Origin of the sequence: Phycicoccus sp. Soil803 (genome assembly GCF_001429685.1) — a bacterium.
Classification (GTDB): Bacteria; Actinomycetota; Actinomycetes; order Actinomycetales; family Dermatophilaceae; genus Pedococcus.
In genome coordinates this window covers 3,316,163-3,372,226 of record NZ_LMST01000001.1, presented here as the reverse complement: position 1 = coordinate 3,372,226, position 56,064 = coordinate 3,316,163, and the positions used below count along the sequence as shown (strand labels likewise).

The window sequence follows — 56,064 nt, the reverse complement described above, 5'->3', positions numbered from 1 at the left end:
TCGACCGGTTCGGCACGCTGGCCCCCGACGCGATCGCGGCGGCCGAGGCGGAGTCCTTCGCCGACCTGTGCGCCACGCCGCCGGCCATCCACCGCTACGGCCGGTCGATGGCGGGTCGGGTGCAGCAGCTGGCCACCGTCGTCCGTGACCAGTACGACGGCCGGGCCGAGACGATCTGGACCGAGGCCGCGGACACCCGCGACCTGATCGAGCGGCTCAAGGCGCTGCCCGGGTTCGGCGACCAGAAGGCCCGCATCTTCGCCGCCCTGGTCGGCAAGCAGCTCGAGGTGCGGCCGGCGGGGTGGCAGGAGGCCATCGGCCCCTACGCCGAGGACGGCTCCTACCGCTCGGTGGCCGACGTCGTCGACGCCGCGTCGCTGGCCAAGGTGCGGGAGTTCAAGCAGGCCGCGAAGGCCGCGGCGAAGGCCAAGGACGCCGCCCTGACGAAGAAGTAGCCGTGGCTGACCAGGCTGGACCGTCAGAGACACCTCCGGTGTGCTCGACCTGCGGCACCGTCGCCGGTGACCCGGCCCTGGCCGCGATCACCTGGACCCGCGGCACCGAGAACGACCGCGAGGTCTGGACCTGCGACCGCTGCAGCCGCGAGCACCTGCGCAGCATCGAGGGCAAGCTCGACTCCGCCTGGTGGTGACCCGACGTCAGTCGAGGGGTGGGGGAAGGTGCCGGAGCTGCATGCCGGGCATGTGGTCGACCACGATCTGCCGGGCCGAGACGGTCCCGCCCAGCTGGCACAGCACGCCGATCCCGCCGAGCCAGACCCGGTGGATGAGCAGGTAGGACGGCGGCAGGTTGAGCTTCATGCCGACGAGGAACTCGGGTCGGCGGATGTCGTTGACGTGCGCGGCCACGCCCCGCAGCCACGGCCGGCTGAAGGTGAACTCGGCGTGTGACAGGGGCTCGATGAACGGGCCGAGGTAGTGCAGCAGCGCCTCGGCATCGAGGGACATCGACGGCTTGATGAACCCCTCGGACCGCAGGCCCCTCTCGAGCTCAGCCGCCTCGCCGCGCAGCGCCGCGCTGACCAGGGTGCCCATCGCGGGCGGCAGCCCTGACGGCAGGCGGTTGACCGCCCCGTAGTCGATCACCCCGAGCCGCCCGTCGGGCAGCAGCCGGAAGTTGCCGGGGTGGGGGTCGGCGTGGAGCAGCCCGGCGCGGGCCGGCCCGACCAGCAGGAACGCCATGTAGCGCTCGGAGGCGGCGTTGCGCTGCTCGGGTGTGCCCGACGCGACGATCTGCGACAGCGGGATGCCGTCCATCCACTCCGACACGATGACGTGCTCGCTGTTGACCAGCACGTCCGGCACGGCGAAGTGCGGGTCGCCGCGGAACGCCTTGGCGAAGGTGCGCTGGCTGGTGGCCTCGAGGTTGTAGTCGAGCTCCTCGCTCATCCGCGACTTCAGCTCGTCGGTGATCGGCTTGATGTCCATGCCGGGGATCCACCCGCCGGCCAGCCGGGCCACCCGGGCGAGCTGGTTGAGGTCGGACAGCAGGGCCTTGCCCGCGCCGGGGTACTGGATCTTGACGGCGACCTCACGACCGTCGCGCCAGACCGCCTTGTGGACCTGGCCGATCGAGGCCGCTGCTGCGGGCGTGTCGTCGAACGACTGGAACTTCGAGGACCGCCACCGGGGCCCGAGCTCCTCGGCCAGCACCTTGTGCACCGTCGCAGCCGGCAGGGGAGGGGCCGCCTCCTGCAGCTTGGTCAGGGTGGCGCGGTAGGGGCCGGCCATCTCCTCCGGGAGGGCAGCCTCCATGACCGACATGGCCTGGCCGAACTTCATCGCCCCGCCCTTGAGCTCGCCCAGCACCTTGAAGAGCTGCTCGGCCGTGCGGGCCTGCAGCTCGGCGGCGACCGCCTCGGCGGGCTTGCCGCCCACGCGCTTGCCGAACCCCACCGCGGTGCGCCCGGCGAAGCCGAGGGGCAGGCTCGCCAGTCGGGCCGTGCGGCTGACGGCACGGCGAGGGAGTTCGTTCACCCGGCCATTCTGACCTGCGGGGCAACCTCGCCGTCAGCGGGTCGGCAGAACGGGTCGGATCGCGTCCCGCACGCGCACCGCGGGTGCGCCGCCCACTGACGCTGTCGGACCCCGGGCCAGGGCAGCGAGACCTCGAGCGACCGACCGGTCGGGAGCGAGTGGCCGTCGAGCACCGCCAGCGCCACCATCGCGGCCATCGAGGCGGTCACCGCGACCAGCGTGGTCTCCCCGCTGACCTCGGGTCCGGCTCCGACCGTGACCGGGACGAGCTGCCCGAGCAGGGCGGGCCACGCCGGGTCGAGGTCGGCGCGGGCGAGGTCGAGGCAGCGCAGGCACGGTCCGTCCGGCACGACGACGGGGCCGACGACGGCCTCCAGCCCGTGCAGCACCACGGGCAGCACCGGTGTGCCGCGGGCTCGCCACGGCGTGGCGGCTGCCGAGTCGACCGCGCCCCAGCCGACCAGGACGACGAGCGCGGGCGGCTCCCAGTCGTCCGCCACGTCGGCGCCCTGCCGCACGGAGCCGACCCCGGCGCGGCGCAGCAGCTCCGCGATGGCGCGCGGCAGCTCACCCCGCCCGACGACCAGGAGGTGCGCCGCCCGGCGGCCGGCCAACGCGGCATACGCCTGGCTCTGGGTGGGGGCGATGCGCAGCACCGCCTGCGTGTCGTGGGCGAGCAGGACCCGCGTGGGTGGCGGCTGCGGCACCGGCTGGGCGGCGTCGGCGACCAGCCGGTGGGCGAGGAGCAGGTCGAGCAGGTCACGACCGGTCGGGGTCTGCAGCGCCGCCGGGAGCTCACGGGCGCCGTCGAGCAGCTGGAGGGCGTCGAGCTCGTCGGCGCGCAGTCCCTCCACCACCCGCGCACGAGTGGGGTCGGTGCCGAACTGCACGCTTCCTGCGCCGCGGCGCAGGACCGGCCACAGGGCCTTGAACAGGGTGCGTCCAGTCACGCGGCCCAATCTCGCACAGCACACTGGCGAACCGACCCGCCATCCACAGGCCCGGACGCCGCGAGGGGCGGCACCGACCAGTGGTCGGTGCCGCCCCTCGCGGTGCGAAAGCCTGGTGTCAGGCCTTGCCGAGAATGCGGTTGAGGTTGGTGCCACACACGGGGCACACACCCTTGGCCATGCGGCGACCGTTGGTCTCCACGACACGGCCCTCGGCCTCGCGCTTCTCCTTGCACTTCACGCAGTAGAACTCGCCCTTGTAGGTCTCTTCAGCCATCGCCATGTCTCCTCTTGTTCACGGCACACGGTGCGCCGTCGGACTTCGGCCAAACTTAGACCATGCTGAGCACAAAATCGCGCAAGGGGGGCCTGTGCGTCGTGCTCAGGGCCCACCCCTAGTCTTCGCCCCATGAGCACGCAGCCGTGGTGGGAGACCCAGTTCGAGGACCTGCGGGTGGCTTCCCGGGAGGCCTCGGGACGCCGGATCGCGGTGGTGACGCTCGACCTGCCGGATCGACGCAACTCGATGAGCACGGCCATGACGGCGTCGTGGGTGAGGCTGATGGGGCTCCTGCGCACGGATGTGGCGCTCGCGGCCGTCGTGGTGACCGGAGCGGCGCCGGCGTTCAGCGCTGGTGGCGACCTCTCCTGGATCGTCCAGGACCCCGACGCGCCGGTCAGCGAGCTCCGGACGAGGATGCTCGCCTTCTACCGCTCGTGGCTCTCGATCCGCGACCTGGAGGTGCCCACGATCGCGGCCGTCAACGGCGCGGCGATCGGGGCCGGGTTCGCCGTGGCGCTCGCCTGCGACCTCCGGTATGCCGCCGCTGACGCCCAGGTCGGCGTGCCGTTCACCTCCCTGGGGCTGCACCCGGGGATGGCGACGACCTGGTCACTGCCCAACGTCGCGGGCCACGCGGTGGCTCGAGACCTGCTGCTCACCGGTCGCGTCGTCAGCGGCACCGAGGCGGCGCAGCTCGGACTGGTGTCGCGCGCCCTGCCCGTCGACGACGTGCTGCCCGAGGCCATCGCCGCCGCCGAACGCATCGCGGCGGCAGCGCCCGTCGCCACCCGGCTGACGCTGCAGGCGCTGCGTGACGGCGGCCACGCGACCTTCGAGGACGCCCTGCAGTGGGAGGCGCTCGCCCAGGCCGTCACCCTCGCGACGGAGGACCTGCACGAGGGCATCGCGGCCGCGGCAGCCAAACGCCGGCCGACCTTCCACGGCCGCTGACCTTCACTAGGGTCGGGCGCATGGACTTCTCCCTGTCACCGCGTGCCACCGACCTGCGCGACCGCGTCCGTGCCTTCCTCGACACCGAGATCGAGCCGGTCGAGGCCGCGCTGCACGCCGAGATCCAGGCCCGGCGCGAGAGCGGGGGCGACCCGTGGACGCCCTCGCCGGTCGTCAAGGAGCTCCAGGCCAAGGCGCGGGCGGAGGGTCTGTGGAACCTGTTCCTGCCCAAGGAGCACGCCGGACGGTATGCCGCGGAGTTCGGCACCGACGGCGGCGAGGGCCTCTCGAACGTCGACTACGCGCCGGTGGCCGAGGTGATGGGCCGTTCCGCCATCGCGCCGTTGGTGTTCAACAGCAACGCGCCCGACACTGGCAACATGGAGGTGCTGCTCAAGTACGGCACCCCCGAGCAGCAGCGTGAGTGGCTCGAGCCGATGCTCGACGCGCGGATCCGCAGCGCCTTCTGCATGACCGAGCCGGAGGTGGCCTCCTCCGACGCCACCAACATGGCAGCGACCGCGGTCGTCGACGGTGACGAGGTGGTCGTCAACGGCCGCAAGTGGTTCTCCACCGGCATCGGCAACCCCGAGTGCAAGATCCTCGTCTTCATGGGGCTGTCAGACCCTGACGCCGACCGACACTCCCGCCACACGATGGTGCTCGTGCCGCGCGACGCCCCGGGCGTCAAGGTCGAGCGGATGCTCTCCACGATGGGCTACCACGACGAACCGCTCGGCCACGGCGAGGTGTCGTTCACCGACGTGCGGGTGCCCACCGCGAACATCCTGCTCGGCCCCGGGCGGGCCTTCGAGGTCGCGCAGGGTCGGCTGGGGCCGGGGCGGGTGCACCACTGCATGCGGGCCATCGGCCTCGCCGAGCGTTCGCTCGAGCTGGCCTGCCAGCGCGCCCTCGAGCGCACCGCCTTCGGGAAGCCGATCGCGAAGCTGGGCGGCAACCTGGAGCGCATCGCCGACGCCCGGATCGCCATCAACCGCTCACGCCTGCTGGTCATGCATGCGGCCTGGCTGCTCGACCAGGGCAGCTCGCGCGAGGCCTTGTCGGCAGTCAGCGAGATCAAGGTCGAGGTGCCCACCATGGCCCTCGACGTCATCGACCTCGCGATCCAGCTGCACGGCGGTGGGGGCATGACGAGCGACTTCCCGCTGGCCGCCGCCTGGGTGGGCGCGCGGTCCCTGCGCCTGGCCGACGGTCCCGACGAGGTCCACCGCAGCGTGGTCGGCCGCATCGAGCTCGGGAAGCACCAGTGAGCCAGCGGGTCCTCGTGACCGGCGGAGCCTCGGGGCTGGGTGCTGCGCTCGTCAGCGCCTTCCGCGCGGCCGGTGACGAGGTCCTGGTCACCGACGTGCACGACGCCGACGGGGTCGACCTCGTCCTGGACATCACGTCCGACGACGACTGGGCCGCAGCCCTGGCCCACGTCGAACAGGGCTGGGGTGGCCTCGACATCCTCGTCAACAACGCCGGCATCGCCGGGGGTGGCCGGATCGAGCTGTCGACCATCGACGAGTGGCAGCGGATCATCGACGTCAACCTCCTCGGTGTCGTGCGCGGCACCCGCACCTTCACGCCGATGTTCAAGCAGCAGGGGTCCGGCCACGTGGTCAACATCGCCTCGCTCGCCGGGCTGGTGCACGCCGCCGGCATGGGCTCCTACAACGCGGTCAAGGCGGCCGTGGTGGCCTTCACGGAGACGACCGGACACGAGCTGCATCCCTTTGGTGTCAAGGCATCCGTCGTCTGCCCGTCCTACTTCAAGACCAACCTGCTCAGCTCGATGCGCGGCGCCGACCAGCGGGTCGGGCGGGTCGTTGCCGGCCTGATCGAGCGGGCGACGGTGACGGCCGACGAGGTGGCTGCCGCGGTGCTCGAGGGGATCGCGCACGGCGACGACGTGATCGTCCCCGACGAGCCGGCCCGCCAGGCCTACGCGCTCAAGTGGGGTGACCGCGCGGCATACGACGCCTTGATGCGCCACCAGGCGTCGCGGCTCGCGGAGGAGCGGTGAGCGAGGTCGCCGGTGCCCGACCGGTGCGCGCCGAGGACGCCTTCGACGTCGACGCGGCGGTGACCTGGCTGCGCTCCCACGCCGACCAGCGCTATGCCGCGGGGCTGGCGGGGGAGCCGGAGGTCCGGCAGTTCTCGGGCGGCGCCTCCAACCTCACCTACCTCCTGCGCTTCCCCGGCCTCGACCTCGTGCTCCGACGCGGGCCGAGCGGCACGAAGGCCCGGGGCGCCCACGACATGGGTCGCGAGCACCGCATCCAGGCGGCGCTGGGACCCGTTTTCCCTTATGTCGCAACGATGGTCGCGATGTGCGATGACCCGGCAGTGCTGGGTGGCGACTTCTACGTGATGGAGCGCCTGGTCGGCACGGTGCCGCGTCGCGAGATGCCGGTCGACCTGTCGAGCGACCAGGCGAGCCGGCTCTGCGAGTCGATGCTCGACGTCCTCGTCGAGCTGCACTCGGTCGACCCGGCCGCGGCCGGGCTCGACACGCTGGGCAGGGGCGAGGGCTACGTGCGCCGCCAGGTCGAGGGGTGGTCGACCCGCTACCGCCGGGCCCACACGGCCGGCCAGCCCGACCTCGAGGTGGCGATGGCCTGGCTCGACGAGCGCCAGCCCGCCGACGTCGGCAGCTGTGTGATCCACAACGACTACAAGCTCGACAACCTCGTCCTCGCCGCCGACGACCCCACCCGCATCGTGGGGATCTTCGACTGGGAGATGGCCACGGTCGGCGACCCGCTGATGGACCTCGGCGCTGCGCTGGCCTACTGGGTGCAGGCCGACGACGACGCCGACTTCCAGAGCTTCCGGCGGGTGCCCACCCACCTGCCCGGCATGCTCAGCAGGGCCGAGCTCATCGCGGGCTACTGCGAACGGGCCGGCCGTGAGGTCAGCGCCGACGCCGCGGTGTTCTACGAGGCCTACGGGGTCTTCCGGCTCGCCGTCATCGCCCAGCAGATCTACTACCGCTATGCCAACGGCCAGACCACGAACGAGGCGTATGCCGCCTTCGGACCCGCCGTGCAGGTGCTCGACCGCAGGCTGGCCAAGCTGCTTTCCGCAACCTGAGCGCCCCACGAGGCGCCCAGGTTGCGGCGCGGGTCACCGGTCATGTCGGTCGGCTCGCCTATCGTGGTGGCATGGGGAGTCCAGACATCGAGGTCCGGCGCAGCCGCAAGCGCCGCCGCACCGTGAGCGCCTACCGCGAGGGCGGTCGCACCATCGTCCTCATCCCCGCGCGGTTCACCAAGGCTGAGGAGCAGCAGTGGGTCGACACGATGCTCGAGCGACTGGCCAAGGGTGACAAGAAGCGACGACCCAGCGATGCCCAGCTGCGCACGCGTTCGGCAGAGCTCTCGCAGCGCTACCTCGGGGGCCAGGCCAAGCCGACGAGCATCCGCTGGGTGACCAACCAGAACTCCCGCTGGGGCTCCTGCACACCTTCCGACGGCACCATCCGCATCTCCACGAGGGTCAGGGGCATGCCGGGCTTCGTGCTCGACTACGTGATCCTCCACGAGCTGGCCCACCTGCTCTCGCCCGGCCACGGTCCCGACTTCTGGCGGCTGCTGGAGGGCTACCCGCGGCTCGAGCGGGCGCGCGGCTACCTCGAGGGCGTCGCGGCGACTGCTGGCCTCGACCTGTCCGACGGTGAGACCGAGTCCGACGAGCTCGGCCAGGCCGCCCTCGACTTCGGTCCCAGCGACTGACCCCGCACGACCTGCCCGGTCACCGGAGCGACGAGGCGAGCAGCCGCCTGGCTGCGTCGGCGAGGGGTGCGATCTCGTCGCGGCTGGCCTTGGGGAGCGCGTCCACGGGCCACCAGGCGACGTCGAGCGACTCGTCGCTCACGGCATACCCGGCCTCGTCGTCGGTGACCCCGACGTAGCGCAGGTCGAGGTGCTCGCTGCACCGACCGAACCCCGAGGCCAGCAACGCGTGCCGGTCGAGGTGCGCGAGCTCGGGGTGCAGCTCGAGGTCGACGATGCCGGACTCCTCGCGCGCCTCGCGGGTCGCCGCGGCCAGGACCGACTCGTCACCCGGTTCGAAGTGCCCTCCGAACTGCAGCCACAGGCCGGCCTTCGCGTGCAGGGTGAGCAGCACCTTGTCGAGCGAACGGTTCAGCACCAGGGCGCTGGCGGTGAGGTGGGCTGGCGGCCCCTGCTTCGACAGCGCGTCGGGGTGCTCGGTGCAGTGCGCGAGCAGCTCGACCCGCAGCCGTTCCTGCCCTGCGTCGGGTGCCGTCCAGCGCTCGAGGACGCGCTGGGCGTCCTCCCGCAACGCGAGGTATGCCGCAGGCACGCCGGTCAGCGGCGCCGTCACCGGCCGTCCGCGCCGGTCTCGTCGTCCCCGGGGGTCTCGCCCTCGCGGAGCAGCTGGTCGAGAGCCGCGTCGAGGTCGGCGCTCTCGGAGGTACCGAAGCGCTCGACGTAGCCGAGCGGGTCGTCGAGGTCGGCGCCGGTGGGGGCGACATCGGGGTGTCCCCACCCGGCGTCGCGCCCGTCCGGTCCGTGCTTGGCCTCGAGGGCGGCCCAGAGGTTGGCGGCGTCGCGCAGTCGACGAGGGCGCAGCTCCAGGCCCACGAGACCGGCGAAGGCCTTCTCGGCGGGACCGCCGGTGGCCCGCCGGCGACGCACGGCCTCGCCGAGGGCGGCGGACTGGGGCAGGTGCTCACGGGTGGCACGGTCGGCCACGACGTCGACCCATCCCTCGACCAGCGCGAGGTAGGTCTCGAGCCGGGCCAGCGCGGCGCGCTGGGCGGGGCTGGGGTCGGGGCGGAACAGCTGGTCCTGGAGGGCGGACTGGAGGGCGGTCGCGTCGCTGGCATCGACAGACTGCAACGCGCTCTCGATCCGGTCGGTGTCGATGCTGATGTCGCGGGCGTAGTCGCGGACGGCGGCGACCAGCTGCGGCCCGATCCACGGGACCTCGGAGAACAACCGCACGCGGGCGGCCTCGCGGACGGCGAGGTAGATGCGCACCTGGTCGAGGTCGACACCGAGACCTTCGGCGAACGCTTCGACGTTGGCGGGCAGCAGCGCGACCGACCGGTCGGCCACCAGGGGTAGCCCGACCTCGGTGCCGCTGACCGTCTCGGTGGCGAGGGCCCCGACGGCCTGGCCGACCTGCAGCCCGAACATCGCCCCGCTCATCTTGGCCAGCATCGGCTCCATCTGGCCGAGCATGGCCGCGGGGTCCATGCCGGCCGGCAGGAGGCCCTCGGGCAGGCCGCTCTCGCCGAGCTGCTGGAGCTGGGTGCGCATGGCGTCGCCGACGGCCCGGCCCACGCCCTCGGCGACCGGCTCCACGAGCGTGCCCCAGGTGGCCATCGTCGCCTCGACCCACTCGGCCCGGCTCCACGCATGGGTGGAGATGCCGGGGGCCTCGAAGGCGGTCACCTCGTCGAGCCAGAGCTCGGCCACCTGGACCGCCTGGTCGAGCTGGCGTTGCGCGGCCTCGCCGACCACCGCGTCGCCCGCCTCGGACACGGTCTTGCGGGCCGTGTCGGTGGCGAGGGTGAGGTTGAACGCGTCGGTGTCGGTGCTGGCGAACATCGACTGCATCTGGCCGACCATCATCTGGAGCATCGCCGGGTCGACCTGGTCGATGCCCATGTCCTTGAGGGCCTTGGCCAGGTCGGGGTCGACCTCGCCGCCGGTCAGCCGCGCCAGGACCTCCGCGATCTCCGGGGACAGGGCGTCGCCGAGGGCGTCGTCGGACGGTCGCCCGGACTCGTCGCGCGGGTCGTCGGACGGGTCGTCGGACTGGTCGTCATGGTCAGGGGGAAGGTCGGGCACAACTGCTCCTCAGCGGTCCTGAGAGGATGGTCTCTCACTAGACAACCACGCGGAGGCCACAGTGAGTTCCCCCGGGCGGGCTGGACGGGGCGCCGTTCGCTCGCGGCGTAGCGCGATCGACGTCGCGGTGATCGGCACGGCCGACCCGGCGAGTCGTGCGGTGCTGCGCGCCCTGGTGTCGGCCGCCGCGCGGGGCACGACCACGGCGCAGCCCGGCGGCGCCGAGGGAGAGGCCCGGATCGGCACGGTCGTGGCCGTGGGCACCGAGCCCCCGGTGGTCGGGGGAGCCGAGTTCCGCCACGCCGACCCCGGTGACCCGAGCCTGGCCGCGGCGCTCTCGGGAGTCCACGCCGCGGCATACGTGGCGACGAGCACCAACCTCGCACGCGACCTGGCCATCGGCGCCCGGGCCCGTCGTGAGCGCAGCCTGCGCGTCGCCCAGACGGTCATCACCTCGGCGGCCGCCGCGGGACTGCGGCACCTCGTGGTCGTGACCTCGGCACAGACCTACGGCGCCCGGGCCGACAACCCCGTCCCACTCGAGGACGAGGCGCCGCTGCGGGCCGCCTCCGACGAGGGGCAGGTCGGCGACCTGATGGACGTCGAGCAGCTCATCGAGGTGGCCCGCGACGTCCACCCGGGCCTGACCATCACCGCCGTCCGGCCCGCCGCGCTGGTGGGCGACGGCGTCGACACGGTGGTGACTCGTCACTTCGAGGCGCCGCGGCTGCTCACCCTGCGCGGCGCGGAACCCGCCTGGCAGTTCTGCCACGTCGACGACCTCGGGACCGCGGTGGCGCTGGTCCTGGCCCAGGGCGTGGGTGGTGCGGTCACTGTCGGGGCCGAGGGCCACCTCACCCAGCGTGACCTCGAACGGCTGACCGGCATGCGCCGGGTCGAGCTCAGCCTCGGGGCGGCGATGGGAACTGCGGACCGCCTCCACCGCGTTGGGGTGTTGCCGGCACCGGCCAGCGACCTCGCCTTCGTGGCATTCCCCTGGGCGGTCTCCGCCCGCACGATGCGGGGTCGCGGCTGGGTGCCGGTCCACGACAACGAGACGTGCCTCGGCGTGCTCCTGGAGGCGATCCGGGGGTCGCACGCGGTGGCGGCACGCAGACTGGACCGCAAGGATGCCGCTCTGGGAGCGGCCAGCGCCGCGGTGGCCCTGGTGGGAACGGCGGCAATCATGCGGCGACGCCGCAGGAAAGGTTCAACGGCATGACCGATCCGGTCAGGGAGCTGGACAGCGACCCGATGGTGGTGCTCAGCGACGTCCGGGACGAGCCGCTGAGCGTCGACGAGGTGCTCAAGGCGGTGCAGCACCCTCGGTGCGGGGGCATCGCCCTGTTCGTCGGGGTGGTGCGCGAGCACGACCACGGCGCCGACGTGTCCGCCCTGGACTACACCGCGCACCCCAGCGTCGTGGACACCCTGAGCCGGGTCTGCGCCGACGTTGCCGGGCGGCACGAGGTCGCCCGCGTCGCCGCCGTCCACCGGGTGGGTCACCTCGAGATCGGCGACGTCGCCGTCGTGGCGGCCGTCTCGGCGCCACACCGGGGACAGGCCTTCGACGCCTGTCGCGACCTCATCGACACCCTCAAGGGGACGGTCCCGATCTGGAAGCACCAGCTGTTCACCGACGGCACCGACGAGTGGGTGGGGCTGCCGTGACGACGCCTCCTCATCAGCAGGGCGACCATCCCGGCCCGGCGGGCGCGACCGGCTCGGCAGTCACCGACCCCTACCGCCTCAGCCGCAAGTCCACCGTGAGCCTGGTCGGGTTCTTCCTGGCGATCGCCCTCGGCGCACTGTCGGTCATGGTCGGCCTGCCCTACGTCATCATGAAGCCCGGCCCGATCACGAACACCCTCGGCAAGCTCTCCGGCAAGCAGCTGATCACCGTCTCCGGCGCCCCGACCTACCCGACCCAGGGCGCCCTCGACTTCACCACCGTGCGGATCTCCGGAGGGCCCGGCTACAAGGTCACCGTCTGGGACCTCCTGAGCGCCGCGATCCGTCCGAGCGAGGACGTCGTCGACGAGGAGCTCTACTTCCCCAAGGGCGTGACCGACAAGCAGGTCGAGGAACAGAGCGCCGCCGAGATGATCGACTCCCAGCAGGAGGCGGTCGCCGTGGCGCTGAAGGCTGTCGGCCAGAAGGTGACCGAGCACATCGTCATCGCGCAGGTCGCCAAGGACGCGCCGTCCGCGAGCCTGATCAAGGCCGGTGACGAGATCGTCTCGGTCGACGGCAAGGCGATCAGCGACTCGAGCGGCGTCCGCGACGCCGTCGGGGCCCACAAGCCGGGGGAGAGCGTGGCCCTGGGTCTGGTGCGCGACGGCAAGCCCGTGACGGTCGAGGCCAAGACCCGCGCGGCCGAGGGCCGTGCCACGGTCGGCGTCTTCCTCGGGGTCCGGTTCGAGTTCCCGATCGACGTCAAGATCAACGCCGGCGACGTCGGTGGCCCCTCGGCCGGCACGATGTTCTCGCTGGCCGTCTACGACACCCTGACACCCGGACCGCTGACCGGCGGCCAGAAGATCGCCGGCACCGGGACGATCAACGCCAAGGGCCAGGTGGGGCCGATCGGTGGCATCCGCCAGAAGCTCGTCGGCGCGCACGACGGGGGAGCGAAGTGGTTCCTGGCTCCTGCCGACAACTGCGACGAGGTCGTCGGCCACGTGCCCGACGGCCTGCGAGTGGTCCGGATCGCGACGTTCGAGGAGGCCAGGTCCGCGGTCGAGGCGATCGCCGACAAGCGCCCCGACTCGCTCCCCACCTGCACGCGATAACACTTCAACCCGAAACCCCCTTCGCACCGCAAGGGGTATGCCGGGCGGCCGGTTCAGGCCTGCAGCGTCGCCTTGAGCGCGTGGACCAGGCCGGGGGCGATCTCGTCGCCGAGGGCGACCTTGTCGTCGCGGTCGTTGGCCCGCTGGCGCAACAGGCAGCGGCTCTGGCCGTCGCGGGTCACGGCGACGAGCAGCCGCACGTCCTGTCGCCCGGGGTGCGCGGCCAGCGCGTCGACGGCCGACTCGGTGTGGGCCGGCAGGTCGCGCTCGGCCTCTGGCGGCACGACGATGCGCTCGACCGCGAGCGCTGCCCCGACGACACTGTCGGGCCAGGCGATCCCGCCGAGCAGGCTCTCGAGGTTGGAGGTGCGGGGGAGGTCCTCCTGCTCGATCGCGCTGAGCGCACCCTCGGCCAGGTCGGACCCGCGCATCTGGGCCCGCAGGTGCGGCTCGCGCTCGAGCAGCTCGGCGGTGGGCACGAGGGCGAACAGCCGCGGGTTCTGGTCCCACCCGGCCGCGGCGACGTGGCGTTCGGTGTCCAGGGCGGCGATGGACAGCGGATCGGCGACGGGGCGGGAGGTCTGGCTCACGCGCCCATGGTGCCGTATGCGGCATACCCAGTCGGTGCACAGGTGGTGCCAACCCGTGTCCAAGGCGGCCGTGGGAACCCCGGGGGCGCTCGGTAAGTTGGACCCACTACAGCAGGCGACCACCGCGGGCGGTCGCACGGATGATCGGGCGTGGCGTGAGTTCTTCCTCTGAATGGTTCGGCCAGGGCGAGCCGGGTGCCGAGGGCGCCCGACCGGAGGGAACCCCGCGGGGGTCCGGCCCCGGTGGCCGGCGTCCCCCGACGCTGACCTTCGGCAGGCGTCGCGGACCATTGGTGCCGACCCTCGTCGTGCTGGTCGTGCTGGGCTTCGTGGTGTCGCTGATGGCCTCGCTGTGGACCGACATCCTGTGGTTCAGCTCGGTCGGCTACCAGCAGGTCTTCGTCACCGAGCTGACCACCAAGGTCCTGCTCTTCGTCGTCGCGTCCGTGCTGACCGCGGCGGTCGTGGCGTCGAGCCTCATCGTCGCCTACCGGACCCGCCCGATCTACGCACCGGTCACCGCCCAGCAGCAGAACCTCGACCAGTACCGCGAGGCCATCGAACCGCTGCGCAAGGTCGCCATCTTCGCGATCCCGGCGATCCTTGGCCTGCTCGCGGGCACGGGCGCCGCAGGGCAGTGGAAGACCTACCTGCTGTGGCTCAACCGGGTGCCGTTCGGCACGAAGGACCCGCAGTTCGGCAAGGACCTGTCGTTCTTCATGTTCACGCTGCCGTGGATCCAGTTCCTGCTGGGCTTCCTCACGATGGCGCTGGTGATGGCGACGCTGGCCGCGGCCTTCACGCACTACGTCTACGGCGGACTGCAGATCCAGTCGCGCGCGGAGCGCACCTCGCGCGCCGCCCGGACCCACTTGGCCATCCTCGTGGCCGCGCTCGTCCTGGTGCGCGCCGCGACGTATTGGTTCGACCGGTATGCCTTGTCCACCAAGGACTCTCGCCTGCTGACGGGCATCGGCTACACGGACGCGCATGCCGTCCTGCCGGCCAAGGCGATCCTCGCCATCGCCGCGCTGATGACGGTCGGGCTGTTCGTCGCCTCGATCTGGTCGCGTTCGTGGCGGTTGCCGATCGTGGGCGTGGCCCTGCTGCTCATCACCTCGATCGTCGTGGGCAGCATCTACCCAGCGCTCTACCAGCGGTTCATCGTCAAGCCGTCGGAGAAGTCCCGCGAGCAGATCTACATCGACCGCAACATCAAGGCGACCAGGGCTGCCTACGGCATCGCGGACGTGAAGACCGAGGGCTACACCGCGACGACCGAGGCGACCCAGGGACAGCTGCGCGACGACGCCGAGACCATCCCCGGCATCCGCCTGGTCGACCCGATCGTCGTCTCGCCGACGTTCAAGCAGCTGCAGTCGGTGAAGTCCTACTACGCCTTCCCGGACGCCCTCGACGTCGACCGCTACAAGGTGGACGGCAAGGTCCGTGACACCGTGCTGGCGGTGCGTGAGCTCGACCTGGACGGCATCCCGGCCAACCAGCGCAACTGGCTCAACGACCACACCGTCTACACCCACGGCTTCGGGCTGGTCGCCGCGTTCGGCAACCAGCGCACCGCCGACGGCCAGCCGGTGTTCTACGAGCGCAACATCCCGCAGGCCGGCGAGCTGCCCGACTTCGAGCCGCGCATCTACTTCGGTGAGCAGTCGCCGTCCTACTCCATCGTCGGCGCGGCCGCGGGCAGCAACCCGCGCGAGTTCGACTACCCGGACAACAGCGCGGCGGGGCAGAAGAACAGCACCTACACCGGCAAGGGCGGTGTCGCGCTGGGCTCGCTGCCGCGCAAGCTCGCCTACGCGCTGAAGTACCGCGAGCTCAACCTCCTGCTGTCCGACGCCGTCAACGACAAGAGCCGGATCCTCGACCACCGCCAGCCGCTCGAGCGGGTGGAGCGGGTCGCCCCGTGGCTGACTCCGGACGGCAACCCCTATCCCGCGGTCGTGGACGGCCGGGTGCAGTGGATCATCGACGGCTACACGACGTCGGCCGACTACCCCTACTCGCGGCTGACGGACATCGACAGTGCGACCTCCGACTCCGTGACCGCGCGGTCCGTCGCCGTGACCACGATCGGGAGCGGTCAGGTCAACTACATGCGCAACTCGGTGAAGGCCACCGTGGATGCCTATGACGGGTCGGTGAAGCTCTACGCGTGGGACGACAAGGACCCGCTGCTCAAGGCTTGGAGCAAGGCGTTCGACAACACCGTGCTCCCGATGAGCGACATGAGCGCAGACCTGATGTCGCACATCCGCTACCCCGAGGACCTCTTCAAGGTGCAGCGCCAGATGCTGGCGAAGTACCACGTGACCGACGCCGCGTCGTTCTACGGCGGCCAGGACTACTGGCAGATCCCCGAGGACCCGGCGCAGGACGCGAGCGTCGTGCAGCCGCCCTACTACCTGACCCTCAAGATGCCCGACCAGGACGCCGCCCGCTTCTCGATCACGACGACGTTCAAGCCCGTGGGTGACCGGCAGATCCTGACCGGGTTCCTGGCGGTCGACGCGGACGCCGGGTCGACGAAGGGGCAGCGCAGCAGCGACTACGGCACGATGCGGCTGCTCACGCTGCCCAAGGACAGCCAGGTCAGCGGACCCGGCCAGGTGCAGAACGAGATCGGCTCCTCCAACGCCACCTCGCCGGACTCTGCCCTCAACCTGAGCCAGTTCCTCAACAACGCCCGCCAGAGCGGGTCGAGCGTCACGCTGGGCAACCTGCTGACGCTGCCCGTCGGTGGCGGCCTGCTCTACGTGCAGCCGATCTACGTGCGGGCCCAGGGTGACTCGGCGTTCCCGCTCCAGCGGGCCACGGTGGTCGCGTTCGGTGACAAGCTGGCCTGGGCCTACACGCTCGACGGCGCGCTGGACGGACTCTTCGGCGGCAACTCCGGAGCCACGGCGGGGGACTCGGGCTCGACTCCCACCCCGACGACGCCGGGTAGCACCCCGACCACCCCGCCGCCCACGGACTCGGCTGCGCTCGCCAAGGCGCTGGCCGACATCCAGGCCGCCTACGACGCGGGACAGAAGGCGCTCAAGGCCGGCGACTTCGCGGCATACGGCACTGCGCAGAAGCAGCTCAACGAGGCCATCCAGCGAGCGGTCGCTGCGGCGCCCAAGGGTGGTTCGGTGACGGTCAAGCCGTCGCCGACCACGACCGCCACCCCCACGGCGACGCCGACCACGACGTCCACGCCCTGACCCGGTGCGGGTGACGTCCACCGCCTGACCTGCTGCGGAAGCCCTGCGAGCGCACCGATTTGGTTCGCGCGCAGGGCTTCCCGTAAGGTGGTGTCTACCGACGCGGGGTGGAGCAGCTCGGTAGCTCGCCGGGCTCATAACCCGGAGGTCGCAGGTTCAAATCCTGCCCCCGCTACTTGAAGTAGCAGGTCAGAGGCCCTTTCCCTTCGGGGAGAGGGCCTCTGGCGTTGGCACGTGTAGCCAAATGTGTAGCCAACCGGGGTCGAGACGCTCGAGAACGGGTCGGACACGGTGGGACGGCTGGGACAAGGCAGAAACGCATGAGACGGCCGTTTGGAACGGAGCGGGGCACGTTTCGGGGTGTCGCCGGGTCGGTGTCCGGGCGATCGCTGGATTCTGCGATACCTCGCCCCACTGATTCTCATCACGCGGTTTCGATCTCGGGCGAGCGAGTCGCTGCAATCAGGGGCCCGCGCTCTGGTGGCCGCGGCGGCCTCAGGCCGGCTTTGCCCGGGTGAGCTTGTCGTGGGTTTCGTACATGCGCTGGGCCACGACGAGCGCGGACGTAGCGGTCATTGCTGCGATCAGCCAGATCGCCGCGCGGACGCCGAGGGTGTCGGCGAGTACTCCGGTCAGGAGCGCGCCGACCGCGAATCCGAGGTCTCGCCAGAGTCGGTAGACGCCGACGGCGCGTGCTCGCCAGCTGGGGTGAGCGACGTCGCTGATGGCGGCCAGCAGAGTGGGGTAGACCATGGCTGTGCCGGCGCCGAGCAGCACGGACCCCAGGGCCCATGGCGTCTGTGAGTTGGCGGTTGCGATGATCGCCAGAGCGGCGGCTTGGAGCAGCATGCCGCCGGTGATGAGGTGTTTGCGGCCCCAACGGTCGGACAGTGCACCGGTGGCAAGTTGCCCCACGCCCCAGACGGCGGGGTAAAGGGCGACGAGGATGCCGGTCTGGCCGAGCGACAGTCCGGCAGAGGTGAAGAGAACCGGGAACAGGCCCCAGGCGAGGCCGTCGTTGAGGTTGTTGACCAGGCCGGCTTGGCTGGCCGACGAGAGGGCGGGCTCGCGGAAGCTTGTCAGCACGAGGACTTCCCGGTCGGTCAGGTCCTCGGAGTCGGCACGGGTCGCCGCCTCGTGGTCGGAGTGGGGACGGGTCTCCCGGACCCAGAGCGTGGAGAGGCCGAGGCCGAGCGCGGTGTAGGCGACGCCCAGCAGGAACGGCTCGGGCCGAAGTCCGGCGTTCGCTGCGATGGTGCCTGTGAGCAGGGCGGTCACGGCGACCGCGAGGTAGCCGGCGGACTCGTTGAGGCCCATGGCTAGGCCGCGGTGTCGGGGCCCGACAAGGTCGATCTTCATGATCACGGTGGTGGACCATGTCAGCCCCTGGCTGATGCCGAGCAGGACGTTGGCGGCGACGACGACCCACCAGTGGGGCGCCCAGATGAGGAGCAGGGGGACGGGGAGGGCGACCAGCCAGCCTGCGACTAGTACGGGTTTGCGCCCATGGCGCTCCGACCAGGTCCCGGCGAAGTAGTTGGTGCATGCCTTGGCCAGGCCAAACGCGAGGATGTAGGTCAGGGCCGCGGTGTAGGAGTCGAGCCCGAACTCCTGGGTGGCAAGGAGGGGCAGGACGGTGCGTTCCTGGCCGAGCGTTCCGCCGACCAGAGCGTTGACGGCAACGAGCAGGCCGAACTGGGCGGCGTTCGCTCGTACGCCGAAGACGGGAGACGCCGACGTTCCTGCTCGTTTCACGGGCCGCTGGCGAGGTCCTCGCCGTGGGCGGTGGCCCAGTCCTGGGGGCTGCCGGCGAACACGGCGACCTGGGTGAATCCGGCTCCGGACAGCAGCGATGCCGCTCCCATCGCGCGTTCGCCGTGTCCGCACATGACCACGGTAGGCACGTTGGCGAGGTGGCCGAGCACGGCAGGGAGGTCGCCGAGCTCGATGTTGAGGGCACCAGGGACGTGTCCGGCTCGGTACTCGGCCTCCTGACGGATGTCCAAGACCCGCACGGTGGCCGCGGCGCTCACCCCGGCGCTTGCCTCGACCAGCGGCACCGAATTGGTCGGCAGGCACGCAGCGGACCAGGCCTCCTGGCCGCCGGCTAGTTCGCCGATTATGTTGTCGTAGCCGATCTTGACGGCCTGCCAGAGCACCTCGTCGACGTTCTGGTCGGGTTCGCGGAGCACGACGAGTGGTGTGTCGTTGGGTGCGAGCCAGCCGAGCCAGCTCGCGAACGCGGGCCGTAGCGGGATCGAGAGGGCGCCCGAGGGGTGTCCGGCGGCGAAGGCGGTCACTGGGCGCACGTCGACGATCACGGCGCCGGTTGCCTGCGCACCGGCAGCCGCCTGCGGTGTGAGCTGCTCCAGCCCGAGCCGACGGGGCAGGATCGCTGGTCCGCGCCGGTTGATCTCGGCCAACCGCAGGAAGTAGGGCGGGAACGAGCCGAGCCCGGCGAGCAGCCGAGCGACGAACGCGTTCTCGTCTGCGGCGGACAGCAGCGGGTTGTTGGCCCGTTCGGCGCCGATGGTGCTGGTGCGGGCGGAGCCGCCGGGTGCGGCGCAGAAGGAACCAGCGCCATGAGTTGGCCACACCTCGACGTGGTCGGGCAGCTCCAGCAGTCGATGCACGGACCGGTACTGGGCCCGGGCGAGCTCGATCGTGCGGTCGGGGTCGACGAGGTCGGTCCGGGCGACTGCCCCGACCAGCAGTGAGCCCCCGGTGAAGACCCCGACGGGTTGCGAGCCGTCCAGCAGAAGGTAGGACAGGTGCTCGTCGGTGTGCCCGGGCGTCCCGAGGGCGCGCAGCCGCAGACCCCCGAGGTCGAAGTCGTCACCGTCGCTCAACCCGTGGTGTCCGAAGCTCCGGTTCCCGGCGGCCGAGGCCAGCACCGTCGCGCCCGTAGTCGCAGCGAGCTGACGAGCGCCGGAGATGAAGTCCGCGTGCAGGTGGGTGTCCGCGGCGACGGCGACGCGAAGACCCCGGGCGTCGGCGGCCGCCTCCAGGGCGCGCAGGTCACGACTGGGGTCCACGGCTAGGGCGCGGCCGTCGCCGAGGTCGACCAGGTATGCCGTGTTGCCCAGTCCCTTGTCCGCGATCTGGAGCGTGAGGGGGTGCGTCATGTGCTGTTCGGCTCCATCTGCGTGTCACGCCTCAGCTGGGCTTGGCATAGGCCTTGATTCCGGTGTCGAGCAGGACACAGGGCTCGTCGCCGTCGGTCCACGCGTCGTGCCCGGGGTCAAGGTCCACGACGTCGCCGGGGCCGATGGAGACCTCGCTGCCGTCGTCGAACCGGACGGTCATCTTTCCCGAAAGGCAGATTCCCGTGTGGTGGGTCTGGCAGGAGTCGGTGCCCGCGATGGGCTTGACGTCGTTTGACCAGCGCCAGCCTGGTTCGAAGACGCCGCGACCGAGAGTGAAGTCGCCGAGGGTGACCACATCCAGGTGGCCGTGAGCCTTGAAGGGGCGCTGCTCGTGCGGGGTGTCGATGTTCTGCTTGTCGGACATGGGTTCCTCCGGTGGTGTGGGTTAATCGGTGGTCAGGGTGGCGAGGATGGAGATGCTCTTGACGCCGTACCTGGCGCTGGCATTGCGGGCCTGGTCGGATATGAACGCGTACGCGTTCTCGCGGTGACGGGTGATGGTGACGCCGGCCGATTCGATGGCCTCTAGGTGTACTGACCACGGACCTTGTTGACATGAGGGAGGACCTCCGGGCGAAGTGATGGGTGTCGAATCCGTTGCTTCCCACCGGAGGTCGGCGTTGCAGACGATGGAGTCCTTGAGCTGTAGCTCGCTGATGATGTCGGCGATCGCGAGCCGCCCGCCGGGCTTCAGCACTCGTGCGGCTTCGGCGAACACCGCCTTCTTGTCGGGGCAGAGGTTGATCACCCCGTTGGAGATCACGCAGTCCACGGTGCCATCTCCCAGCGGGACTGCCTCGATCCGGCCTTCCCGGAACTCGACCTGTAAGAGCCCGGCCTCGTCGGCCAGCCGGCGTGCCTTGCCGAGCTGCTCCGGGGTGAAGTCGACCCCGCACACCCGCCCCGCGGGACCGACGAACCGCGCTGCGTACAAGGCGTCCATCCCTGACCCGCTGCCCAGGTCGACCACGGTCTCACCGGCCCGGAGGTCGGCCAGGTCGAAGAAGAAGCCACTCCGGCGAACGACTCGACCGCCCCCGTCGGAATGTCTGCCAGTCGGTCAGCGTCGTAGCCAACCCGCAGTGCGAGCGGTGCACCGAGTTCGAAGTGGAAGCGGTCGTGGGGCTGCTGCGCCACGTGCCGGTACATCTCCTTGACCTTGCCCTCGAGCTCCTGCGTGTTCACCAAGATCGTCACGGTTCGCCTTCTTCGCAATATTCAATGATTCACTTGAATAAAACTCCTGTAGCGTGAGCCTTGTCAAGGGGAATCTTGAATAGAGTGGGGGGAGAGGTGACAGATGGCAGATCACGCAGCAAAGGCCGCTCTGTATGACGCACTGGCGGAGTCGGCCAAGGCGCTGGCCAACGGGCGACGTGCGGAGTTGGTCGACGTGCTCGCTCAGGGCGAGCGATCGGTGGAAGAGCTTGCCGCCGAGATCGACCAGACCCTCGCCAACACGTCCCAGCACCTGCAGCGGCTGCTGCGTTCCGGCCTGGTGCAGTCGCGTCGCGAGGGCACCCGGATCTACTACTCCCTGGCCAGCGAGGTGGTTGGTGACCTGTGGCGGACCATGCGACGAGCCGCCCAGGAGCATGTCTCCGGGCTCGAGCAGCTGGCTGCCGACTACCTCGGTGACCGCAGCAAGCTGCGGACCATCACCCGCGACGTGCTGCGGAGCCGCCTGCGCGACGGTGACGTGGTCGTGCTGGACGTGCGACCCGAGGCCGAGTACGCCGCCGGTCATATCCGCGGAGCGATCTCGATCCCGATCCATGACCTGAGGTCGCGTCTTGGCGACATCCCGGACGGCGCCGAAGTGGTCGCCTACTGCCGTGGCCCGTTCTGCGTCTTCGCCGACGAGGCCGTCCGGCTGCTCAGCAGGAAGGGCTTCAGCGCCGCCCGCCTCGAAGACGGTTTCCCAGAATGGAATGAGGCTCACCTGCCGGTCGCCCGCCCGTAAAGACCGACCCAGAGATGCGTGGCGCGTTGAGTTGCTTGGAGTTGAAGCAGACCGGGCACACCAGCAGCCGGCCGCCTGCTGCCGCGTAGCGTCCCCTGAGGTCAGGGATGCTCGGGCAGCCTTCGCAGGCGGTTACCGACGGCGACGCCTTCGAGTGCGAGTGGGACAGCTTCCTGGGTGAGGAACGTCAGGGTCGGCCGTCCGCTCTCGGCGGCCCCGACGGCGACGAGCAGGGCGACGGTGACGCGCTCGGCGTCTTCGAGTCCCGTCGTGAGGCTGATGGCTGCTTTGTTGTCCATTGTGTGCCCCTTCGAGGTGGTACATCGCTACCAGTGGAGTCGGTCAGTTGCGGTTCTCGCGCTGGAATCCGGAGCACAGGAGGTCTATCGACGCGATGCGCTCGCCGGCTTGCAGGTAGGCCTGCTGCTCGATGACGTGCCAGGCATCGTCGCCCCACGGCGTCGGATGCATGCGGAGCCGCCACGCCACGTGCGGCCTGCCAGCGACCTCGCCGACGGCACTGTCGAGCACCTCGAACTCGTGGGCGCCTCCGAACCAGATCTGAAGGTTCTCGACGATCTGGGCGGCTCCGTGAAACGCGGTGGGTCCGCTGGGAAGCATGGCCCGCATGGTTGCGTCGGCCTCGAAGCACGCGGGCATCCGATCAAAGTCGCGTGCGGCCAGAGCCTCCAGGAGCTGGCCGCCTGCCGACCTTCGATCCACCGGGTTCGGCCGGATGGGCGTTGTCGTTGTCTCAGTCATGTCAGAACCTCCGCAGATTCAAGTGATTACTTGAATATGGTCCCGACCTGGAAACTTGTCAAGAGAAGTCTTGAATAGAGCCCTCTCACGCCTCAGGGAGGTCGACCGGAATGCCGACGCGGGCCCCTTTCGGTATAGCCGTCCTCGAGACGAGCGGCCTGGTAGCCACGGTCGGGTGATGGCGGGTCGGGAGATCAGGCTGACCGACGACTTCAAGGCGTTCCCTGGCACGCCCGGGATCGGGGTGCATCAGTGTTGCACCCGCGGCCCTGAGGCCAAGAGCATCCTCGAGCGGGCCAACGGGTACCTGAAAACCTGGTTCCTGCGCGGTCGGACCTTCACCGGCCCGGCTGACTTCAACACCCAGCTGAGCCACCCGCTGAAGCGGGCGCATACGCGGCCTTCGTTGCCTCTCCGTAAGGGCGGGTGGAGTACTAGTCCGATCGGGCGAGGCGGCCGCCGTGGGCTGGGAGGAACGTGCTGTGGTGCGGGCCGGGTGGGCCGCCCTGGCGCATCGTCCGCGTGGAGGGACAAGCTATGAGAGCTTTTGCGATTGCACGCGCCACCCTCGTTGCTGCCGCGACTGGGGCCTTGATGTTCACTGGGACGGCGGCTATGGCTGCTGCTGCCAGCCCTGTCACGACGGTCGTCCACGAGCACCAGGGCACGGAGACCTTTGTCGACGTGGGTCCCGAGTGCGGCTCGACCGAACTCTTCGAGATCACCGTCACCTATAACTCGGTGGAGAAGCAGACCATCTTCGCCGACGGGCGAGAGCACGACACCTTTACCCAGACCGGGACCTTCGAAGCGGTGTCGCTCGAGACGGGACGGACTGCGACCGGACACTTCACCGTCTGGGGCGGTTTCAACGCCAACGGGACGAGCGCCAACGGGACGTTCACGTTCAACGTCAACGGCGCCTACGACGACGGCCAACAGATCAGCGTCCACTCCGTCGACCACTTCAGCGCCATCCCCACCGGAGCGGTCTTCGAGTGGTCGAAATGCCACGGCTGACGGCTGGCTGAGGCGACCTTCGACTCGAGACGTTTTGCACCGGTGGGCGTGTACTCCAAGTAGGCAACGGCCAGACGTGTCTTGAAGGCGGGTAGGTGTAGCCAAATGTGTAACCGGGAGGTGGCGGGATGGCTTGAGACGCGGCGCGACCATCAGGACGCGACACCGAGATCTCGTGTGGCAGGGGACATGGCACGGGACGTGTGAGACGTGGGCAGGGCTGGCTCATAACCCGGAGGTCGCAGGTTCAAATCCTGCCCCCGCTACCACGAAGTAGCAGGTCAGAGGCCCTTTCCTTTCGAGGAGAGGGCCTCTGGCGTTGGCACCTGTAGCCAAATGCGTAGCCAGCGGGCGTCGAGGGCTCCGGGACGAGCGGGACCGCTTGGGACACCTGGGACGAGGCAGAAACGCATGAGACGCCCGGCCGGACGCCGGATGCCGCCAATTCGGGATGTCGCCGGGTCGATATCCGGGCGATCGCCAGTCAGCGCCCACCACAGAGCCTTGGGTGATTTTCTCCTTGGGTGGTGCTCCTGTGACGTGCAGTACCCGGTCGGAGTCTTCGTGTCTCTGACTAGCTCGCTCGGTTCGACAAGATGTGGTCGCAGACCCGCCAGGCGTTGGCCATGATGGTGAGTGTCGGGTTCGCTCCTGTTGCCGTGGGGAACGGAGAGCCGTCGACAACGAACAGGTTGTCGACCTCGTGGGCGCGGCAGTTGCGGTCCAGTACTGACAATGCGGGGTCGTCACCCATCCGGGCGGTGCCGTGCTGGTGAGAACAGTTGCCTGTCACCTTCTCGGCGTAGACGCGGTCGACCTGCTTGGCCCCCGCAGCGTCGAGGATCTCCCCGCACCGGTCGACCAGGAACCTGCCCTGGTCGATGTCGTTCTGGTGGGTTTGAAGGGTGATGCGGGCGACGGGCAGTCCCCAGGCATCCTTGACGTTGGGGTCGAGGTCGACCCGGTTGTCGTGCTGCGGCATGTCGTGCAGGACCATGGCGACAGCCATGCTGTGGCTGAAGTAGTCGCGATCGTTCTGCTTGGCCTCAGCGCCCCAGGTGGGTCGACCCGGCAGTCCCCAGTTGATAGGGAGGGGTATGCCGACGCCCGCGGCAGCAATGTGCCCGCCACTGACGAATCCCCGGGAGTCGTCGTGCTCGTAGAACTGGAAACTGCTCGCGCTGACGTAGCCGCCGCCGGCCCAGGCATTGATCGGATCCTCGAAGGTGCCGACCGACGCGCTGTACTCATGGAAGGTGACGTTGCGGCCTACGAGGTCGCTGCCGTTGGCGAGTCCGTTGGCGAATCTCGAGGAGGTCGAGAGCAGCATCAGCCGAGCGGTCTCCACGGCGCCACAGGCAAGGATGAAGACATCGGCCTCCTGCTCCACCAGAACGCCCGCGGAGTCTTCGTAGACGGCGCTCTTGATGCGTCCCTGCGAGTCGACGGTGAGCTCACGAACGTATGAATCCGCGCGGAGGTCACATCGGCCCGTGGCGAGGGCATCGGGGATGAACACGTTCAGTGCGCTTGACCGGGTGCCGCTGGGATCGCCGTGCTGTTGCGCGAAGGCGCTGATGACGGTGGCGGGCCGCCCGTTGAACGGTTGGGACAGGGCTGCCTGCGGAGTCGGGAACGAGTTCCAGCCGAGGTGTTCGCAGCCGAGGTGGAACTTCTCGGCGTAGCGGGACTGGGGCATCGGCGGGCAGGGGTAGCCCCGGGAGCGGAAGGACTCGAACGCGTTCGCGCCCGCCTGTCCCGAGACGCCGAAAGCCCACTCGACCTTGTCATAGTACGGCTCCAGCTCGGCGTACGTGATCGGCCAGTCAGCAAGCGTGGTCCCGGGCAGCTCGCCCGCAATGCTGCGTAGCCGGAAGTCGTTCTCGGTGAACCGTGGAAGCCACCCCTGCCAGTGGACCGTCCCGCCCCCGACCATCTGCGGAACCGGGCAGAAGAGGTCGACCTCCGCTTCGCTCTCGGTGTCGCGCCGCGATGTGCGGGGGTTCAGCAGGGGATCCGGCCAGAGGTTGTAGCGGTTGACGTTGGCCAGCTCGTCCCCACCGAAGGTCTCCTTGGTTCGCCAGGGCCCCTTCTCGAGGGCGACCACGCGCATGCCACCCTCGGTGAGCACCTTCGCCGCGGCCGCCCCCGAGGCGCCCGCCCCGATGACCACTGCATCGACTTTCTCGGGCTTGGTCGCGCGGATGGTCATGAGGGCTCCTGCAGGCTGCGGTGGGTCGGGTTGTCGGAGAAGTACTGGCGTGTCGTGTACTGGCCGGTGTGCACCTCCGCGAGATCCTTCGGCCCGGGGAAGCCGATGGTCTGCCAGCCGACCTGGCCGCGGTTGCCGCCGTAGATCGGATCTGCGAGAAAGCCCTGCCGGGTGTGCGTCACGAGCAGGCCGAAGAAGTCGAGGTCGGACTCGGCGTTGGTCTGCTGCAGTGCCGGCTCTTCGGGACCGCCATAGTTGATGGTTGGGGCCGTCGTGCCGCGCTCAAGGCCGCGAAGGACGTCGTCCTGCTGCCCATCGTCGAGATCGACGAAGGGCCTGCCGTGGGCGTTGTCGGCCCGCTTGTCGAGCTCGACGACCCCGGACATGTACACGCTGCGCGCGTGGTCCACCCGCTGCTGCCAAGCCAACGCCCGCGGGCCAGTGAGCGTCTCGAACCCGCTCCCGTCAGGGAGGGCGTAGATGTAGTCGATGCCAGAGAGGTAGCGGTCGAGGAAGTCGATCGTGCCGGCCTCGCGTGCTCCGGGTGTGTCGTCAGTCGGGATGACACGGGCCATTGCCGCCTCTATCGTCTCCCGCTGGTGGGCGTCGAGGAAGGTGTCGGCCATGGAGGCCTCCGTTCGAGTCGTGGGGGTCAGGCGATGATGAGTGGTCGCAAGGTGCGGTGGGCGACGAGCAGCCCGGTTTCGATCCGGGCCTCGCTGCCACCCCAGACGGGGTCCTCGTGCTCCACCGACAGCACGCCGTCGAACCCGCCCTCGTAGAGCGTGTCCACGACGCGGTTCCAGTCGACCTGACCGCGGCCGGGGATGCGGTACCGCCACCAGCCGACGTTCCAGGGGTCCGCGCTCTTGTCCGCAATCCCGGGCCAGCCGAACCGGTTCCGCTTGTGCGGGAACAGCTCGATGTCCTTGGCCTGGGCGTGGGCGACGCGGTCCACGTAGGGGCGCAGCGCCTCCACGGGGTCGATGCCCATCCAGACCAGGTGGGACGGGTCGTAGTTCAGGTAGAGGCCCAGCCCGAACATCCACTCCCAGAGCTCGGGGGAGTACGCAAGGTTTCCGGGATAGCCATCGGGGTGCCAGCCCTCCATGACGCAGTTTTCGATGACCAGTTTGACGCCCTTCTGGCCGGCGTGGTCCACGAGTCGCGGGAAGATCCTCTCGGCCTCGCGAAGGTTGTCCGCCACGCTCTGGCCGGGATGGCGGCCGATGAACGTCCCGACGGTGGGGACATCGAGGAGAGCAGCAGCGTCGATGCACGCGATGACGTGGTCGTTGATCGCCTGTCGTTCCTGGGGATCGGGGTGGAGGTTGTTGTCATAGAACGCCAGGGACGACAGGGAGAGATCGTGCTGTTCGAAGAGCGCACGGATCTTCTCGGCGTCGCAGTCGGTGAACGACTCGGCCGCGATGTGGCTAGCCGTGAACGGTCGATCACCGAGTGCTGGCCAAGCTGCCACCTCCAGCGCCTCATAGTCGTGTTCCGCCGCCCACCTGGCAATGTCTTCGAGGGGCCGGTCCGGCAGGCAGGACGTGAGGAATCCGAGTTTCACGAGGGCACCTCCACCCAAGAGTCCTTGGCAGCCGAGGCCAGGACGGCCTCGGTGATGACGGCGGCCCGGTGGCCGTCGCTGAAGCTGGGAAGTCCTTCGGGCCGCGGGCCGGACACCGCGGCATACGCATCTGCCATGAACGCGGTGAAGCTGTCCTGGTATCCCTGTGGGTGTCCGGCAGGCAGGCGCGAGTAGTCGGCGCCGCCACCGGCGGCGAACGTATCCGGTCCACGGGGGACTATCTGGCTGGAGGATCGCCCACCGATCCACAGAGAGTCCGGGAGTTCCTGGTCGAAGACGTAGGCCGCCTCGGTCCCGTCAAAGGAGAACCAGAGGCGGTTCTTGCGGCCCAGCGACACTTGGCTGGCTACCACCGAGCCGGTCGCGCCGCGGTCGGTCTCGAACATCACGGTTGCGCCGTCCTCGGTTCCCACAACCGAACCGCCGTCGGTGCCTGCTCGGCTGGCATAGGCCTGGGACATCCGGGACACGAGACGTGTGATGCGGTGTCCGGTGGTGAACTCCATGACGTCGCACCAGTGGACACCGATGTCGCCGAATGCTCGCGACCCACCGCCTCTGGCCGGGTCCACCCTCCAGTTTGTTTCCTGTGAGCCGGAGAGCCAGTCCTGGAGATAGGAGCCGTGCAGCATCCACAGGTCTCCCGCCTGTCCGCTGGAGATGCGGTGCCTCGCCTCACGGACGGAGGGGTAGAAGCGGTAGACGAACGGCACTGCGGTGACCGCGCCGGTGGCCTCGGCCGTCTGGGCCAAGAGGGCGGCGCGCTCCGCGCTGATGGCCAGCGGCTTCTCGCAGATGACCGCCTTCCCGGCTTGCATTGCGGCGAGCGCCAGGTCGTAGTGCGTGTCATTCGGTGTGCAGATGTGCACCACGTCGACGTCGTCCGAGGCGATGAGCGCCTCGGCGGACTCGGCGCCTGATTGGGCTCCGAGCCGAACGGCGGCGTGGGCCGCTGCCTCGGGGGAGTGATCGGCGACTTGCGTCACCACTCCTCCGCTTGCTCGCACGGCATAGGCGTGCACACCGCCGATGAAGCCGGCGCCGATGATTCCAGCTCGCAGTGCGGGCATGCGGCTCACTTCTTCCGCGCGAGTGCGACGGCCAGGATGATGATGACGCCGCGGACGACCTGCTGCTGGCTGCTGTCGAGTCCGGCAAGAATCAGGCCATTGTTGATGAGGCCGATGAGCAGCGCGCCGAAAAGCGTGCCGACCACGGATCCTGCGCCCCCGAAGAGGCTGGTGCCGCCCAGGATCACCGCCGCGATGGCGGACAGCTCGTCGCCTGCGCCCCACTGGAACCGTCCGGACTGCAGCCGGCCCGCGTAGAGCATGCCGGCCACGCTGGCAACCGTGGCGGACAGGAGCAGCACCTGGAACTTGATCCGGCGTGTGTTCACCCCAGTGAACTGAGCCGCGGTGCGGTTGCCACCGGTCGCGAGCACCTGACGGCCGAAGCGCGTCTTGGCCAGCACGATGGCGCCGATGGTCACGAAGATGGCGCTCCACGCGAGCAGGCCGGGGACTGGACCGAAGTTTCCACCGCCGAAGATCAGGTTGAACGTGTCGCTCAGGATGGGCTGGGGCGCCGAGTCGGTTATCCATTGCGCCACCCCTGCGGCGATGCCAAGCATGCCCAGCGTCACAAGGAACGACGGGATACCGAGCAGGCTCACCAGGGCACCGTTTACCGCGCCCACGGCAAGGCCCACCGCGAGTCCGGCGAGGACGCCGGGGATGAGACCCCAGCTGGAAAGCGCCATGGCAGTCACGACACTCGAGAGTCCTGCTACTGAGCCCACGGACAGGTCGATCTCGGCACAGGCGATCACGTAGGTCATACCCACAGCGATGACCGTGATCGTCGCCGTCTGGCGGAAGATGTTGAGCAGGTTGTTGGAGGAGAGAAAACCTTGGTCGCGCAACAGGACGGCGAAGAAGGCAAAGACGACCAGGAAGCCGATGTAGATGACGTAGCGGCGCCAGTCGATCGTGGACATGCGGCTCTGAAATGAGCCCACTGCGGTGGTCTCTTTGTTCGGTGCGATGGTGCTCATGGCTCAGACTCCTTGAACGGCGAGTTGAAGGGATTCTTCGTCGGCGATCTCGCTCCGCCGCAGATCGCGGGTCACAGAGCCGTCACGCAGGATGAGGATGCGGTCGCTGACCGCGAGGAGCTCGGGGTACTCCGAGGAGATGACGATGACGGCCTTGCCGGCATCAGCGAGGGCGCGGACCATGTCGAGAATCTCGGACTTGGTCCCGATGTCTACTCCCGCGGTGGGTTCGTCAAGGATGAGGACGTCGGGTTCGGTGCCCAGCCACTTGGCGATCACGACCTTCTGTTGGTTGCCGCCCGAGAGCAGACGAATAGGCCGATTCGGGTTGGCTGCCTTGATGGCAAACCGCCGAATGAGGCTGGAGGACATGGCCTTTCCTGCCTTCCCGTCGAGCAGGGGACCCTTCTTGAGTTTCCCTAGCAGGGGAAGCAGCAGGTTCTCGCGTACGGAGTGGTCCAGGACCAGTCCTTGTTCGCGACGGTCCTCCGGGATGAGCGCGAGTCCGTGACCGATCGCGGCGCGGGGGTCATTGACGGTGATCTCCTTGCCGCGGAGTCGGATCGTTCCGCTCGTGGCCTTGTCGATCCCGAAGAGGGTTCGGGCGAGCTCGGTGCGTCCACTACCCATGAGGCCGGCGAGCCCGATGATCTCGCCTGCGTGGACGGTGAATGAGACGTCCTGAACCAGAGGACCACTGGTCAGCCCGGATACTTCCAGCAGGGCCTCACGCTGGTCGAGACCTTCCCGCTCGCGGTAGTTCATCTGACCTTCGATCTTCTTGCCGACAATCCCCTCGACGATCTGCTCGGGCGTGACTGCAGCCAGCGGCTCGGTGAGAAGGCGCTTCCCATCGCGCAGAATGGTGATGCGGTCGGCGATTCGGTAGATCTCGTCCATCCGGTGGGAGATGTAGATGATCGAGATTCCGCGATCTTTGATCCGACCGATAAGGTCGAAAAGCGCCTCGGTCTCGTGCTTGGCCAAGCTCGCCGTCGGCTCGTCCATGATCAAGATCTGGGCGTTCTGGGCCAGCGCCTTGGCGATTTCGGTGAGCTGCCAGTAGGCAGTTCCAAGGCTGGCAACCATGGCCTTCGGGTTGACTGAGACCTCCATGGTCGCAAAGACGTCCGCGGCTTTCGCGACGGCAGCGCGGTCGTCGATGAGACCGAACCTTCCAGCGGGCTCGTCGGCCAGAAAGATGTTCTGTGCCACGGTCAGAGTCGGTACCAGGCTGAACTCTTGAAACACCATGCCGATGCCCGCTGCTCGCGCGCTGTGGATGGAGTTGATGTCCGCGGGCTCACCGTCGACGCGGATCTCCCCTTCGTCGGCCCGGTAGACCCCTTGGAGGATCTTCATGAGCGTCGACTTGCCTGCGCCGTTGCCCCCCGCGAGGGCATGGACCTCGCCGCGGCGGACCTCGAAGTCGACGTTGTCCAGGACGACGACGCCGTCGAATGCCTTGCTGATGCCGTGCATTTCTACCGCTGTCGCNGGGCCGCTGCCGGACCGCCCCGCCGGGATGTCTACTTCTTGTACGAGCTCTTCAGGTCGGCCGGGGCCTCTTGGTGGTAGACCTGCTTCCACGCCTCGAGGATGTTCGAGTGGTCGACAGGCAGCGAGCTCAGGGCGACGTACGCCGGGGCCGTCTTGCCCAGCAACGCACCTGCGCCCAGTCGAGCCTCCGCCACGCCCTGGTCGAAGGGCAGCTGCGCGCCCAAACCGACCACGAGCTCGTTCTTCGCCAAGGCGATGGCGACGTTCTTGCCCAGGTCCTCTGTGGCGATCTTCAGGTCTGCACGGCCGGAGGCACGTGCCGCGGCCATGATGCCCTCGGCGGGAACGTCCCAGACGCCCCAGATGCCGGCCAAGGTGGGGTGCTTGCTCAGCATCGCATTGGCCGCACCCTGTGCATCGCCAGCGAAGTCGGGCCCTGCGATTCCCTTCTCCTCCACGATCTTGATGTCGGGGTAGTCCTTGGTGATGGTGGACTTGAACCCGTCATAGCGCTGCTTCGTGACGAAGAAGTCGGCCTCGTGGAAGACGAGGCCAATCTCGCCCTTGCCGCCCAGGGCCTTGGCCATCAGATGGGCGGAGGTGACGCCGTTGCCGTAGTTGTCGGCGGAAACGACCGAGACGTAGTCGGTGCCAGCCTTCATCCCCTGCGGGACGTTGTCCATGAAGACGAGCTTGACTCCTGAAGCGGCGGCCTTCTTGAACGCAGAAGCCGTGGCCACGGGGTCGGTGGGGATGGAGACGATGATGTCGGGCTTGAGGTTGAGCACGGTCTCCAGGTCGGACACCTGCTTGTCTGGCTTGAAGTTGGCGTCGGTGATTGCGACGACCTCAATGCCCAGCTTGCCGAACTCGCTCTTCAGGCCCGCCACTTGGGCATTCGCCCAGTCGTTGCCGCCGTAGTGCATGACGATCGCCGCCTTGGCCTTCATGCCCTTGACCTTCGTGATCTCCTCGGCGCTGAGGTCCGCAGACGAGGCAGGGGACGGGTCTTCGCCGTGGGGCCCCTTGCTGAGGACGGTGCCCTTGATCTTCGCCAGCGCGTCATCGGCCTTGGACGACACTCCGGCGTCGACGCTGGTGGTCGCGCTGGTGGCTGAACTGCAGCCGGCCGTGGCCAAGGCGATGGCGGTCGCCAGGCCCGCCAGGCGGTAGGTGCTCTTCTTCATCGAATTTCTCCTGAGGGGAGGGTGCCGCCAGCGGTTGCGAGCAGCGTGTCGAGGTACTTCTTGCTTGTGGCGGCCGCTTCACGAGGGTCGCCTTCGAACGAGTCGAGCTCGACGACGATCCAGCCGTCGTAACCGCTCTCATTTAGGGCCGCGATGACGTCATCGAAGTTGACGTCCCCCTGGCCCAGGGGAAGGAAATGCGTTGTCGCCACGTCCACGTCCTTCAGGTGCACGTGACGCAGGCGCGTCGCATAGCGGCGGATCAGGTCCGCAGGGTCACCGCCACCGGCCGTCAGGTGGGCGGTGTCGGGGCAGAAGCCGATCCGGGTCAGCGGCATGAGGCGGTCGAGCTCATCCGGGCTCTCGACGATGGTGCTGAGGTGCGGGTGGTAGCAGGCCACCAACCCGTGCTCCTCGGCGATGTCAGTGACCAGGTCGAGTGCAGAGCCCAGCGCGGCGTAGTCCCCGCCTGTGGTACCCGACGCCCTGCGGGCGCCGCCGCCCACAACGAGGCTGTCGGCTCCGAAGAGAGCAGCGAGCTCCGCTGCCCGACGCACCCGGTGCAGCTCGTCGCTCAGGATGTCCGGGTAGATGAAGTTGCCCCCGGTGTAGACGGCTGCCAGCACCACGCCGGCGTCGGCCAGCAGGTCCCGCAGCTCGTCGGGCCGGTCTGCGTAGTCCGCCACGTTGCCGTCGAACATCTCGACGCCCTCGTACCCCAGGCTCGCGATGTCCGCGAAGGCACGGTTCATGGGGCCGTTCACGCGGTAGAAGAGGTCCTTGATGCTGGTCACGCCCGTGGCGTCGCCCACGACGCCACCCCAGGTGATGGTGTGGTAACCGAGCCTCATCGTCGAGTCCGTTCTGTCTGCAGTGTGGGGTGTCTCAGCCCCTGCCAGGTTTTTACTGTGGTATGCATACTTCTGCATGTTGCGTGCAAAAGTCAAGAGCAAACGTGCTGATACATTTGCGTCACAGACAGAAGGAGGTGGCTGACATGGATGCCAGAACTCAAGGGGCCCTCGCTCCCGATCACGTCGCCGACCTGGTCCGTGTGCTGGATGCCGTGCGCTCCGGCCGGGCCAGCACACGGCCGGAACTCGCCCACGCCACGGGTCTTGGCAGAAATGTCGTGACCCAGCGGGTGGCCCGTCTGATGGACTCGGGCCTACTGGTCGAGGCTCCGCCCTTGCGGTCGACCGGTGGTCGCGCACCTCGTGGACTGCGGTTTCCCGCCGATGCTGGCCGGATTCTGGTAGCCGAACTTGGCGCGACAAGCATCGGGGCAGCCGTGAGCGACCTAGAGGGGACTCTTCTGGCCCAATACGAAGAGGACGCAGACGTGACCGTGGGGCCGGTCGCGGTGCTCACCCGCGTGGCCGAAGTCTTTGACGAGCTCCTTCAGCAGCTCGGCGCCAGCCCGCCCATATGGGGCTTGGGGATTGGCCTTCCGGGCCCCGTCGAGTTCGACACTGGTCGGCCGGTTGCGCCTCCCATCATGCCCGGCTGGGACGGGTTCGACGTGCGCACCTTCTTCGCGGGACGGTTTCATGTGCCGGTCTGGGTCGACAACGACGTCAACGTGATGGCGCTGGGGGAGCTGCGTGCTGGGCAAGCTCAGGGCCTGCGCGATGTCGTCTACGTGAAGATCGGCTCCGGTATTGGCGCAGGACTTATTTCTCAGGGCGTCCTGCACCGGGGGGCTCAGGGCTGCGCGGGCGACATCGGGCACGTGACTGTGGAGGAGGGGTCCACCGTGCTGTGCCGGTGTGGCAAGTTCGGCTGCCTCGAGGCGCTGGCTGGGGGCGCAGCGCTGGCGCGGGACGGCGAGACCGCCGCCCGAGAAGGTGACAGTGCCTATCTCGCCGATGTGCTCGCGCACGGGAACACGATCGATGCGCGCGCCGTGAGCGACGCCGCCATCCACGGCGACCCCGTGGCGATCAAGCTCCTGGCAGGCTCTGCCCGACTGGTCGGGCAGACCTTGGCCCGGATCGTGAACTTCTTCAACCCGTCTCTCATCCTCGTCGGAGGGGGGGTGTCGGAGGCAGGCGACTACTATCTGGCAGAGGTTCGGCAGACCGTGATTGGCCGGTCGCTGCCCCTCGCGACCCGCTCACTCCAGATCGTCCGCTCAGGCCTGAGCGACCGCGCTGGTCTGCGCGGCGCCGCTCACATGGTCATGGACGCCCTGCTCTCGCCTCAAATCCTCCCGAGATGGCTGGATCAAGGAACTCCCGCAGGCCGTGCCGAGCTGACTGCCCAGTAGTGCGTCCCGCGCAGGGGCCGTCGTGCAGGGCAGTGAATGGATCCTGGGGCGGTAGCCACGTCGGACGGACCTGCACTGTGTCCGCACTGTGTCCGCACTGTGTCCGCACTGTGGAGGTGTGGCCAGATGTGTAACCGGGAGGTGGCGGGACGGCTTCAGACGCGGCGTGACGACGGGGACCCGGCGCTGAGATTTCGTGCGCCGGGGGAGAGGGCGCGGGACGGGTGAGACGTGGGCTGGGCTGGCTCATAACCCGGAGGTCGCAGGTTCAAATCCTGCCCCCGCTACCACGAAGTAGCAGGTCAGAGGGCCTTTCCTTTCGAGGAGAGGGCCTCTGGCGTTGGCACGTGTAGCCAAATGCGTAGCCAGCCGGCGTTGAGACGCTCCGGGACGAGTGGCACACGGCGGGATGGCTGGGACGAGGCAGAAACGCATGAGACGCCCTGCCGGAGGCGTCAAGACGCCCATTCAGGGTGTCGCCGGGGTCGATTTCCGGGCGACAGCAGGCTTTCGTGCGGGCAGAGGGCCGCCGGGTGCCCGACCGTGGCAAGACCTCCCGGTACAGCGATCGGTCAACGGTTACCAACGCGGCGGACTCTGCCTGCCACGAGTCTCGAGGTGAGGGTGGGCGCGACGGGCCGCATGATGGTGACGAGCGAAGGATGAAGACCGCATGGACTCGCAGTCCCAACGAAGGAGAAACGCATGAACCAAGCGTCCCTAGGAGATCGCTCGCACAATGCTCTGGTCGAGCGCGACGAGGCTGCGTCCGATGGCCCGCGCCGCCCCAGCCTGATCGTGTTCGACGTCAACGAGACGCTGTCCGACATGAGCGTTCTTGCGGATCGCTTCGGAGAGGCGGGCCTGTCTCCGCAGCTTGCGGCCACCTGGTTCGCCGGACTGCTGCGGGACGGGTTCGCGCTGACCGTGACCGGTGAGAACCCGGACTTCGCGCAGGTGGCGTCCGATTCGCTCGTTGGCCTGCTCCGGGCCCGGGGCGTTCCGGATGTCGATGGTGGAGTCGAACGCGTCATGAGCGCCTTCATGCAGCTGCCGCTCCACCCTGACGTCGTGGACGGGATCCGCGCCCTGAGTGACGCCGGAATGCGTTTGGTGACACTCAGCAACGGGTCGACAGCTGTTGCCGAGGGGCTCCTCGAGCGCAACGGCATTCTGGAGCGGTTCGAGCGACTCTTGTCCGTTCAGGACGCATCGGCATGGAAGCCCGCCGCGGCGGCTTACCGATACGCGATGGAGGAATGCCGCGCCAGCGCCTCGGAGAGCATGCTGGTGGCTGTCCACCCGTGGGATATCCACGGAGCCCACAAGGCTGGGCTCGCCTCGGGCCTCATCAATCGCGCAGGCGCGCTCTACCCCGGCTTCTATGCCAGGCCCGATGTCGAGGCGCCGACGTTGGTCGAGCTCGCCCGGGCCCTGACGGGAGACCGGACAGGCTGACTGCCGGATCTACTCCTCGACGTTTGTCCGGCGTCCCGAACAGTCGTCCTGAGGTCCACCGCGCGGGTGCGAGATGATGTCGCCATGACTGTGGACGTGCAGGTGCAGACCACGATCGACATGCCGGTCAGCGCGGTTGCCTCGTTTGCGAGCGACCCCACAAACGCTCCGGACTGGTACACCAACATCACGTCCGTCGTCTGGCAGACCCAGCCGCCCGTGGCGGTCGGATCGCGGATGGACTTCGTCGCGCACTTCCTGGGCAGGCGCTTGGCGTACACCTACGAGGTGGTCGAGCTCGAACCGCAGGTGCGACTGGTGATGAGGACCGCAGACGGTCCCTTCCCGATGGAAACGACGTACAGGTGGGAGACGGTTGGCCACGGCAGCACAAGGATGACCCTGCGTAACCGGGGCAACCCTGCAGGCTTCTCCCGACTTGCCGCACCCGTCATGGAACTCGCTATGCGCAAGGCCACGACCAAGGACCTCGCACGACTCAAGACCCTGCTCGAGGCCGCCCACCGCTGACCTCAGTGGGTTCGGCGACCACGGGTCAGGAGGGCGGAAGCGACCGCCCCCGGCAGCATGGCCGACGGGTCGGCGAACCGGCATACGGAGGCTCGTCTGCCGGGGCGGGTCCACGAACGGGCCGCGGGTGGGTGAGGTCCGTCCGAAGGAAGGCCGACGACGAGTGCGGCCAAGATCTCGGTCTGCATGACGCCTGGCCTCAGGACGCGGCGATGGTAGGAGCCATGCAGGCATTTGCCCCCGTGGCGGGCTGTTCTTTGAGATGTCGAGCGAGTCACGCTCGTCGGTGAAGACGGCGGTGACCTCGGCCCCGCGATGAACCAAGGGCCTGTCACTGCCGAGCACGAGAGGCTCGGCAGTGACAGGGCTGGCTACTGGCGAGTGATCTCGCCGCAGGCCACGGGCAGGGTCGCTTCGAACAAGCTGCTCAGCGAGGTGTGGTCCGGGTCGCTCGGCAGGTCCGTGCCATGGATGACGATGTGAAGGTTGGCGAGGTTCTTGGCGACCTCCTTGGGAACCACGACGCTGCGGTGGTAGTTGAGGTTGCCATTGGCGTCGGCGGCCAGGAACCGTTCAAGGCTGAGGCCGCTGGAGGGGCTGGTGTCGCCGGTCACCGTCATGGACACGTCGATGGGACCGTAGTCAGGTGCCCCCTCGCCCAGGGAGATGAGCCCGTCGGGTTGGCCCGCGACGAAGGTAGAGGGGTCGATCGGGTCGCCGGTATTGGTGTCGGCCTCGATGCCCGGGCACTCGTTCCTGGCCTGTGTCAGGCCGTGAATGTGCATGGCATGCGGCTCGTTGGGGGTCAAGCCCGAGGCAGTCAGGTTGATGTCCAGGGTGCGACCAGTGAGCCGCAGCACGGCGTTGCCGGTGACGTTCGATCCGCCATCAGCTGCGTGGTCGTGGGGAACCGGCGCCAAAGATGCACCGAAGGTTCCCGCGCTGACCGCAGCCGCGGCCCCGGCCGAAAGCAGAACGGCAGCCGGTACTGCCAAGGCGACCTTCATGGTCTTGTTCATGTCGAACCCTTCATTGCGTTGGGGTGCCCCTCGGCGCCCATGCACCACACCCGATGTGGTGTTCGTCACAACCCGGCCATCCGGATTGCCGCCCCACCGCATCGGGCGCGGGCCCCCGTTTACTTCACGCGTTATCTATATTGATGGATGTCACGAAGGAGCCCCATGGCCACGTCCAGCAATCTGCGACTGAACGACCAGCTGTGTTTTGCCCTCTACGCCGCGACCAACCAGGTGACTCGGGCCTACCGGCCCCTGCTCGAGGCCATCGGGCTGACCTACCCGCAGTACCTGGTGATGTTGGTCTTGTGGGAGTCGGACGGCCCACTAATCCACGAGATCGCCGCTCGGCTGCAGCTGTCGTCGCCCGCAGTCAGTCCCATCCTCGGCCGTCTCGAGGAGGCCGGCTTGGTGGTGCGGGACCAGGACTCCGCCGATGGGCGAGCGGTCAGAGTCAGGCTCACCAGCAAGGGCGCTGACCTGGAGTCAGCTGCGTCGAGGGCGCAGCTGAACGTGGTGGATCAGACCGGCCTGTGCGGTGACGAGCTCGGCGAGCTCAGGGACGGCCTGCACGATCTTGTGATGCGCATGTCCGTGCGCCACCCATGAGCGAGCATGCTCGCCTGGGTGGCGGCACGGGTCATCTCGGTGAACCTGACCCGGCGCCCGCGTTGGCAGACCTGCTGGTTCGATGCGCCTCCGGCGACGAGAGAGCCTTCGAGGGGCTGTACGGCGCCACGGCTTCCCGGGTGTTCGGCCTGGTCTTGCGCCTCGTGGTCCAGCATTCCCTCGCTGAAGAGGTCACTCGGGACGTCTTTGCGTGCGTGTGGGCCGAGTCGAGTCGCTTCGAGCCTTCCCGTGGCTCCGCCATCGGCTGGGTCCTGACGATTGCCCACCGGCGCGCGGTGGACAGAGTCCGCAGCATCAGCGCCAGCCGGACTCGTGATGACGTGTGGTCGCGGAAGGTCACCGATGCGCCCTTCGACTCCACGGCAGAGTCGGCGCACTCCTCCTTCGAGGCTGCCCGGGTCAGGGGCGCCCTGGCGGCGCTGACGGTGAAGCAGCGCACCGCCCTCCAGCTGGCCTACTTCCACGGACTGACGTACCCGGAGGTCGCGGTCCAGCTCGGAATCCCGCAGAGCACGGCCAAGACCCGGATCAGGGACGGGCTGCGGAGCCTGGCGAGCGCGCTTGACCACGTTGCGGCCACAGCCTGACGATCCCCTTCGAGTCCGTCCTCTGACGTCTGGGCGCAGCGCCATCGGTGGCCGCTGCGCCTCGGGAATCGTCGCGGTCATGAGCGGCGCGAACCAAGCCGGATCGAGCGTCGCACCGAACTCCTGACCGTGGTCGCCCAAGCGGCCGCCCGATCTGGAGGCATCACATGACCCGCAAGATCTCGCTGCTCGCTGTCGTCCCGGTCCTGGCTCTGGGCTTGTCTGCGTGTGGTTCGTCGAGTGGGGACGCCGGCTCGTCATCCACCTCCCCCATGTCGGGCATGGACATGTCGTCCTCGAGCAGCAGCTCAGCGGCGCCGTCGTCGTCGTCGCCGGCGCAGGAGTCCGAGTCGGTCATCACCATCTCGGACTTCGCCTACAAGGTGCCGGTGTCGGTCGCCCCCGGGGCCACGATCACGATCAGCAACGACGACTCGCAGGCCCACACGGTCACCTCCAAGGACGGCGGGTTCGACGTGAAGATCGACCCCAAGGGGACGGCCACGTTGAAAGCGCCCGACAAGGCCGGCAGCTACACGTTCGTCTGCACTTTCCACGCGAACATGACCAGCACCCTCGTGGTTAAGTGACCATCCAATCGGGCCACGCGAAAGCCGATCGTGCCCCCCGCGTGCTGCACCTCGTGCTGCGGGCAGCGATCGCGGTGACCCTGGTCGTCGACACGGTCGTCCACCTCCACCTCGCGCCCGGTTACCAGCAGTCGGCCCCCAGCGGAATCGGTGCGGGCAACCTCTTCCGCATCGAGGCGGCGGCAGCCCTGGTGGTGGCCGTCTGGGTGGTATGGCGCGGGAGCCGGGCCGCCTTGCTGGCGGCCTTCGCCGTCGGGGTGAGTGCGTGTGTGACCGTGGTGCTCTACAGGTATGTCGACGTTCCAGCCCTGGGGCCGATACCCGCGATGTACGAGCCGGTCTGGTTCACGGAGAAGTCCCTGAGCGCCGTCGCCGAGGCGGTCGCCGCCGTGGGCGCTGCCGCCGGGCTGGTGGTGTCGCGTCGCGACCGCACAGGCGCCTGACCTGCGTAGGAGCGAGCCAGTCGCGCAGAAAGTTGAGCTTTGCACCCATCTGGGTCGTGAAGGGCGACGAAGTACCTGCACAAGTGTGTTTCCAGTGCGACCCGAAGCGGCCGCGGATCAAGGAGTTACCGAATGCGTACCACCACCAAGATCGCGACCATCGCCCTGGGCTCTGCCGCCCTGCTGCCCTTCCTCGGTGCAGGCGTTGCGCAGGCGGCCGACGGGAACACGATGGCCACCCTTCGCCCCGTGGTCCTCAATGGCGTCAAGGGCAGCGGCACCGCGATGGTGACCGTCAGCGGCACCCGCATCGACGTGACCATGGCGGCGAACGGCCTCCTTCCCGACCAGCCGCACGCGGCCCACATCCACTTCGGGGCGGACGCGAGGCACGAGTGCCCCGCCGCCGGCGACGACGCCAAGGGCGACGGCACCATCAACACCACCGACGGTGGCCCGGCCTACGGCCCGATCGTCGTCTCCCTCACCAAGACCGGTGACACCTCGCCCAAGAGCGGCCTCGCCGTTGACCGGTTCGACACCGCCCCCGGCGGCAAGATCAACTACGAGCGCGGCAGCATCAAGGTCTCCTCCGACGTGGCCCAGGCCATCACGGAGGGCAAGGCCGTCGTGGTCGTCCACGGCGTCGACCACAACGACAACGGCAAGTACGACGGTGACACCAAGAGCGACCTCGACCCGAGCCTGCCCACCGAGGCCACTGACCCGGCCATCTGTGGCGTCCTGAGCGCGGCTCCGGCCGGTGGCATGGACACGGGCGCCGGCGGCACCTCCACCCCGAACAACGAGGGCATGCTCCTCCTCGGTGGCGGCCTCCTGCTCGCTGCCGCGGGTACCGGTGCCTTCACTGCTCGCAAGGCTCGTAACCGCGCCTGATGTCCCTCTCCACGAAGTTCGGTGACCGTCGCGGCAGCATTGCCGCGGCGGTCACCGTCGTGCTCCTCCTCGTGGGAGGGCTGCTCGTGGTGAAGTCCTTCTCGGGCACGCAGGCACCGCCGCAGCCCGACGCGGCTCAGTCCGCCTTCACGACCTCCCCGGCTCCGTCGACCTCGGCACCGAGCGCGACGTCCTCCCCCACGTCCGGGGCAGGCAAGACAGCGGCACCCACCACCCCCGACTTCGGTCCGATCATGGAGCCGAGTTCGCCTGTCGCACTCCGAATTCCATCCATCGGCGTGAACACCAAGGGCATCGTCGACCTCACCCTCGACAAGAAGGGCAAGCTCCAGGCGCCGACCGACTTCGCCAAAGCAGGCTGGTATGCCGGCGGCCCCACCCCGGGTGAGTTCGGCCCCGCCGTCATCGGGGCGCACGTGGACAGCAAGTCCGGTCCCGCGGTCTTCTACCGCTTGGGGTCGTTGCAGAAGGGCGCGACGGTGAGCGTCCTCCGCAAGGACGGTTCGACCGCCCGCTTCGTCGTCGACCGCGTCGCGCGCTACTCCAAGGCGGACTTCCCGACCTCGACCGTATACGGCGACACCAGGGGTCGCGCCGAGTTGCGCCTCATCACGTGCGGTGGAGCCTTCGACCAGTCCACCGGTCACTACGTCGACAACATCGTCGCCTTCGCCCACCTCACGTCCTGAAGCGGCCATCGCTAGGCCACTCGGCGTCTCCGACCTTCTGTGCAACAGGCGCTGGCCAGTTCCGGGCCACCAAGCCAGAAACACAGCCTGTGTATCGGTGCGCGGGTACCCCAAGCAGGCCAATGACCAGACGTGTCTTGCAGGCTGGGAGATGTAGCCAGATGTGTAACCGGGAGGTGGCGGGACGGCTTGAGACGCGGTGCGAGGACGGGGACGCGACCCTGAGATTTCGTGCGGCGGGGGAGAGGCTGCGGAACACCTGAGACGTGGGCTGGGCTGGCTCATAACCCGGAGGTCGCAGGTTCAAATCCTGCCCCCGCTACCAACGCGTCACACACAGAAGGCCCGGACCACTGGTCCGGGCCTTCTGCTGTCGCGTCCATCGCGCTGGGCGCTGGCCTGGCCTGCCGCTTCCCGCGAGCTAACCGAGCAGGCGTTCCTCGAGGAAGGCTGCGATCGCCCATGCCCCGTCGGTGGTGTTCGACAGGACGGTCCACGTGGCGCCGGTGGACGGGTCGTGGACGCTGCGGAACCCGACCCCCGCGTCACAGCCGTCGAGGAAGACCACGTCCCGCTCCCGGTGGATCCAGAAGCCCAAGCCGTAGCGACGGCCCTCCGTCGGCACGTCGTTCCGTGGTCGCACCATCTCGTGCACCCGACGCATGGGGACGATCCGCCCTGCGAACAGTGCGGTCCAGAAGCGGTCGAGGTCCTCGGCGGTCGTGTACATGCCGCCGTCGCCGCTGCCGAGTACGGGCAGGTGCAACACGTTGGTGCGCAGCCCGTCGGGGCCCAGGTAACCGCGGGCGACGCCCGCTGGCAGCTCGTCACCGCGCAGGTATGCCGTGTGGTCCATGGCAGCGGGGCCACACACCTTCTCCGCCACGAGGGTGGGGAAGGGCGTGCCGGTGACGCGCTCGGCCAGGAGCGCGAGCACGACGTAGCCGCTGTTGTTGTAGCAGAACCGCTCGCCCGGTGCGAACTTCGTCGGATATCCATCGAGCGCGCTGACATAGGACTCGGTCGTCGCGAGCTGGTGGACGGGCACCGGCATGACGTAGTCGGTGGGATCGAAGTCGGCCTCTTCGTCGAGGTAGTCCCCGATGCCGGATCGGTGCGCGAGCAGGTGCTCGACGGTGACCCGATCGTCGATCTCCGGCAGGCTGTCGCCAAGGAGCGACCGCGCAGTGGTGCTCAGCGAGAGCCGACCCTCGTCGACCAGGGTCACGACGGTGAGTGCCGTGAAGGCCTTGCAGCCGCTGGCGGTCCCGAACCGCGTGGTCAGGGTGTTGGGCGCTCCGAAGGCCCGTTCTGCGAGACCGAAGGCTTGGGCGACCTCGGTCCGGCCGCCGCGGTCGACGCGGACCACACCCGAGAAGCCCTCGTCCTCAGCGCGTCGGGCGAGGGCGTCCCCGAGCGACTCCATGACCCGAAGGTACTGGAGCCTTCGGTCACCTCGGCTTGGCGTAGGCAGCGACGCCCGTGTCGACCAGGACGCACGGCTCGTCGCCGACCGTCCAGGCGTCGTGTCCGGGGTCGATGTCCACGACGTCGCCCGGGCCGACCTCCAGCTCGCTGCCGTCGTCGAACCGGACCGTCATCTGCCCGGACAGGCAGAGGCCGGTGTGGTGCGTCTGGCAGGAGTCGGTGCCTGCGATCGGCTTGACGTCGTCGGACCAGCGCCAGCCCGGTTCGAACACGCCGCGGCCGAGCGTGAAACCGCCGAGCGTGACCACGTCCATGTGGCCGTGGTCCTTGAAGGGCCGGCGCTCGTGCGGAGCTTCGATGTTCTGCTTGTCGGTCATGGTGACCTCCGGATGGTCGTGCGGTGGGGTGGGAGAGCAGGGCCGGGCGACAGGCGTCAGCCGATCGTGGCCCGGAAGGCGATCCCCTCGCCGGCGATGCCGGCCGACTCCTCGATGGGGAGGATGGGTTTGGCCGTGAACCGCAGCCAGGGGGTGAACGCGCTCACCGCCCGTGCCAGGGTCGCAGCGCTGTCCACCTCGATGAGGGCGACACCGCCGTCCCCGTCGGCGAAGCCGTAGAAGGCCTGGAAGTCGGCGCCGGGTGGCGGCTTCCAGCCCTGGAACACCGCCAAGGCGCGGGCGCCGCCTGCTTCGCTTGCATCGGCCCACTCCCACACAACGTGCATCAACATGATCCGCAACCTCCCGTCCGGGTCGGATCCGGGTGACGCCGGGGTGACGTCCCCCGTTGCAGACGCCGCGACCCTGCCACAGCTGACGTCGCTCTCAGGGTCGTCCCGACCACCCGAGGAGGCCACCGGCAAAAGAGTGAGGGCCCACGGCCTAGCCCCAGCCCCGGCGTCGCTGGCTACTGGCCGGTGACCCACTCGGCGTAGAAGAGCCCCAGCCCGGAGACCACGCAGATGCCGGCGATGATCCAGAACCGGATGACGATGGTGATCTCGGCCCAGCCGATCATCTCGAAGTGGTGGTGGATGGGGGCGATCCGGAAGACCCGCTTCCCGGTCAGCTTGAAGCTCACGACCTGGATGACGACCGACATGGTGATCATCACGAACAGGCCCCCGAGGATGACCAGCAGCAGCTCGGTGCGGGTCAGGATCGCCATACCCGCCAGGGCGGCGCCGAGGGAGAGCGACCCGGTGTCGCCCATGATGATGCTGGCCGGGGAGGCGTTCCACCACAGGAAGCCGAAGCAGGCTCCGGCGATGGCGCAGGCGACCACGGCGAGGTCGAGCCCGTCCCGCACGTCGTAGCAGCCTGGGCCGGGGGCGATGGCGCAGGCTTGGTTGTACTGCCACAGGGCAATGCCGCTGTAGGCGCCGAAGACCATGACCGACGCACCGGTGGCCAGTCCGTCGAGCCCGTCGGTGATGTTGACGCCGTTCGAGGCGCCGCTGACCAACACGTTGGCCCACAGGATGAACAGGACCAGCCCGAGCGCCGGACCAGCCACCGCGAGGTCGACGGGGGTGTCCCGGATGAAAGAGATCGCGGTGGACGCCGAGGCGCGCCCGGAGCCGTCGGTCACGAGCAGGGCGAGGATGGCGAAGGCCACGGTCACGAGGGTCTGGCCGAGGAGCTTCTGCTTCGACGTGAGCCCGAGGCTGCGGGCCTTCGAGATCTTCGTGTAGTCGTCGAGGAAGCCGACCAGCCCCATCCCGACCAGCAGGAAGAGCACGAGCAGCGCGCTGAGGGAGAGTCGACCCGGCGCGACCGCGATGGCGCCACTGGAGCTCACCGCGACGAGGACCAGGTGGGAGACGAAGTAGCCGACCACGGTGGCGCCGATGATCACCGCGCCGCCCATCGTGGGCTTTCCCCGCTTGTAGTGGTGCTGGGTGAGGTCGTCCCGGATGAACTGGCCGTACTGACGCCGGACCAGGAACCGGGTGAAGAACGGGGTGCCGAGCAGCGCCACAGCCATCGAGATCCCGCCGGCGAGCAGGACGTTGACCATCAGCTTCCCTTCGTGTGCCACCGGCCAACCGGGACCCGCCGTCCGAGCGGTCCTGCCGGATGGGGCAACCCGCGACGCGCCCCCGCTGCGCCGGCTGCCCTGCTGGTCCTCAAACCTAGGCGACGGCGCGAAGGCCGACCGCCTCGACGCGCCGATGCCCACTCGCGCCCGACGTGGTGCCACCAGTGCCTCACCGGGGCCGGGAAGACAGGGCTCCGTGAGGGCCTGGTGGCAGGAAGTCGGAAGGGGTCAGGCGGGCAGACGCTCGGCCAGGTACTCCGCCAGGGTCTCGAGGTGGTCCCCTTCGAGGGCGCCTTCACTGCGGACCAGCGCCGGGAGACCGGTCTTGCCGGTGACCTGGACGCCGTCGACCTCGAGGTCGGCATCGGTCGGCACAGCGGCGTCGACGAAGCACATGACACCGACCACCGGCACCGCGGACAGCCCGACCTCGTCGAGCAGCGCGCGCACGATCTCGACCCGCCCCTGCGTCGCGGTCACGGTCGACGTCATGGGGCGACCGCCGACGAGCAGCTCACGGGCCACCGGAGCCGGCTCGTCGGCGGGACGCACCTCCACAGAGGCGTTCTTGGCGCGCACGACGTCGATGACGTAGACGCCACCAGCCCCCACAGCGAGGTGCGCGATGCGGCCGCGCCGACCCGGCATGTGCCGGTCGTGCAGCGACAGGACGCCGGCGTCGGCTGCGGCGTCCAGGATGGCCCGGGTGGCGCCGTCGGGGGTGCCGGTCACGCCGGGGTCCCGACCGCGGGAGGCGCGCAGCGCCAGCAGCCCGGCGGGCAGGAAGGTGCGGCGTCGGTGCGACGGGCCGACGATCGCGACGGCCTCGTGCGACACGGCGATGACGGAGGTCGCGGGCTCAGGAGCCTCTGCCGCGGCGGCGTCCACGGGAGGAGCCGGGGCGACGGGAGCGGTCTCTGCCACCGGAGCACTGGGAGGAGTCTCTGCCGCCGGAGCAGGGGGAGGGGTCTCTGCCGCCGAAGCGGGGGGAGGGGTTTCTGCCACCGGGGCAGCCGGCGCAGCTGGCACTGGTGTGGGAACGGGGGACTCGACCTCCGCTGCGCGAAGAGCGTCCTCCTCGACCGGTGACGGCGGGGCGAACTGCACGACCACCGGCGGCACCGCAGGCTCGACGCGACCCGGACCCACGGGGGCAGCGGGCGGCAGGTCGACGGTGATGCCGGCCGAACGCTGCCACGCGGGCAGCTTGCTCGGCGTGGACGGCCCCCAGTCCGCGGGGATGACGACGGAGACAGGCTCGGGCAGCGACACGGACAGGTCTGCGTCCTGGCCCGGGGCCGGCGCCTCGTAGTAGACGCTCAGGATGTCCTCGTCAGGAGCCGTGGAGAACGCAGCCACGCACGAGAGGCACACCACCAGGCCCGACTGACGCGTCGAGCCCGCGCGCTCGCCGGCCGCGACGACCTGTCCGCATGCGCACACACCAGCCTCCTTCAGCCGGACGACCACTGGGACCATGCCCCCCACCCCCTCGGTTTGGGTTCTGGATCGCCAATATGGCGCCGAACGGGCGGCGCTGCGGGCGAAACAGTGCCAAGGGGGCAGATTTGTCCATCCCTCGGTATACGTTCGGTGGAGTCGGGTAAGGACTCCACCGGTTCGGCTGCGAGATCCGGGTCACCAGCGTAAAATCACGCGACGGCCGTGCGGGGGAACCACGGAGCCGTTCGAAACCCACAGAGCCGTTCGAAACACCGGGCCGTCCGGAACGACGCGGACCGCACTGCTACCAGGTGACTTCCTTGCACCCGGTGTGCGTGTCGGGCTCCACCTGGAGGGTGGCGTGCTCGACCCCGAACTGCGACCGCATGACCTGCCTGGCGCGGTCGAGCACCCCGTGGGCGTCGGCGCTCTCCGAGGTCACCAAGTGGGCGGTGGCGACGTTCATGCCCGAGGTCAGGGTCCACACGTGCAGGTCGTGGACGTCGATGACCCCGTCGACCCCGGCGAGGGCGTGCGCCACGGTCTCGGCCTCCATGCCGGCTGGGGCGTGCTGCCCGAGGACACCCAGGACCTCGCGACCCAGCTGCACGGCCCGCACCGCGACGAAGGCAGCGATCGCCAGCGCGATGGCCGTGTCCCACCAGGCGCTGCCCGTGGCCGCCACCAGCGCCCCGGCAACGATGACGCCGACCGATCCCAGGGTGTCGGCCACCACCTCGAGGTACGCGCCCTTGACGTTGAGCGACTCGGCCGCACCGCCGCGCAGCAAGCTCAGGCAGGCGACGTTGACGACCAGACCGATGGCCCCGACGACGAGCATCGCGCCCGTGGCGACGTCGGGGGAGTCGCCGATCCGGCCGAGTGCCTCGACGACGATGTAGCCGGCCACGCCGAGCATGAGCAGGACCGCGAGCCCGGAGGCGAACACCTCGGCGCGGTAGGAGCCGAACGTGCGGCGCCCGCTGCTGTCGGGCCGCGCCGCGATGCGGGTGGCGACGAGCGCCGCGCCCAGCGCGACCACGTCGGCCGCCATGTGGCCCGCATCGCTCAGCAGCGCGAGCGACCCCGACACCAGCCCGGTGACCAGCTCGACGACGAAGAAGCCGGCGACCAGCACGAAAGCCGTCCGCAGCCGCCACCGGTGCGTCGCCCCGGGGTGCCCGTGCGCGTGACTGCTCACTGGGTCGCGGCCGGAGAGGTGGGCTCGGCTGCGAGGGGTCCGCTCACGCAGCGCATGCTTCGATCCTATGCCAGCACACGGGACGGCCCCGTCGGCCGCGCTGGGCGGTGCGGGTATGCCGCGTGGTGGCCACGCGGCATACCACGGGCTCGCGGCTGCTCGGCCCGCGACCTGGCGTCGGCAGCGCGGCGTTCGCTGCGCAGGCATGCGGCGCGGTACCATCGACGCGTACCGGCTCCCGGCCGTACCGCACTTCTGGCGCCGACTCGGTTCAGCGCCTGGCGGGCCCCGCGACCGCAGGTCGTCGGTTGCACGCCGTGGGCGCGCCGTCGGGGACGGCACGTCGATCCGTCCCAGCACACCATGGGACGAGCAAGGAACGGTCTCCAGGCCGTTCCGTCCCGGTGTCCACACCGTCACACGCGGGGTGGCCCGTCGTTCGCTCGGCCCGCACGTCGCGGGCATCCTTCAGGAGGAGTACTTGGCTCAGCGAGGCCAGCGCCAGTCCGGCGGTCAGCGACCCGCGCAGCGCACCCAGCGCCGCGGGCGTGCGCTCGACAACGAGGGGATCATCCCCGTGCTGGCTCGCGCCGTGCGCGAGGTCGAGACCGACGCCCAGCGCGGTCGGGTCAAGCCCTCCGGACGCGCCAAGTTCCAGGTCGTCGCGCTCCTCGTGCGCGAGGAGCGCGCCAGGGTCAAGGCCGACACCACCGTCACCGTGGCCGAGCGCGACGGACAGCTCAAGCGGCTCGACGGCGTCGCGACGATCCTGGCCAAGACGGCCGCCCGGGACACCTCGCTGCTGGCCCTGTTGGCCGAGGACGCCGTCGTGAGCGACGCGGCGGCGACGCTGCGACGCGACATGCTCCGCGCGGCCGGCCTCGAAGCCGAGCCCGAAGAGGTCGAGGAGGAGGCTCCCGAGGGACTCGCCCCTGCGCCCGAGCGCCGCGCCGTGCCCCAGTCGGTCGTCGCCCGCCAGCTCGCGAACCCGTTTCTGGCTCCCGACTTCAGTGCGGTCGCCCCCCGCAAGCCCACGACCGGACGGCTGGCCAGCTGGGAGCTGCTCGGTCCGCTCTTCCGGGCGTTCGAGTACGGCGGCGACTCCTCCTGCATGCCCCTGCCCGAACCCACCAGCGTCCTGCGCGGCGCCGGTGAGCTGCAGCTGATGCGGCACCAGGGCCAGGTCGTCGCTGCGGCCGCCGCCGGCCACCGCAGCTTCCTGCTCGCCGACGAGCCGGGTCTCGGCAAGACCGCACAGGCCCTGCTGGCCGCCAGCGCTGCCGACGCCTACCCGCTGCTCGTCGTCGTCCCGAACGTGGTCAAGGCCAACTGGGCCCACGAGGCGGAGCTGTGGACTCCCGGCCACCCCGCCACGGTGATCCACGGCAACGGCGACACCATCGACGGGTTCGCCGACATCGTGGTGGTCAACTACGAGGTCCTCGACCGGCACGTGGGGTGGCTCGGCGACCTCGGCTTCCGCGGCATGGTCGTCGACGAGGCGCACTTCATCAAGAACAAGACGTCGCAGCGCTCGCAGCACGTCCTGCAGCTGGCCGACCGGATCCGCCAGCGCACCCCCAACCCGCTCCTCATGGCGCTGACGGGCACGCCACTCATCAACGACATCGAGGACTTCAAGGCGATCTGGCAGTTCCTCGGCTGGATCGACGACAAGAAGCCGCGGCACGCCCTCATGGCGGCCCTCGAGGAGACCGGCCTGACGCCGGCCGACTCCGGCTTCTACGCCGCGGCTCGCACCAGCGTCATCGAGCAGGGCATCGTCCGGCGTCGCAAGGTCGACGTCGCCGCCGACATCCCGGCCCGTCGCGTGGCCGACCTGCCGGTCGAGCTCGACGACGACGCCGGACGATCCATCCGCGCCGCCGAGCAGGAGCTGGCCCGCCGACTGGTCAAGCGCTACCACGCAGCCGTCGCGGCCCGCACCGCCGGCCCGGACGTCGAGGGGATCGACCACGACCTCGTCCGTCGGGTCGCGACCTGGGAGCGCGAGGAGGGCAGCAAGGCCAAGTCGGGCGACAACGTCTTCACCGTCATGCGTCGCATCGGCCAGGCCAAGGCCGGGCTCGCCGCCGACTACGCGGGCCAGCTCGCCCGCAGCGTCGGCAAGGTCGTCTTCTTCGCCAAGCACATCGACGTCATGGACGTGGCCGAGGAGACGTTCGCGCGACGTGGCATGAAGTACTCCTCGATCCGCGGCGACCAGACCGCGAAGGTCCGCAAGGCCAACATCGACGCGTTCATCAACGACCCCGAGGTCGCGGTCGTCGTGTGTTCGCTGACGGCGGCCGGGGTCGGCCTCAACCTCCAGGTCGCGTCCAACGTCGTGCTCGCCGAGCTGTCCTGGACTGCCGCCGAGCAGACCCAGGCCATCGACCGCGTCCACCGGATCGGTCAGGCCGAGCCGGTCACCGCCTGGCGGATCATCGCCGCGCAGACCATCGACGCCAAGATCGCCCAGCTGATCGACACCAAGGCCGGGCTGGCGGCCCGAGCGCTGGACGGCTCCGACGAGGAGGTCGGCTCCTCCGCCGACGTCCAGCTGGAGGCGCTGGTCGCGCTGCTCACCGATGCGCTCACGGAGGAGCTCGGTGCCGCCGACGCCGACGCCGACGCCTTGGACGCCATCGCCCTGGCGGGCCCGACGACGAAGCCGTCGCAGTCGGCGGCGCCGACCGCCCCCGCCCCGGTGGTCGACCTGTTCTCGACCACCGAGCTGTCTGCCACCCAGTAGCCGTCCTCGGCTCGGCTACTCGTCGTGCCTCACCCCGGCCAGCGGTTCCGGGTGACCTGCCCGCCGATGACCGACGCGGTCATCACCACGGGTCCGTCGGGCAGCTGGTAGAGCTCGTACTCACCCTCGGTCACCGAGGGGTAGACCAGCGAGTGCACGACGCCCGCACCGTCGGGACGGGCCACCACCCCCACGTGCGGGTATGCCGCGTGGGCGGGGTCCGCCCCGTGGCCGGTGGTCCCGGCGTCGTCGTGGTCGTGGTGATCGCTGTCGTGGTGATCGCTGTCGTGGCGGTGGTGGTGGGGCTCGTGGTGGTCGTGGCCGTCGGTGTGGCGGTGTCCCTGCGTCTGCGTCGTCGGTCCCGCGGCGGTCGCGCCGGCCGGGCGCAGCTCCACCTCCAGGCCGTCGGTCTCCGGTGGCATGACGACCACGAGGGCCCCCACGTCGCCACCGATGTCGAGCAGCACCGGTCCCTGACCGGCATACGGGTTCTCCATCGTTCCGCCCATGGCGGCCTCCTGGCTGTTCGTGTTCCTACTGTTCGCGCTGTGCTCGGGCGGTCACCCGAGGAGGTCGTGGCGGCGGCCGCTGGTGGACCCGGCCGCCGCCACGACGTGGGTCAGGCCGCGGGGGTCCCGGGCAGCGTCTGGTAGCCCCCGGCCGGGTGGCCGAGGTAGGGGAACGCGTCGAGGTAGGGCGCGTTCGTGTTCGACGTGCCGTCGGTGACCACGCTGGCTGCCCCGTCCGGGGTGAAGCTCGGGTCGACCAGCGGGATGGTCGCCCCGGCCACGGCCCGCAGCTCGATCGCCACGACGTCGTCGATCAACCGGCGCCCGTTCGGGAACCCGGCGGCGTCACCGGCGACGAGCCCGATCGGGTTGGGGTTCGCGGTCGGGGGCACCGCGACGTTGAGCCGCAGCAGGTCGGCCTGGGTGCTCCCGGTGTAGTTCTGGAAGCCCGGGACGACCCCCTTGGGGATGCCGGTCAGCAGGATCGCGAGCAGGTCGGCCCGGTCCTTGGTGTAGCCGGCCAGGTTCGGGAAGACCCCGGGGTAGAGGACCGGCAGCAGCTTGGCGAGCTCCGGCCTGGCCACGTAGCGGGCGAAGTCGGAGTCGTCGTGGGGCTGCCGGGCGTTCCAGCGGTCCTTCATGGCCATCGGGGTGATGACCTCGTTGAACAGCGGGTTCCCGAGCCGGGAGACCTGGCTGAACGGACCCCGCCAGGCATAGCGCTCGGCGACGTCGTCCCAGATCCGCGACTTCTGCCGGCTGGCCGTGGCCCACACGCCGATGACGGACCCGGCGTCCAGCGGGTCGGTCGGCTTGTTGCCCCTGCGGGTCAGGTCCGAGATCGGCACCTGGATGGCGATGCTGTGGACGTTGAGCCCCTGGGTGCCGTTGACGCCGACTGCTGCCGCGGACGGGATCAGGTGGAGCATCTGGAACGGGCGGAGGGTGCCCAGGTCGAAGATGCTCCCGAGGTCCACGTGGAACCCCTCGGCCCGCTGGCCCGCGAACACCTTGCGTCCACCCTGGATCGAGTGGACCGCCTGGCCGGCCAGGGTGGCGTACTTCGGTGTGCTGCGCGGGCCGATGTTGACCGGCGGGCAGGACAGCCGGCTCGCGAGCAGTCGGGGGTAGTCGCCCCTGGCCACCCGGGTGACCGAGTAGGACTGCGGACGGTTCCACGCCGGATCGGAGATCGAGGTGATGGGCCCGGTGTTGTAGAGGAAGGTGGAGTCGTTGCGGACCTTGGTGCGGAACCGGAACTGGTAGGTCACGTCGGCGCGCGCGCCGCCGCGGTTGCTCACGTGGATCTCATAGAGGACGTCGTCACCGAACTCGTAGAAGTTCGGTCCGCCCTGGGGGTTCTGGAACGGGATGAAGTTGGCGATCAGCGTGACGGTGTCCGGCTTGTCGGGGCTGACGAACGCGTAGACGTCGGTGTTGTCCGCCACCGGGTCCTTGGAGACCTCCGGGGCTTCGCGGTGCGAGGACATGGCTACCTCCTCGCTGCTCGGGTCAGCCGACGGACGAGGTCGGCGTCGTGCACGAAGACCTCGTCCTCGCCGAACAGGATGGCGACGCGCCCAGTGGTCACGTCGTCGATGTAGGCGACGAGGGGCTCGTCGTCCGGTGCGGAGTCATCCGGCCGCTGGCCGGAAGGGGCGGCCAGGGCCCCCGGGGCAGCCGCGAGGGCCGCGGCGGCGGCAGCGCTCGACCCGGCCGCGGCCAGGAAGACTCGCCGTGAGGTGTTGCTCATTGCTCACTCCTTGAGAGTGCGCGGGCAGCGGGATCCCGCGCGGTGGTGGGCATCGCCAGCGCGGAGCACCCAGACTGACGTGACCCACCTCACATTCGGCGCCGTCGAGATCGCCGGATTGGAGTCCTCAGCTGGCGGCGCGGCCCAGCGCGAGGGCGAGGTTGTGGGCCGCGGTGGCCACGGAGTGCCCGAGGGTCACCGCACCCTGCCCGACCTCGAACTGCGCGCCTCCGCCGACGTGGACCCGCAGCACCGGGTCGACGGCGCGCAGGGCAGCGACCGTCTCACGGGTGGACAGCACGTCGGTGGGGGTCGGGGTCCCGATCACCACGGCGGCCGGCCGCTGTTGCTGGACGACGCGGACCCAGTGCTGGGCGGGCAGGTCGGCCCCGAGGTAGAGGACGTCGACGCCGGCTCTTCGCAGCATCACGCTGAACGCCAGGATCCCGAGCTCGTGCTGGGCGCCGCGCGGCAGACCCACGGCCACTCGGGGTCCGCCGGCACCCGGGGTGACCGCGTCCAGCTCGATCGCCAGCCGTCGGTGCACGGTCGCACTCACCACGTGCTCGCCGGCGACGTCCACCCGGCCAGCCCGCCACTGTGCCCCGAGCATCTCCAGGGCGGGCATCAGCCAGACCTCGACGACCTCCTCCAGGGGGCCGGCCGCGAAGGCCGTCGTGATGGCCTCGTCGATCGCCACCGGGTCGAGCTCGGCGGCTCCGCGGGCCAGGGCCGTGACGTCCCAGGCGCCGGACGCATCCCGGTCGGCGGCGTCGTCCGTCGCGGGCGCGTGCGCCGTCTCCCCGCTGTCGTCCCGCTCATCGGTGACGAGGTAGGCATCCCAGGGCGCGTTCTGCGGGTCGCCGTCCGAGGTGACGTCGGAGCGCAGGTGCTCGGCGGCCTGGCTCGGGGACCAGCCGGCCGCCACGAGGGCGCCCATCGCCCGCAGCAGCTGCAGGCCCTGCTCGTCGTAGAGCCGGTAGCCGCCCTCGGTGCGCACCGGGCGCACGAGTCCGTAGCGGCGTTCCCAGGCCCGGATCGTGGCGGACGGGACGCCGGTCAGGCGGGCGGCGTGCCCAATCGTGTACACCCCCGCAGGGTCCCACATCGTTGCGCAAAGCATGGACAAGTTCGCAGGTGAGGAGCCCAATGGGAGGAGGTGGCTGACAGGATGACGGCATGAGTCGGCCCCTCCTGCCCGAGGTCGCGCCGGGCCGGGTCGTGGGGGTGGACGTGGCCCGTGCCCTGGCTCTCGTGGGCATGATGGCCACCCACATGCTCCCCGGACTCGTGGGCACCCACGTGCCGTGGGCGCAGCAGGTGGCCGGGGGCCGCGCCTCGGCCCTGTTCGCCGTGCTGGCGGGGGTCAGCGTCGCCCTCGTCAGCGGCCGCACCCGGCCGGTGCGCGGACGAGAGAGGTATGCCGTGTCGACCAGGTTGGTGGTCCGCAGCCTGGTCATCGGTGCGCTGGGCCTGACGCTCGGCCTGGTGCCGACCGGTATCGCCGTGATCCTGGCCTACTACGCCGTCCTCTTCCTCCTGGGACTGCCCTTCCTGGGATTGCGGGCGCCCGCGCTGGCCCTCCTGGCCGGTGTCTGGGCGGTGGCCGGGCCGGCCCTCTCCCTGGTGCTGCGGCCGCACCTTCCCGGCCACGAGGTCGGCAGCCCGACGCCCGGGTCCCTGACCGCGCCCCTCCACCTGTTCAACGAGCTGCTGTTCGTCGGCTACTACCCGGCTGCGGTCTGGCTGGCCTACCTGCTGGCCGGCATGGCGATCGGGCGCACCGACCTGCTCCGCCGGGGCGTCGACGTGGTGCTCCTGGTGGGCGGGGTCGGCGTGGCGGTGGCCGGCACGGTGCTCTCACGGGTGCTCCTGTCCCGCGACGACGCCCGGGCCGCCCTCGCTGCGACCTACCCGGACCAGGGGGTGGGGCAGGACCCGGACCTCTTGGCCGCCACCCTGACCCACGGTCTGCACGGCACGACGCCGACCGGCTCCTGGTGGTGGCTGGCCACGGTTGCGCCACACTCAGGGTCACCCCTCGACCTGGCACAGACGATCGGCATTGCGACGGCGGTGCTCGGGCTGTGCCTCCTGGCCACGCGCGTCCGGCCGCGGGTCTGGGCCGCGGTGTTCGGCGGCGGGGCGATGACCCTGAGCCTCTACACGCTGCACGTCCTGATGATGGGCGAGGGTTGGTGGCCCGACCTCGAGGCGCCGGCCAACTACCCCGACCAGGTGCTCATCGTGCTGGGGGTGGGTGCCGGCTTCGCCCTGGTGCCGCTCAGGGGGCCCCTCGAGACGCTCGTCGCCCGGCTGTCGCGGGCCGCGGCCGCCCCGTGGACGCACCCTGCGCCGAGCACCGCGAGCGGGGGCGGCGCACGACGGCGCCGGTGACCCCAATCCAGCAGGTCTGGCGTGCCGAATCACTGGCGAACCGTCACCCCGACCGGATGGATCCCCATGTCTGCACCACGCCGCGCCGTCATCGGCAGCGGAGTCGCCGGGCTCACCGCCGCCCACGTGCTCAGCACCCGCGGTGCCGTGACCCTCTACGAGGCCGACTGCCGCCTCGGCGGCCACGCCGACACCCACGAGGTGACGGTGGACGGCCGGACGATCGGCGTCGACACCGGCTTCATCGTGCACAACGACCGCACGTATCCCACCCTCCTGCGCCTCTTCCGTGAGCTCGGCGTGGAGACGCAGGAGTCGGACATGAGCATGTCCGTCCGCGACGACGAGGCCGGCCTGGAGTATGCCGGTGCGCGCGCGGCCCGGGGACTCTTCCCGCGGGCGGCCAACCTGACCAACGGCAGGTACCTGCGGATGCTCACGGAGGTGAAGAAGTTCCACCGGGAGGCCAAGGCGGTCCTCGCCCGTCAGGCCACCGACACCAACCGTGACGAGACCCTCGGCTCGTTCGCCGGGCGCTGCGGTTTCAGCCCCTACTTCACCCGCCACTTCCTCGAGCCGGTGGTCGCAGCAGTCTGGTCCTGCGACCCGTCCGTGTCGCTGCACTACCCGGCCCGCTACCTGTTCGAGTTCCTCGACCACCACGGCATGCTCACGGTCTTCGGCTCGCCCACCTGGCGCACCGTGACCGGCGGCTCCCAGCGCTACGTGGAGGCACTCGCGGCCGGGATTGCCGACATCAGGTTGTCGACTCCCGTGCGCTCGGTCGTCGAGACCGCCGACGGTGTCGTGGTGACCGACGTCGACGGCGTCGAGGATGTCTTCGACTCGGTCGTCATCGCCGCACACCCGCACCAGGCCTTGGCCATGCTCGCTGAGCCGACCCGGGCCCAGCACGACGTGCTGAGCGCGATCACATACTCCAGCAACGTTGCCCAGCTGCACACCGACGAGTCGGTCTTGCCCACGGCATCGGGCGCGCGGGCCTCGTGGAACTACTGGCGGCGGGCGGAGGGTGACGGCACCGGCGTGCTGGTCACCTACGACCTGACCCGGCTCCAGCGGCTCGACGTGAACGACCGTCGCTTCCTCGTCACCCTGAACGGCGTGGATTGCGTGGACCAGGGCCTCGTCATCGACACTATGCGCTACGAGCACCCCCTCTACACCCCGGAATCCGTTGCAGCCCAACGACGACTGCCCGAGATCAACACCGCCCGCATCGCGTTCGCGGGCGCCTACCACGGGTGGGGCTTCCACGAGGACGGGGCGCGGTCCGGCGCGGTCGCCGCTGAGGCGCTCGGGGTGCCGTGGGTCGAGGACGAGCC

56 protein-coding genes and 2 tRNA genes (2 of these 58 only partly in view) are annotated in these 56,064 nt (G+C 69.5%); 27 read left to right on the top strand and 31 right to left on the bottom strand.

Translation table 11 applies throughout. The features are described 5' to 3' along the window. Both ASG95_RS15620 and ASG95_RS21445 read left to right on the top strand, forming a co-directional pair. A protein-coding gene (locus ASG95_RS15620) for an HhH-GPD-type base excision DNA repair protein (protein ID WP_056923857.1) crosses the window boundary here: on the top strand, positions 1-455 show its 3' portion. It extends 139 nt beyond the left edge of the window; the window shows 455 of its 594 coding nt (coding positions 140-594); its start codon lies beyond the left edge, outside the window; the stop codon is at positions 453-455. Between the two features lie 2 nt (positions 456-457). Next, positions 458-652 carry a hypothetical protein gene (locus tag ASG95_RS21445; RefSeq protein ID WP_157582154.1) on the top strand — a complete coding sequence of 65 codons (195 nt, stop codon included), beginning with the start codon at positions 458-460 and terminating at the stop codon, positions 650-652. Positions 653-659: 7 nt separating this feature from the next. Here the strand turns inward: ASG95_RS21445 and ASG95_RS15615 are convergent, their stop codons facing one another. From ASG95_RS15615 to ASG95_RS21835, 3 genes are all read right to left on the bottom strand, one after another. Continuing rightward, positions 660-1,997 carry an AarF/ABC1/UbiB kinase family protein gene (locus tag ASG95_RS15615; RefSeq protein WP_057378052.1) on the bottom strand — a complete coding sequence of 446 codons (1,338 nt, stop codon included), beginning with the start codon at positions 1,995-1,997 and terminating at the stop codon, positions 660-662. Next, positions 1,994-2,947, bottom strand: coding sequence for a hypothetical protein (locus ASG95_RS15610; protein ID WP_057378051.1), 954 nt, complete (start codon positions 2,945-2,947; stop codon positions 1,994-1,996). Before ASG95_RS15610 ends, ASG95_RS15615 begins: the two co-directional genes overlap by 4 nt. Before the next feature lie 118 nt (positions 2,948-3,065). Continuing rightward, positions 3,066-3,224, bottom strand: coding sequence for a DUF5679 domain-containing protein (locus ASG95_RS21835; protein ID WP_091788997.1), 159 nt, complete (start codon positions 3,222-3,224; stop codon positions 3,066-3,068). Between the two features lie 132 nt (positions 3,225-3,356). Between ASG95_RS21835 and ASG95_RS15605 the strand changes: the two genes are divergently transcribed. From ASG95_RS15605 to ASG95_RS15585, 5 genes are all read left to right on the top strand, one after another. Further along, positions 3,357-4,181, top strand: coding sequence for an enoyl-CoA hydratase/isomerase family protein (locus ASG95_RS15605; protein ID WP_057378050.1), 825 nt, complete (start codon positions 3,357-3,359; stop codon positions 4,179-4,181). Positions 4,182-4,201: 20 nt separating this feature from the next. Further along, positions 4,202-5,452 carry an acyl-CoA dehydrogenase family protein gene (locus tag ASG95_RS15600; RefSeq protein ID WP_057378049.1) on the top strand — a complete coding sequence of 417 codons (1,251 nt, stop codon included), beginning with the start codon at positions 4,202-4,204 and terminating at the stop codon, positions 5,450-5,452. Next, positions 5,449-6,210, top strand: coding sequence for an SDR family NAD(P)-dependent oxidoreductase (locus ASG95_RS15595; RefSeq protein WP_057378048.1), 762 nt, complete (start codon positions 5,449-5,451; stop codon positions 6,208-6,210). Before ASG95_RS15600 ends, ASG95_RS15595 begins: the two co-directional genes overlap by 4 nt. Beyond that, positions 6,207-7,280: a phosphotransferase family protein gene (locus tag ASG95_RS15590; RefSeq protein WP_057378047.1), complete on the top strand. Its 1,074-nt coding sequence runs from the start codon at positions 6,207-6,209 to the stop codon at positions 7,278-7,280. The genes ASG95_RS15595 and ASG95_RS15590 overlap by 4 nt, the downstream gene beginning before the upstream one ends. Before the next feature lie 71 nt (positions 7,281-7,351). Beyond that, positions 7,352-7,921: a M48 family metallopeptidase gene (locus ASG95_RS15585; protein WP_057378046.1), complete on the top strand. Its 570-nt coding sequence runs from the start codon at positions 7,352-7,354 to the stop codon at positions 7,919-7,921. Positions 7,922-7,940: 19 nt separating this feature from the next. On the opposite strand, the gene ASG95_RS15580 is transcribed toward ASG95_RS15585, so the two are convergent. Beyond that, positions 7,941-8,534, bottom strand: a complete 594-nt coding sequence (locus tag ASG95_RS15580) for an NUDIX hydrolase (RefSeq protein ID WP_057378045.1) — start codon at positions 8,532-8,534, stop codon at positions 7,941-7,943. Beyond that, positions 8,531-10,009, bottom strand: a complete 1,479-nt coding sequence (locus ASG95_RS15575; RefSeq protein ID WP_235543923.1) for a zinc-dependent metalloprotease — start codon at positions 10,007-10,009, stop codon at positions 8,531-8,533. Before ASG95_RS15575 ends, ASG95_RS15580 begins: the two co-directional genes overlap by 4 nt. A gap of 61 nt (positions 10,010-10,070) precedes the next feature. Here ASG95_RS15575 and ASG95_RS15570 point away from each other — a divergent pair, with 61 nt between their 5' ends. The 3 genes from ASG95_RS15570 to ASG95_RS15560 are packed head-to-tail and all read left to right on the top strand — an operon-like array spanning position 10,071 to position 12,801. Beyond that, positions 10,071-11,231 (top strand): NAD-dependent epimerase/dehydratase family protein, encoded by a 1,161-nt coding sequence (locus tag ASG95_RS15570; RefSeq protein WP_157582151.1) that lies wholly within the window; start codon positions 10,071-10,073, stop codon positions 11,229-11,231. Next, complete coding sequence (locus tag ASG95_RS15565) at positions 11,228-11,680, top strand: molybdenum cofactor biosynthesis protein MoaE (RefSeq protein ID WP_057378043.1); 453 nt, start codon at positions 11,228-11,230, stop codon at positions 11,678-11,680. The genes ASG95_RS15570 and ASG95_RS15565 overlap by 4 nt, the downstream gene beginning before the upstream one ends. After that, a complete protein-coding gene (locus tag ASG95_RS15560; protein ID WP_235543921.1) occupies positions 11,677-12,801 on the top strand; it encodes a PDZ domain-containing protein in 1,125 nt (374 codons plus the stop codon). The genes ASG95_RS15565 and ASG95_RS15560 overlap by 4 nt, the downstream gene beginning before the upstream one ends. Positions 12,802-12,854: 53 nt before the next feature. Here ASG95_RS15560 and ASG95_RS15555 read toward each other — a convergent pair whose 3' ends face one another. After that, positions 12,855-13,391 carry a PPA1309 family protein gene (locus ASG95_RS15555; protein WP_057378042.1) on the bottom strand — a complete coding sequence of 179 codons (537 nt, stop codon included), beginning with the start codon at positions 13,389-13,391 and terminating at the stop codon, positions 12,855-12,857. A gap of 140 nt (positions 13,392-13,531) precedes the next feature. Between ASG95_RS15555 and ASG95_RS15550 the strand changes: the two genes are divergently transcribed. Next, positions 13,532-16,618 carry a UPF0182 family protein gene (locus ASG95_RS15550; protein WP_082592676.1) on the top strand — a complete coding sequence of 1,029 codons (3,087 nt, stop codon included), beginning with the start codon at positions 13,532-13,534 and terminating at the stop codon, positions 16,616-16,618. Positions 16,619-16,719: 101 nt separating this feature from the next. Further along, positions 16,720-16,793: transfer RNA gene (locus tag ASG95_RS15545), tRNA-Met, on the top strand. Between the two features lie 320 nt (positions 16,794-17,113). Here the strand turns inward: ASG95_RS15545 and ASG95_RS15540 are convergent. From ASG95_RS15540 to ASG95_RS15525, 4 genes are read right to left on the bottom strand one after another with little or no spacing between them, the layout of a single operon-like run. After that, a complete protein-coding gene (locus ASG95_RS15540; protein WP_057378041.1) occupies positions 17,114-18,373 on the bottom strand; it encodes an MFS transporter in 1,260 nt (419 codons plus the stop codon). Next, positions 18,370-19,743 (bottom strand): rhodanese-like domain-containing protein, encoded by a 1,374-nt coding sequence (locus tag ASG95_RS15535; RefSeq protein ID WP_057378040.1) that lies wholly within the window; start codon positions 19,741-19,743, stop codon positions 18,370-18,372. Before ASG95_RS15535 ends, ASG95_RS15540 begins: the two co-directional genes overlap by 4 nt. Positions 19,744-19,774: 31 nt before the next feature. Further along, entirely contained in the window at positions 19,775-20,128 is a 354-nt protein-coding gene (locus ASG95_RS15530; RefSeq protein WP_057378039.1) for a cupin domain-containing protein, read from the bottom strand. 21 nt (positions 20,129-20,149) lie between these two features. After that, a complete protein-coding gene (locus ASG95_RS15525; protein ID WP_235543919.1) occupies positions 20,150-20,734 on the bottom strand; it encodes a methyltransferase domain-containing protein in 585 nt (194 codons plus the stop codon). Between the two features lie 330 nt (positions 20,735-21,064). Between ASG95_RS15525 and ASG95_RS15520 the strand changes: the two genes are divergently transcribed. Further along, positions 21,065-21,727 (top strand): metalloregulator ArsR/SmtB family transcription factor, encoded by a 663-nt coding sequence (locus tag ASG95_RS15520; protein ID WP_057378038.1) that lies wholly within the window; start codon positions 21,065-21,067, stop codon positions 21,725-21,727. Between the two features lie 101 nt (positions 21,728-21,828). On the opposite strand, the gene ASG95_RS15515 is transcribed toward ASG95_RS15520, so the two are convergent. Both ASG95_RS15515 and ASG95_RS15510 read right to left on the bottom strand, forming a co-directional pair. Next, positions 21,829-22,026, bottom strand: a complete 198-nt coding sequence (locus ASG95_RS15515; protein ID WP_200961924.1) for a hypothetical protein — start codon at positions 22,024-22,026, stop codon at positions 21,829-21,831. A gap of 43 nt (positions 22,027-22,069) precedes the next feature. Next, complete coding sequence (locus ASG95_RS15510; RefSeq protein ID WP_157582147.1) at positions 22,070-22,489, bottom strand: nuclear transport factor 2 family protein; 420 nt, start codon at positions 22,487-22,489, stop codon at positions 22,070-22,072. Between the two features lie 615 nt (positions 22,490-23,104). Between ASG95_RS15510 and ASG95_RS15505 the strand changes: the two genes are divergently transcribed. Beyond that, entirely contained in the window at positions 23,105-23,509 is a 405-nt protein-coding gene (locus ASG95_RS15505; RefSeq protein WP_057378036.1) for a hypothetical protein, read from the top strand. Between the two features lie 574 nt (positions 23,510-24,083). Here the strand turns inward: ASG95_RS15505 and ASG95_RS15500 are convergent. The 8 genes from ASG95_RS15500 to ASG95_RS15465 all read right to left on the bottom strand — a co-directional run bounded on the left by ASG95_RS15500 (position 24,084) and on the right by ASG95_RS15465 (position 32,909). After that, complete coding sequence (locus tag ASG95_RS15500; protein ID WP_057378035.1) at positions 24,084-25,721, bottom strand: GMC family oxidoreductase; 1,638 nt, start codon at positions 25,719-25,721, stop codon at positions 24,084-24,086. Then, the gene (locus tag ASG95_RS15495) at positions 25,718-26,347 is read right to left on the bottom strand and encodes a gluconate 2-dehydrogenase subunit 3 family protein (protein ID WP_057378034.1); all 630 of its coding nucleotides are present in this window, start codon (positions 26,345-26,347) and stop codon (positions 25,718-25,720) included. Before ASG95_RS15495 ends, ASG95_RS15500 begins: the two co-directional genes overlap by 4 nt. Before the next feature lie 26 nt (positions 26,348-26,373). Next, positions 26,374-27,294 carry a sugar phosphate isomerase/epimerase gene (locus tag ASG95_RS15490; protein ID WP_057378033.1) on the bottom strand — a complete coding sequence of 307 codons (921 nt, stop codon included), beginning with the start codon at positions 27,292-27,294 and terminating at the stop codon, positions 26,374-26,376. Then, complete coding sequence (locus tag ASG95_RS15485; RefSeq protein ID WP_057378032.1) at positions 27,291-28,385, bottom strand: Gfo/Idh/MocA family protein; 1,095 nt, start codon at positions 28,383-28,385, stop codon at positions 27,291-27,293. Before ASG95_RS15485 ends, ASG95_RS15490 begins: the two co-directional genes overlap by 4 nt. A gap of 5 nt (positions 28,386-28,390) precedes the next feature. Beyond that, positions 28,391-29,371, bottom strand: a complete 981-nt coding sequence (locus tag ASG95_RS15480; RefSeq protein ID WP_057378031.1) for an ABC transporter permease — start codon at positions 29,369-29,371, stop codon at positions 28,391-28,393. A 3-nt stretch (positions 29,372-29,374) separates the two neighbouring features. Then, positions 29,375-30,853: a sugar ABC transporter ATP-binding protein gene (locus ASG95_RS15475; protein WP_057378030.1), complete on the bottom strand. Its 1,479-nt coding sequence runs from the start codon at positions 30,851-30,853 to the stop codon at positions 29,375-29,377. Between the two features lie 47 nt (positions 30,854-30,900). Continuing rightward, entirely contained in the window at positions 30,901-32,058 is a 1,158-nt protein-coding gene (locus ASG95_RS15470; RefSeq protein WP_057378029.1) for a substrate-binding domain-containing protein, read from the bottom strand. Next, positions 32,055-32,909 carry a sugar phosphate isomerase/epimerase gene (locus tag ASG95_RS15465; RefSeq protein ID WP_057378028.1) on the bottom strand — a complete coding sequence of 285 codons (855 nt, stop codon included), beginning with the start codon at positions 32,907-32,909 and terminating at the stop codon, positions 32,055-32,057. Before ASG95_RS15465 ends, ASG95_RS15470 begins: the two co-directional genes overlap by 4 nt. A gap of 146 nt (positions 32,910-33,055) precedes the next feature. On the opposite strand from ASG95_RS15465, the gene ASG95_RS15460 reads away from it, so the two are divergent. From ASG95_RS15460 to ASG95_RS15450, 3 genes are all read left to right on the top strand, one after another. Beyond that, positions 33,056-34,327 carry an ROK family transcriptional regulator gene (locus ASG95_RS15460; protein ID WP_057378027.1) on the top strand — a complete coding sequence of 424 codons (1,272 nt, stop codon included), beginning with the start codon at positions 33,056-33,058 and terminating at the stop codon, positions 34,325-34,327. Between the two features lie 705 nt (positions 34,328-35,032). Then, positions 35,033-35,785, top strand: a complete 753-nt coding sequence (locus ASG95_RS15455) for a haloacid dehalogenase type II (protein WP_082592674.1) — start codon at positions 35,033-35,035, stop codon at positions 35,783-35,785. A gap of 84 nt (positions 35,786-35,869) precedes the next feature. Then, positions 35,870-36,316, top strand: a complete 447-nt coding sequence (locus tag ASG95_RS15450) for an SRPBCC family protein (RefSeq protein ID WP_057378026.1) — start codon at positions 35,870-35,872, stop codon at positions 36,314-36,316. A 371-nt stretch (positions 36,317-36,687) separates the two neighbouring features. Here the strand turns inward: ASG95_RS15450 and ASG95_RS15445 are convergent, their stop codons facing one another. Next, on the bottom strand, positions 36,688-37,335 hold the full coding sequence (locus ASG95_RS15445) for a hypothetical protein (protein ID WP_057378025.1): 648 nt from the start codon (positions 37,333-37,335) through the stop codon (positions 36,688-36,690). 165 nt (positions 37,336-37,500) lie between these two features. Between ASG95_RS15445 and ASG95_RS15440 the strand changes: the two genes are divergently transcribed. From ASG95_RS15440 to ASG95_RS15410, 7 genes are all read left to right on the top strand, one after another. After that, complete coding sequence (locus tag ASG95_RS15440) at positions 37,501-37,944, top strand: MarR family winged helix-turn-helix transcriptional regulator (protein ID WP_082592672.1); 444 nt, start codon at positions 37,501-37,503, stop codon at positions 37,942-37,944. Further along, on the top strand, positions 37,941-38,552 hold the full coding sequence (locus ASG95_RS15435) for a sigma-70 family RNA polymerase sigma factor (RefSeq protein ID WP_057378023.1): 612 nt from the start codon (positions 37,941-37,943) through the stop codon (positions 38,550-38,552). The genes ASG95_RS15440 and ASG95_RS15435 overlap by 4 nt, the downstream gene beginning before the upstream one ends. A 167-nt stretch (positions 38,553-38,719) precedes the next feature. Next, positions 38,720-39,142: a cupredoxin domain-containing protein gene (locus ASG95_RS15430; RefSeq protein ID WP_057378022.1), complete on the top strand. Its 423-nt coding sequence runs from the start codon at positions 38,720-38,722 to the stop codon at positions 39,140-39,142. Continuing rightward, positions 39,139-39,585 (top strand): hypothetical protein, encoded by a 447-nt coding sequence (locus tag ASG95_RS15425; RefSeq protein WP_235543917.1) that lies wholly within the window; start codon positions 39,139-39,141, stop codon positions 39,583-39,585. The genes ASG95_RS15430 and ASG95_RS15425 overlap by 4 nt, the downstream gene beginning before the upstream one ends. Positions 39,586-39,717: 132 nt before the next feature. Then, positions 39,718-40,482, top strand: a complete 765-nt coding sequence (locus ASG95_RS15420) for a CHRD domain-containing protein (RefSeq protein WP_057378020.1) — start codon at positions 39,718-39,720, stop codon at positions 40,480-40,482. Next, the gene (locus tag ASG95_RS15415; RefSeq protein WP_057378019.1) at positions 40,482-41,192 is read left to right on the top strand and encodes a class F sortase; all 711 of its coding nucleotides are present in this window, start codon (positions 40,482-40,484) and stop codon (positions 41,190-41,192) included. The genes ASG95_RS15420 and ASG95_RS15415 overlap by 1 nt, the downstream gene beginning before the upstream one ends. A 235-nt stretch (positions 41,193-41,427) precedes the next feature. Next, a tRNA-OTHER gene (locus ASG95_RS15410) sits at positions 41,428-41,517 on the top strand. A gap of 96 nt (positions 41,518-41,613) precedes the next feature. On the opposite strand, the gene ASG95_RS15405 is transcribed toward ASG95_RS15410, so the two are convergent. From ASG95_RS15405 to ASG95_RS15380, 6 genes are all read right to left on the bottom strand, one after another. Beyond that, a complete protein-coding gene (locus ASG95_RS15405; RefSeq protein WP_057378018.1) occupies positions 41,614-42,618 on the bottom strand; it encodes a serine hydrolase in 1,005 nt (334 codons plus the stop codon). A 25-nt stretch (positions 42,619-42,643) separates the two neighbouring features. Next, positions 42,644-42,997, bottom strand: a complete 354-nt coding sequence (locus ASG95_RS15400) for a cupin domain-containing protein (RefSeq protein ID WP_056922346.1) — start codon at positions 42,995-42,997, stop codon at positions 42,644-42,646. Between the two features lie 56 nt (positions 42,998-43,053). Further along, positions 43,054-43,350 (bottom strand): DUF3303 domain-containing protein, encoded by a 297-nt coding sequence (locus ASG95_RS15395; RefSeq protein ID WP_056922347.1) that lies wholly within the window; start codon positions 43,348-43,350, stop codon positions 43,054-43,056. A gap of 176 nt (positions 43,351-43,526) precedes the next feature. Then, the gene (mraY, locus tag ASG95_RS15390) at positions 43,527-44,639 is read right to left on the bottom strand and encodes a phospho-N-acetylmuramoyl-pentapeptide-transferase (RefSeq protein WP_057378943.1); all 1,113 of its coding nucleotides are present in this window, start codon (positions 44,637-44,639) and stop codon (positions 43,527-43,529) included. Positions 44,640-44,888: 249 nt separating this feature from the next. Next, positions 44,889-46,103, bottom strand: a complete 1,215-nt coding sequence (locus ASG95_RS15385) for a hypothetical protein (RefSeq protein WP_157582144.1) — start codon at positions 46,101-46,103, stop codon at positions 44,889-44,891. A 304-nt stretch (positions 46,104-46,407) separates the two neighbouring features. Beyond that, the gene (locus ASG95_RS15380) at positions 46,408-47,304 is read right to left on the bottom strand and encodes a cation diffusion facilitator family transporter (RefSeq protein ID WP_057378015.1); all 897 of its coding nucleotides are present in this window, start codon (positions 47,302-47,304) and stop codon (positions 46,408-46,410) included. Positions 47,305-47,785: 481 nt separating this feature from the next. On the opposite strand from ASG95_RS15380, the gene ASG95_RS15375 reads away from it, so the two are divergent. Then, complete coding sequence (locus ASG95_RS15375; protein WP_082592670.1) at positions 47,786-50,059, top strand: DEAD/DEAH box helicase; 2,274 nt, start codon at positions 47,786-47,788, stop codon at positions 50,057-50,059. A 29-nt stretch (positions 50,060-50,088) separates the two neighbouring features. Here ASG95_RS15375 and ASG95_RS15370 read toward each other — a convergent pair whose 3' ends face one another. The 4 genes from ASG95_RS15370 to ASG95_RS15355 form a co-directional block, all read right to left on the bottom strand. Further along, positions 50,089-50,568, bottom strand: a complete 480-nt coding sequence (locus ASG95_RS15370) for a hypothetical protein (RefSeq protein WP_057378014.1) — start codon at positions 50,566-50,568, stop codon at positions 50,089-50,091. A 110-nt stretch (positions 50,569-50,678) separates the two neighbouring features. After that, positions 50,679-52,058 (bottom strand): DUF4331 domain-containing protein, encoded by a 1,380-nt coding sequence (locus ASG95_RS15365; RefSeq protein WP_057378013.1) that lies wholly within the window; start codon positions 52,056-52,058, stop codon positions 50,679-50,681. Between the two features lie 2 nt (positions 52,059-52,060). Continuing rightward, positions 52,061-52,321 carry a hypothetical protein gene (locus ASG95_RS15360; RefSeq protein WP_057378012.1) on the bottom strand — a complete coding sequence of 87 codons (261 nt, stop codon included), beginning with the start codon at positions 52,319-52,321 and terminating at the stop codon, positions 52,061-52,063. A 127-nt stretch (positions 52,322-52,448) separates the two neighbouring features. Further along, positions 52,449-53,411: a MerR family transcriptional regulator gene (locus ASG95_RS15355; RefSeq protein WP_057378011.1), complete on the bottom strand. Its 963-nt coding sequence runs from the start codon at positions 53,409-53,411 to the stop codon at positions 52,449-52,451. Between the two features lie 89 nt (positions 53,412-53,500). Between ASG95_RS15355 and ASG95_RS15350 the strand changes: the two genes are divergently transcribed. Both ASG95_RS15350 and ASG95_RS15345 read left to right on the top strand, forming a co-directional pair. Beyond that, positions 53,501-54,718 carry a heparan-alpha-glucosaminide N-acetyltransferase domain-containing protein gene (locus ASG95_RS15350; protein ID WP_057378010.1) on the top strand — a complete coding sequence of 406 codons (1,218 nt, stop codon included), beginning with the start codon at positions 53,501-53,503 and terminating at the stop codon, positions 54,716-54,718. Positions 54,719-54,784: 66 nt separating this feature from the next. Further along, positions 54,785-56,064, top strand: the 5' portion of a protein-coding gene (locus ASG95_RS15345) for an NAD(P)/FAD-dependent oxidoreductase (RefSeq protein ID WP_082592668.1). It continues 127 nt past the right edge of the window; only the first 1,280 of its 1,407 coding nucleotides appear in the window; its start codon is at positions 54,785-54,787; its stop codon lies beyond the right edge, outside the window.

Coding starts and splice junctions, on each gene's coding strand:
- ASG95_RS15440 (WP_082592672.1), top strand. CDS start 37,501: ATGGCCACGTCCAGCAATCTGCGACTGAACGACCAGCTGTGTTTTGCC.
- ASG95_RS15505 (WP_057378036.1), top strand. CDS start 23,105: ATGGCTGCTGCTGCCAGCCCTGTCACGACGGTCGTCCACGAGCACCAG.
- ASG95_RS15395 (WP_056922347.1), bottom strand. CDS start 43,350: ATGTTGATGCACGTTGTGTGGGAGTGGGCCGATGCAAGCGAAGCAGGC.
- ASG95_RS15405 (WP_057378018.1), bottom strand. CDS start 42,618: ATGGAGTCGCTCGGGGACGCCCTCGCCCGACGCGCTGAGGACGAGGGC.
- ASG95_RS15535 (WP_057378040.1), bottom strand. CDS start 19,743: ATGACGCACCCCCTCACGCTCCAGATCGCGGACAAGGGACTGGGCAAC.
- ASG95_RS15565 (WP_057378043.1), top strand. CDS start 11,228: ATGACCGATCCGGTCAGGGAGCTGGACAGCGACCCGATGGTGGTGCTC.
- ASG95_RS15360 (WP_057378012.1), bottom strand. CDS start 52,321: ATGAGCAACACCTCACGGCGAGTCTTCCTGGCCGCGGCCGGGTCGAGC.
- ASG95_RS15400 (WP_056922346.1), bottom strand. CDS start 42,997: ATGACCGACAAGCAGAACATCGAAGCTCCGCACGAGCGCCGGCCCTTC.
- ASG95_RS15430 (WP_057378022.1), top strand. CDS start 38,720: ATGACCCGCAAGATCTCGCTGCTCGCTGTCGTCCCGGTCCTGGCTCTG.
- ASG95_RS15415 (WP_057378019.1), top strand. CDS start 40,482: ATGTCCCTCTCCACGAAGTTCGGTGACCGTCGCGGCAGCATTGCCGCG.
- ASG95_RS15445 (WP_057378025.1), bottom strand. CDS start 37,335: ATGAACAAGACCATGAAGGTCGCCTTGGCAGTACCGGCTGCCGTTCTG.
- ASG95_RS15515 (WP_200961924.1), bottom strand. CDS start 22,026: ATGGACAACAAAGCAGCCATCAGCCTCACGACGGGACTCGAAGACGCC.
- ASG95_RS15480 (WP_057378031.1), bottom strand. CDS start 29,371: ATGAGCACCATCGCACCGAACAAAGAGACCACCGCAGTGGGCTCATTT.
- ASG95_RS15435 (WP_057378023.1), top strand. CDS start 37,941: ATGAGCGAGCATGCTCGCCTGGGTGGCGGCACGGGTCATCTCGGTGAA.
- ASG95_RS15520 (WP_057378038.1), top strand. CDS start 21,065: ATGGCAGATCACGCAGCAAAGGCCGCTCTGTATGACGCACTGGCGGAG.
- ASG95_RS15455 (WP_082592674.1), top strand. CDS start 35,033: ATGAACCAAGCGTCCCTAGGAGATCGCTCGCACAATGCTCTGGTCGAG.
- ASG95_RS15465 (WP_057378028.1), bottom strand. CDS start 32,909: ATGAGGCTCGGTTACCACACCATCACCTGGGGTGGCGTCGTGGGCGAC.
- ASG95_RS15500 (WP_057378035.1), bottom strand. CDS start 25,721: ATGACCATCCGCGCGACCAAGCCCGAGAAAGTCGATGCAGTGGTCATC.
- ASG95_RS15550 (WP_082592676.1), top strand. CDS start 13,532: ATGATCGGGCGTGGCGTGAGTTCTTCCTCTGAATGGTTCGGCCAGGGC.
- ASG95_RS21835 (WP_091788997.1), bottom strand. CDS start 3,224: ATGGCTGAAGAGACCTACAAGGGCGAGTTCTACTGCGTGAAGTGCAAG.
- ASG95_RS15365 (WP_057378013.1), bottom strand. CDS start 52,058: ATGTCCTCGCACCGCGAAGCCCCGGAGGTCTCCAAGGACCCGGTGGCG.
- ASG95_RS15450 (WP_057378026.1), top strand. CDS start 35,870: ATGACTGTGGACGTGCAGGTGCAGACCACGATCGACATGCCGGTCAGC.
- ASG95_RS15510 (WP_157582147.1), bottom strand. CDS start 22,489: ATGACTGAGACAACGACAACGCCCATCCGGCCGAACCCGGTGGATCGA.
- mraY (WP_057378943.1), bottom strand. CDS start 44,639: ATGGTCAACGTCCTGCTCGCCGGCGGGATCTCGATGGCTGTGGCGCTG.
- ASG95_RS15530 (WP_057378039.1), bottom strand. CDS start 20,128: ATGTCCGACAAGCAGAACATCGACACCCCGCACGAGCAGCGCCCCTTC.
- ASG95_RS15420 (WP_057378020.1), top strand. CDS start 39,718: ATGCGTACCACCACCAAGATCGCGACCATCGCCCTGGGCTCTGCCGCC.
- ASG95_RS15485 (WP_057378032.1), bottom strand. CDS start 28,385: ATGCCCGCACTGCGAGCTGGAATCATCGGCGCCGGCTTCATCGGCGGT.
- ASG95_RS15605 (WP_057378050.1), top strand. CDS start 3,357: ATGAGCACGCAGCCGTGGTGGGAGACCCAGTTCGAGGACCTGCGGGTG.
- ASG95_RS15495 (WP_057378034.1), bottom strand. CDS start 26,347: ATGGCCGACACCTTCCTCGACGCCCACCAGCGGGAGACGATAGAGGCG.
- ASG95_RS15600 (WP_057378049.1), top strand. CDS start 4,202: ATGGACTTCTCCCTGTCACCGCGTGCCACCGACCTGCGCGACCGCGTC.
- ASG95_RS15370 (WP_057378014.1), bottom strand. CDS start 50,568: ATGGGCGGAACGATGGAGAACCCGTATGCCGGTCAGGGACCGGTGCTG.
- ASG95_RS15350 (WP_057378010.1), top strand. CDS start 53,501: ATGAGTCGGCCCCTCCTGCCCGAGGTCGCGCCGGGCCGGGTCGTGGGG.
- ASG95_RS15585 (WP_057378046.1), top strand. CDS start 7,352: ATGGGGAGTCCAGACATCGAGGTCCGGCGCAGCCGCAAGCGCCGCCGC.
- ASG95_RS15475 (WP_057378030.1), bottom strand. CDS start 30,853: ATGCACGGCATCAGCAAGGCATTCGACGGCGTCGTCGTCCTGGACAAC.
- ASG95_RS15460 (WP_057378027.1), top strand. CDS start 33,056: ATGGATGCCAGAACTCAAGGGGCCCTCGCTCCCGATCACGTCGCCGAC.
- ASG95_RS15470 (WP_057378029.1), bottom strand. CDS start 32,058: ATGAAGAAGAGCACCTACCGCCTGGCGGGCCTGGCGACCGCCATCGCC.